Here is a 57,671-nt window from a genome sequence, read left to right as displayed (position 1 = left end):
ACCACTTCCGAGGGGCGCCTGCTGGCGCGGCTGTCGGACGTGGAACTCGTGGACATCACGGATCCGCCGTCGTCGGGAGGCGGAAACCCCCGCGCCGGTGTCGCCCGCCACGGGCGCGACACGTCCTCAGGCCGGTGGGCCCGGGATGGCAGCCGGTCCGGGACGGATGACAGGACCACGCCATGAAGGACTCACGCTGCGTCGTCACCGGCGCGACCTCCGGTATCGGAAGGCAGATCGCCCACGGCCTGGCGGCGGCAGGAGCCCGACTGGCCCTCGTGTGCCGCAACCGCGAGAGAGGCAGAGCCATCGTCGCCGAGCTGACCGCCCAACGGCCTGGGACGGAGGTCCGGTTGTTCGTCGCCGATCTCGCCGCCCTCGACGAGGTTCGCTCCGTCGCGCGGGAGATCGACCGCTACTGGGGGCACGTGGACGTGCTCGTGAACAACGCCGGAACGCACGACATCCGGCCATCGACGACTCCCGAGGGCTTCGACAGGATGATCGCCACCAACCACCTGGGGCCCTTCCTGCTCACCCAGCTCCTCCTCGGGCAGCTGCGCCGGGGGGCTCCCTCGCGGATCGTCACGGTGGCGTCCGAGGCGCACCGCAGCGTCCTGCGCCTGGACCCGGTCTCCTTCGCCGAGCCGAGACCCTACGGGCCGATCGGCTCGTGGACCGTATACGCACGCTCGAAACTGCTGAACGTGCTCACCACCCAGGAGGCGGCACGCAGGTGGGCACGCCACGGGATCGCAGCCCACGCCTACTGCCCCGGTCTCGTGTCCACCGGTCTGGTCAGGAACATCCCGCTGGCACCCCGTCTGCTCGCCCTCGCGGAGCACACCCCCCTGGTGCGCAGCTCAGAGGAAGGTGCGCGGCCGGCTCTTCGTCTGGCAGGCGATCCGTACTTCGCCCTCCGCGGCGGCGGGTTCCACTCCTGGATGCCCGGGGTGCGCCTGCTGCCACCCGCCCCCCTTCGCCTCCATCCCCGCCTGCAGAGAGACGTATGGGAACGCTCGGTGGAACTGGTGGGCCTGGGGCACCCCGGCGCCCGGGGCGAGGACGACGAACCCCCTCGAGGAAAGGTCATCCCCTGATGAACGAAGCGCGTCCCGACGGCGGCTGGACCTGGCCCGGCCCCATGAACGGTACGGACACCCTCTTCTGGCGGCTGAGCGGTAACGCACTGACCCGTCCTCATGTCGCGTGGGTCTGGTTGCTGGAGGGGGTCCCGGATCGGCGAATGTTCGCGCGCGCCTGCCAAGGAGCCGTCGCCCGGCTGCCTCGGTTGACGCACCGAGTCGTGGAGTCGCCGCTGCGGACGGGGTCTCCCTCGTGGGTCGCGGACCCGGACATTCGGGTGTCCAGGCACATGCACCACGTACGACTCCCCGCACCCGGTGGGACGCGCGAGCTCATGGAAACGGTGGAATGGCGCATCTCTGCGGCCTTCGACCCTCTTCACCCTCCCTGGGAGATCACCCTCGTCGAGGGCTACCAGGGTGATCGTGCCGCTGTCGTCCTCAAGTGGCACCACAGCCTGGGCGACGCGGTGACCATCGTGGCCGCGGTCCGCCGTCTCATGGACAACGGGTTCCCCGCTGCCTCGTCACAGCACCCGGTGTCACCGGCGGACAGGGAGCCACCCGGGGCGGGTCCGGCTGACGGTTCCGGCGTCCTGAGGGCCGTCCGGGCGCTGGGCACGTCCGCTCGGGTGCTGATGCGGGAGAGCGCCCGCGCCCTGGCCGGACCGGGCAGCTCCGCCGAGGGGGCCCGGTCCACTGGCCGCGTCGCCGCCCAAGTGCTCCGTTCGGCGGCCCCTTCCCCCCTGCTCTCGCGCCGCAGCCCGGCGGTCCACTGCGGCATGATCACGGTGCCTCTGCCCGAACTCAAGGCGGCCGGGAAGGCCGTGGGAGCCTCGGTCACGTCCGCCTACGTGTCGGCGGTCCTCGGCGCGGTCCATCGCTACCACGACCACCACGGCGTCCATCGCGACAGTGTTCCGGTACTCGTTCCCGTCAGTTTCCGCCAGACGCACGAAACCGGTGCCGGAAACCTGATCGCGGGAGCCCTGATCGCCGGTCCGGTCGGAGACATGCCCACGCGAGCCCGCATGCTCGCCGTGCACACCGCGATCACGGAAGCCCGGGACTCTGTGGCACGAGGGACCTACACGATGATGGCCGACCTGGGCGCCCTCGTCCCCCAACTGCTGTACCAGCACCTGGCACCGCCTCTGTTGCGGAGGATCGACGTGGTGGTCACGAGCGTCCCCGGGCTCGCGGGCACCGCGCAGATCGCCGGTACCCGTGTCGTGAACGCCGTCCCCTGGGCGCCGCGAGGTGGGGCCGCGGTCAACGTCTCCATGGCGTCGCACGGCGAGCTGTGCGGGGTGGGCACGAACATCGACCCGGCTGCGATCACCGCCCCCGGGCTCTTCCACCGCTTCCTGGAGGAGAGTTTCGCGGAAATCCTTCAGTGCAACGGCGACACCCCCGCGCGGCCCCGTGTGCACGGCCAGGAACCACCGGCGCGTGGCGCGTCAGGGCCTCATCGCGACGAATAGGAGGAGCGGTGCGTCTTCCTCTGGAAAGCGAACTCCGGGCGGAGCGACAGCGTCTGCTGCGCACCTTGGACGCCCTGTCCGACGATCTCTTCGACTCCGGTCCCACGCTCTGTGCCGGATGGTCGCCTCGCGACATCCTCGGGCACCTGCTCGGCGTGGACCGCCCCCAGGCCTTCTACCGGCCGTGGCGCCGCCTCGCAGCCGCCAACGACCGACAGGTGGGACGCGCACGAGGTCTGTCGCGTCGCACGATCATGGCCGAGGCCCGCGAGTGGGCCGCGAAGCCGGCCTGGAGCAGCCGCCTTCTCGTGCTCATCGCGCTGGGGGACCTGTCGGTTCATCACCAGGACATCGTGCGTGGTGTCGGTGCCGAGCAGGACATGCCTCCCTCCGTGCCCTCCTACATCCTGTGGGACGGCGCCATGCTGAGCTCCAGGTCGAATTTCAGGATATTCAGGTACCGCCTCATTCCTACCGACGGGCATCCCCCGCTCGGTCCCCCCGCCCACCTGCGGGCACCGGAGGTTCTGGGGACCAGGGAGGCGCTGGGCATGTGGCTGGCGGGACGCGACAGTGTCTCCGGAGAACTGCACTTCACCACGGCCGGGCCTGTACGGGAGAAGAGCCACGGCCACTCGACCGAGTGGAGCCAGGAGCAGTGACGGAACGACAGATGAGGACCGGACGCGTCCTGGTCGACGGGATATCCACCCGCTACTACGAGTACGGCGAGGGAGCACCGGTCCTGCTGGTGACCGGTGCAGCGTCCAGCGCCCGTGACTGGTTCCCCGTGATGAAGGACCTGGGCGACACCTGCCGTGTCCTCGCCCCCGTGCTGCCCGGCTTCGAAGGCACGAGTCCTCTGACCGACGTCAGGCCGGTGCGCATGGCGGCCTTCCTCGCCGAATTCCTCGACGCCCTGGACATCGACCGCGTCACGGCCGTCGGACACTCCTACGGCGGCTCCGTCGTCGCGGAACTGACGATCGCGCGCCCGTGGCTCGTCCGACGCCTCGTCCTGGTCGACTCCAACGGCCTGGGCCGCTTCGCCCATCCAGCAGCCATCGCGTTGGGGATGCTGCCGCCCCGTGCGGCCGACCTGGTGTCCGTGCTCGCTTCTCTTCCAGGGAGCGAACCGGTGCTGGCTCTGTCCACTCTGCTGCTGCTTCGTCAGCCATGGCGGGTACCGGCGCAGACGTGGCTCGCTCAGCTACGACTGGCGCGTTCACAGCAGTCCCTGCGCACCTCCCTGGAGATCTTCCGTGCGTGCGGCGACATCACCGGCCAACGTGCCGACATCCTCGTCGTGGACCGGCTCTCCAGGCTCCGGACACCGGTACTGATCGTGTGGGGGGACACGGACACCCTGCTGCCGGCCTGGCAAGGGCGCGCGGCTGCCCGCCGGTTGCCGGCCGGGAAGTTCGTGCTCCTGACGGCTGCCGGCCACGTCTCCCACCTGGACCGCCACACCGACTTCATGGACGCCGTCGGCCCCTTCGTGCGGGACGGCGACGAGCGGGTGCCGCAGGCCCCCACCGAAACGCAACGAGGCGAAGGAGTATCCCGTGCCCCCGGAAGATGAAGACGTCCGCTCCACGCGGACCCACACACCAGCGCCTGCCGGGCGCGGCAGTACCGCTCGCGAAGGAAACCGGTCCTTCTCCGGCCCGGATCTGCGGATTCGCGAGGAAAGCCACGAAGTCGTCATCATCGGGGCCGGATTGGGTGGCAGCATCACCGCCTTCCGACTCGCCCAGGCAGGCGTACGCAACGTCGTGGTGGAGCGTGGGCGGCGCTGGCCGGCCACGCCCGCGAGCGCCGCGTTCCCGGCCTTCCCCTCTACGGACCGACGACTCGTCTGGCTCGACGACGAATCGGTTCCCCCTGCCCCCTCGCGCTCCGGCCCGTGGGCGTCTCTCTCCGAAGCGACGCAAGCGGCCCTCCCGCGCTCGACCGGCCTGCTGGACGTCATCGCCGAGAAGGACGCTCTCCTCATGTGCGGTGCCGGTGTGGGCGGCGGCACTCTCGTCTACGGTGGCGTGCTGGCACAGCCACGGGCCGAGGCATTCGGGCGGATCTTCCCCTCAGGCCCTGATTTCGAGGTGCTCGACCGCATTCACTACCCCCGAGCGCGCCGTCGGCTGGGCGGAGCCCCGTTTCCCGTGGATCTCCTCGATCACCCGCCGTACCGAGCCCACAGGTTGTGGGACCGGGCCGTGGAGGCCTCCGGTCTGCCGGCGGAGAGAATCTCCAGCAGTTTCGACTTCGACGTCGTGCGGGGCGAACTTCGCGGTGACCGTCCGGCCGCGGCCGTCCTCGGCCAGCACCACTTCACCGGATGCAACAGCGGGGCGAAACTCAGCGTGGACCGCTCCTACCTGGCGCGGGCGGAGGCCACCGGGCGGACCTGCGTACGGCCGCTGCACAGGGTGACGGCCGTGTCCGTGGGCCGGTCCGGCCGTTTCCGGGTGCTCACCGACCGCCTTGACGAGGACGGGACAGTGCACGAACGTGTGGCCTTCTCGTGTGACCGGCTCGTGCTCGCCGCCGGGATGCACACGCCCCGGCTGTTGGTGACGGCTCGGGAGACCGGCGCTCTGGCTGATCTCGACGCGTCTGTCGGAGAGGGCTGGAGTGCGAACGGTGATCACTTGACCGTGTTGAGAGTGGCCGACCTGCCTGCGGACACGCCCCAAGGAGGGCCTTCCTCCGTCATGGTGCACAACACGTCCGGCACGGTCGGGGTCATGCACTCACCCCTTTCCCTGCCCTTGGGCGGCGGGGACATTCCGTGCCTCGGTATGACCATTCCGGACCGCTTCGGCAGGTGGGTCCGGAACTCGGACGGGCAAGTCCAGTTGGAGTGGAAGGCACAGTACGACAGCGGCGGAGAGCCACAGACCCAAGAGGTCGTCAGCCAGGTGGCTCGGTACCTGCCCGAGGCGACGGTCGTTCCCCAGCCGCACGACCGTCCGCTCGTCACCCATCCTGTGGGCGGCGCCTGGATCGGCAGGGCGACCGACCCGTACGGGAGGCTCCACGGTCACCCCGGCCTGTACTGCCTGGACGGTGCTCTCATGCCGGGAAGCACCGGCGCCGTCAATCCGGCGCTGACCATAGCCGCAGTAGCGGAATACTGCCTGGACCACATCCTCCCCGACTTTCTCGATGACTCGGGGTGAGGAATTCCGCAGCGACGACGCCAGGACCATGCTCACGCCGCGAACAAGAAGCGCTTCGTCACGTGGGCTGTTCTCGCTCGGGGTGGGCGTGTTGCCGGGACGAGGCCGGTACCTGCGCGGCTTGGTGCCGGACGGCCGAAGCAAGTCGATCAAGCTATCGGCTGACTGCGCAGGACCTGGCCGTGCCGGTCATCGCGCACGGCTACCGGAGACTCGAGTTCGGCCTGGGCCCTGGCCGAGCGTGACGATCACAGGAAGGTCCGACCCACGCGCGCGCTGCTGCAGTAGGGCCCTCACGGCGGTACGACCATCGAGCACGGATGCCGGCCGCTCTCCCTACGGGTGACTTCGCAGCGCCGGGGGCAGTTCCTCGTCGTTCACCACGGGCCACTTCCAGGGCTCCGGACCCAGGCGGCCCAACCGTCGCACTGTGATCACACTCCACGGCGACAGAGCTGTCGGGTCCTGATTCGCTTCCCGAAGTACTTCCTCCCACGGCACCCACCGTACGGACTCGACCTCTCGGGGACTGGGTGACGGGGGCCGAGAGAGCAGAACCCGTACGACGGGCCCCAATTCGTTCTCCACGATGCCGTTCTCCATGACGGATCGATAGCGAACAGCGCCGATGAGGAGATCCATGCGTTCCGCATCTGTGCCGAGTTCCGCCGTCGACCGTCTCCGTACGGCGGCCTCCAAGGCCTCACCCGGCAGGGGGTGACCACAGAAGCTGTTGGTCCACACACCGGGCCAGGTGCGTTTCGAGAGGGCCCGGCGCGACATGAGAAGGCGTCCGGCCTCGTCGAAGGCGTAGACGGAGAAGGCCAGGTGCAAGGCAGTGTCGCTGTCATGCGTCCGGTCCTTGGGGGCGCTGCCCACCGCGTTTCCACGCTCGTCGAGCAGAACGACGGATTCACTCTCGGACATGGTCGGATTCCTCTTCGTGAGCGCTGCGGTGGGGACCGACATCCTGCGCCCACTTGTGGACGCAAGGACCACGACGTCGCGGTCTCACAGCGCCGGCCCCGGCCCCCCCTCGCCCCCGACCGCGCCGTGCGGTGCGGTGCAGGAGTCCTCCCCCCCGCGTAGGCAGCCCACCTGCACACCGGGCTCCGGCACCGCTGCCCAGCGGTGTGAGACATGCGTGGCGGCGCTGGTACGGATGGCGTCAGACGATGACGAGGGCGGAGTTGAACGAGTAGCCGGTGATGCCGCCGCTGAGGCAGGCGGTGAGGTTCAGGGAGGCACCGACGAGCGTCTCGACGGCGTTGTGGCCGGCGAAGCGTCCACTGGTGATCACTCCGGTCTGCGTGACCGTGGTGACGCCGTTGGCGGAGGTGACTTGGGAGCTGTACTGGAACACACTCTGCTGTCCGTTGCCCCAGTGCAGTGTCACTGAGCCCGGACCGCCGTTGAGCAGGTTCAGACAGGACAGGCCGGGTGAGACGAAGTGTTCGTCGTGCCGCACCGTCTCCAGCAAGGGCAGCACACAGGTGTCGCTCGTGTGTATCTCCACGTCGATGTCCGCGGGCGTGTAGGTGACCCCTGGGTCGTGATGGGCGGTGGTGACGCCGGTGCAGGTGGCCAGAGGAGGGTCGTCCGCCTGAGCGGTGCCACTCGTCATGGCCAGGCCGAGGGCCGTGACGAGCAGCGTCGCCCCGACTGTTGCGAAGCGTCTTGAATACCGGTACATCGCAGCCTCCCTGCGATAGAGGTCTGGCTTCTCGTCACCTGGGTTCGAGCGCTCAGAGGATGGCGAGGGTGGACAGTCCGCTGACGTGTGTGAGGCCGGTCGGGGTCAGACACGGAAGCGGGTTGCCCAGGTCCGGGATGATCTCCGTGGTCACGTTCACCAGCGACCCGGCATAGCGGCCCGACGTCACCGTGCCCAGGGAGACGTAGACCTGGGTGGCCCCGGCGACGTCGATCTCGGTGCCCGTGACCTGAACAGTGGAGTGCTGCCCGTTGCTCCAGGTCAAGGTCGCCGTGGCCGTGCTGGGGAAGGCGAGGCAGGTGGCGCCTGTCACCGCTCCGCCTTCGCTGTAGGTCACCCCGCTCACTCCGTCGTTGAGAGGGCACGAGGCGTACGTTCCATCGGCCTGGTAGGCGACGTTCCGGGGTTGGGTGAGGTGGAGGCCCGGGCTGTAGTCGGTGACCTGCTGTCCGACGCAGGTCACCAGGGCAGCAGCCGCGGTCTCCGATGCGGCCGCAGGCGTCGCGCCGAGCGGGACGGCCATGCACAGCGCGGCGGGCGCTGCCGTTCTGGCCACCATGAGGAGCTTGCGGAGGATTCGTCCGGGTGGGTTGTGCATCGCTACTCCCTTTCGTGAACCGTCGGCCGCCGGCCGTACAAGGTGCGCTGTGCTCCGTGGCGGGCCGACTGGCCCTCGCTTCGTCACAACACCGTGACCAGGAAGGGACCGGAGGTGGTGGTCAGCCCGCCTGCTGTCGTGCAGGCGAGGAGGTCGAGGCTGGTGATGACGACCGTGTTGACGATCGTGCGGCCCGTGTAGTCGCCCTGGGTGATCGGACCGGTGGCAACGAGAACCGTGGTGCCGTTGGGACGCAGGGCCAGCGAGCTGGTGAAGGTGAACCGGGACGGCTGTGTGCCGGGATCGGCCCAGTCGATCTTTCCGGTTCCGGCACTGCTCCCACCCAGACAGTTGAGGTTGCCACTGCCCTGGAAGGTGTAGGTCCCCGCCGTGTGCTGGAGATCGGTGGAGACGCATGGCCCCAGCGTGCCGCTGGAGTGGACGTCGACGAGCGGCGCGGGCGTGGTCAGAGTGAGCCCGGGCGTGTAGGAGGTGTTCTGCACGCCCAGGGGACAGGTGACAACACCGCTGTCGTCCACAGCCGCCGTCGCGGGCGCAGCGGGGAGGGAGACAACGGCTACGAGGGCCGAAGCGGCCAGAAGAGAAGCGGAAGCTTTGCGCATGGCACGGACCGTCCTTCGAGTAGTCCACTCACATGTCAGGTGAGTGACGTCGGCAACACCTGCCCGGATTCTTCGCAGCTCCGGCATTTCCCGGTCGATGGTCCGCCCGGACGTTTGACTCTGTCGCCGGGCAACCGACCTCGAAGCCCTCTCTTCGAATGAACGCCCGAGTCGTACCGGCCGCCGCACCACAGCATCCCTCCTCGCGGGCGCCCATCACACCTCCCCGACCCCAGTTCATGCGTGCACGCGTTGAACGGCCGCCAAGCCCTCACGGAGGGCGTACCTGTCACCCGGAGGGAGGTGCAGGACGGGACGCCTGACACGGCGGGCCGGACGATGGCCCTATGAATGATCCGTTCTACGACCACGTTGCCGTCCTGGTCCTCCGCGCATCCCTGGCCGGAGGTCGCCGTACCGACTGTGACGGATCACGGCGGCCCCCGATCGAGGGGCCGGGAACCGGATCGGACGCCGGTGTCCGGGAAGCCTCTCCTCCGCGCCCAGCGAGCGAGGCAGCGGCTTCTCACGATCACCGCTGATCGCGTTCACTCGTACATCCGGGTACAGGGCGTGGAGCCCCGGTCAGGGTGACTTCCAGGGGTAGGCAGCGAGGTGTGGGCCGACGGTCTCATCGATTCGTCCCGGCCCCGACCGTCTCGCTCTCGCGCCACGTTGTTCCTGACGGAACCAGGACAGCGTGAAGTGGGCTCGGTCGATGTCTGCTTGGACGACTTCAGCGGACTTCCCCCTCCACCTCACCGCCATGCGTACGGAGGATCCGCGAGCCAGTGCGCCACCGTGGTGCCGTCGTGGTGCCGGGACAGTCCTTCAGCGGCTCCCGGAGGACCGACCCTTCTCGCCGGCTCCGTGACAGCGTGAAGGGACGACTCGGGCAGCGTCGGACGGTTCACCTGGGGTGAGTTCAGTGTGTACGGCGCGGAAGGCCAAGACGCCGCGAGGTCCGTGGGGCCCGGCGTCGGCGGAGAGGTGAGGCCGTTCATCGCGTTCACGCCTTCCGTGTGTCCGCGGTGGTGTGTGGTCGCCCGGATCGGCAAGCCGCACACCACAGGTCGGTGAGCAATCGTCCGGCGCCGCGGCCTTGACGACGCAGGCGCACCTTCCGAGGGGTCTCCGCGCCCCGAACAGCGGGGGGGGGGACATCACCGATGGGGGAGGCAGCCCTCACACCAGAGACGGAGAACGGCATGGCTCGATTTCCCTATCCTGACGAACGCAGCTCCCAGGCGGTGCTGACGCGCACCCCAGTGCCTCTGAACGTGTTCCGTATGCTGGCCCACGCACCGGCGGTGGCCGAGCCCGCCATCGACCTCGGGGTGGCCCTGCTCTCGGCGACCAGCCTTCCCGCGCGCCTGCGCGAGGCAGTGATCCTTTCCGTCGCGGGCCGCGTCGGCTGCGCGTACGAAAAGGCGCAGCACACCCCCGTCGCCGAGCGATGTGGCATGACCCCTGAGCAGGCCGCCGCCACCGTGGACGGGACCGTACACGTCGACGGGCTCACGGAGACCGAGGAGGTCGCGCTGGCGGCGACCGGCGAGCTGGTGCGGCAGCACACGCTTGATCACGCGACGGTGTCGGCACTGCGTCAGGCCCTCGGCGAGCGGCAGGCAGTCGAACTGATCATGCTGACCGGCTACTACGTCATGCTCGCGAACTTGCTGAACGCCCTGGAGGTGGACGTGGACGCCGAGTCCGCGAGTGACCAGATCGCCTCAGCCATCTCCGAGTTGGCCGGGAAGCGGCGGGAGACGCTGTCGCCCCACTCGCGAGGAGACGCGTCGTGATCGGGTCGGCGCAGGAGCCGGCAACTGGATTCGCCGGCGCGTCCGTCCACGTCTTCCCACCCCAGGGCACCTTCGCGCCCGCAGCCATCTCCGCGGCGACGGGCCGCAGTGAGCGCTTCGCTGACGCCTTCGCCCGTATCACAGAGCAGACGGACCAGGTGTCCGCCGCCGAGGGGGGAGTGAGGTTGTCACGCTTCCTCACCGAAGCCGACCCTCCGTCCGTCGAGGAGTTGCAGCAGACGGGATGTCTCGAACTCGCCTCCTTCGTCGCGTCTCTCGCAGCCCACCAGGCGCTGTGTGATGCTCACGGGGGGCCGGCGGTCGTCCTCGGCGTCAGTGCCGGGGACTTCGCCGCCATGACGGCCGCCGAGGTCTTCAGCCTTCGGGACGGAGCGCATCTGGCCCTCAAGGCCGCTGAAGTGCAGCGCGGTTGTCCGGGCCGGATGGTCGCCCTGAAATGCTCGTGCGAGGAGGCCGACGAGATCATTTCACGAAGCGGGGTTCGTGACGCGAGCACAGCCTTGGTGTTCGACGACCGTTCCGTGGTGGTCACCGTCCCCGGGGGCGAAGGGCGTGCTCTGCGTGAGGCCGCATCAGCGATGGGCGTCCAGGCCGTCGTCACGCCTGTGCCGTTCGGTTCGCACCATCCGAGCCTGTCGCGTCAGGCAGAAGCACTCAGCGCCGTCGTGGCCTCCTACGAGCGGCACCCCGCAACGATGCCCGTGCACTCGGCTGCCGGCGGCCGGGTGTACCGGGACGGTGACACGGTGCCTCGGGCCATGGCGGAGAACCTCGTATCGTGCGTGGACTTCCCGGCCTCACTACGGCAGAGCCTCTTTCCAGGAGCGCGCGTCGTCTACGACCTGGACACCGGCGGTGCCCTGGCGTCGAGTGCCCGCAGGATCCTGTCCCAGTCCACCGTCGCCGTGCACGCCCCTTTCGCGGAGCCCGCCTTCGCGTGGTGAGACGCGTTGTGCCTCCGGTGCGGACTCGGTGTCATCGCGCTCCGTGCGTCCCGCCACCAGGGCTCGGGTCACCACCGAGGCACCCGAGGCGCGCGCTTTCGCACGGGGTGTGCGCCGTCGAGGGGGTGCACGAGCCCCCTGAAATGACTATGTACCGCTTGTCCCGACAGGGGCAGCATGGCCGCACTGTTCCCGTGGCTCGTGCCCGGTCGACGACAGGTCACCTCGATCACCCACAGCGAGGGCAGCGCCCTCCCCAGCGCCACACGCGTCGCGTTTCCCAGCCAATGGAAGGCCGGTTCATGTCCCGTATTCGCAGACTGCTCTCGCTCTCCTCAGCCGTTCTCGCCGGCACTGTCCTTCTTCCCGCGGGGGCGGCGCAGGCCGCGCAGGACCAGGCCGCCGCCACCGTGGTCTGCACCGGAGCAGCCAAACAGACCTACGCACCCCCACTGGGCCCCCTGCCGCGTGCCACCGATGTCAGCGTGGACGAGGAACTGACCTGCATAGGTGGTCCCTTCCTCACCGGTACCTCGTCCGCTTCCTTCAACGAGCAGGCCAGTTGCCTGATCCCGCCGCTGACGGACACGGTGCTGCCGACCAGCGTCATCGTCTACCACTGGGCCAACGGCCAGACGAGCACCGTCGCCCTCACCGTGCCGACCGTCGTCCGGGTGGCCAACCAGACCATCGTGACCGGGGCGGGCACCGTGACCTCCGGGTACGCGCAAGGTTCCGCGGTCGTACGCGAGGTGACGACCGTCGACCTGGACGTCCTCGGCTGCCTCACGTCGAGCCTCGACGAGCGGACCGGCACGGAGGTCTTCACCATTCTCCTCTGACGGAGCGGGCTTCCTCCTCGACTCGGCAGCGCTCGTCGGCAGCCGCCGTCGTTCACGGTGGCGGCGTGCGCTGCCGAGCGAGGTCGTCTTCTCCCGTTCTCTCCTCCCGAACTCCCATGGCCGGTCTGCGGTGTCGGTCGCGCGACGACGAGACCGCGGTCACCTTCCACACCGCACTCGCCGTCCGATGGGCGACCACGTCCTGCGGGGTGCCGTTCTCCAGGGCTCGCCGGGCCGGCCCGCGGCCGATCGGTCGAGCAGCCCGTCCCCGGCCCCGCTACTCCTCGCCGCTGAGCCAGCCCTTGGCGACGGCGCGGGCGCCGGCCTGGAAGCGGCTGCGGGCGCCCAGCTCGTCCATCAGTTCGGCCGCGATACGGCGGGCGGTGCGGGCGGAGACGCCGAGGTGCTTGGCGACCGTCTCGTCGGTGAGGCCCTGGCTCAGCATGCGCAGCACCTCGGCCTCCTGGCGGGTCGGTCCGCAGGCGTCGCGGCCCCGGGCCCGGTCCGGGGAGCGTCCGAGAGGGGTGGCCTCCTCCCAGAAGCAGTCGAAGAGGGCGCACATGGCGGTGACCGGTCCGTCGGCCGCCAGCAGCAGGGCGCCTGCCTTGCTGTCCGCACCGTCCACGGGAACGATGGCCACGTCGCGGTCCATGATCATGAGGCGGAGCGGGAGCGCGGGCACGGTCCTGATCTCGCCCCCCAGCTCACCCAGCCACGTGGCGTACTCGACGGTCTCCGGGCTGTTGCGCACACTGTCCAGGTACACCGTCCGCATGCGGACACCGCGGCGCAGCAACTCCTCGTCCTGGGATCTGGCCGCCTCCATGCTGGCCGCGCTCTGCGCCCCACCGGGGACGAGCGTCATCACCTCGTCCCGGACCTCCCGGACGAGGATGTGGATGCGGTCGCGGATCTCGTCGATGTCGTCCAGTTGCTCCACGTCCGGCAGTCCCTGCCGGGGGCGGATCGCGGCGAAGTCCGCGGCGAGGTGGGCCGCGGCGCGCCGGAGCTGTTCTACCCGCTGCTGCTCCGCGGCCAGTTGCTCCTGCTGGTGCGCGATCACGGCCTGGACGCCCAACTGGGGGTCGACGGCGCGGTAGACGTCGGGTTCGCCCTGGCGCGGACGGACCAGCGCCAGCTCGCTCAACCTGTCGAGGCTCGTCCGGAGCCCGTCCTCATCGAGCCGCAGAGTCTGCCGTAACTCCTCTATTCCCGCCTGCGGTTGCTCCAACAGCGCCTTGTAGACAGCGGCGCACGTCTCGTCCAACCCCAGTACGTCCAGCACGTCGCCCCCCGCAGAGTCGGCTGTCGGTCCGCGTTCGCCACCCGTGACACACGAGTGCGATTAACCCCGGGGCACGGGCAGAAACCGGGGGCGACGACGATGGCCGGTTTGGGCTCTGACAGGGACCGTCCGCCGACACGCCTTGTCGGCTCACCGGCGTGTTCCGCAAGCTCGGAAGATGCGGCTTGTTCATGTGCAGTTCCGGTTGGCGGTCGAGCTCCCCGCGTCCGAGCGGATCAGCCGGATGCTCCTGCCCCACGTGATCCGCCACGAGCGCGTCGAGCACATCAGCGTCCATCCAGGCTCAGACCGGCGTCTGACCGTGGGCTTCTTCGTCAACGCCGCCACGCCGGAAGAGGCGGAGGCCGTCGCGCTCGCCGTCGTGACGCGTGCCAGAGCCGCCGAGGACGGATTCCGGTTCGCGGAGGTGACCGGCTGTTCCGTGGCGCCGCTCCCCGACCCGCGCGACGTGTCGCACGCGGACCGCGACGACTCTGGACGGTCTATGCGAGGACCGGATCCGGACACCGGTCCCCCCTAGCGGCGAACAGCGGTCCCCCGCAAGGCTGATGGCACCGGCAGGGAGGCCGCGTCCGCACCGGACGACACACGGCGGCTCCGGCGCCGGTCAGCGAAACACCTGGTACGACCTCGACCAAGGGAGAGTTCGCCATGCCCGTCCGCGCGCACGTCGCCACGCTCGCCGCGGCCCTGTTCCTCGCCGTCGTTCCCGCGTTCACCGCGGCGTCGGCCGCCGTCGCCCGCGACGACGGCGGAGCCCGGCACGTCGCGGCGGAGGCACCGGCCCCGGTCGAGGGGCGGGACACGACGGGCTGGGACTGAGGAAGCCCCGGGCACGTGCGAATCGCCGCCGGCAGTACGGCGGCCGCCCCGCCCTCGCGCGACTCCGTCCCGTCGGCCCCCGGCGGGCCGCGGGCCGAACCCCCACCGACCTTGCGACAGAGATGAGCACTGCCTTGACTCCACGACAGCCGAACGGTTCACGGGGACTTCGAGTCCTGGTCTCCGGCCTCGCCTCGGACGCGCACACCTGGAACCTCGTCTACCTGCAAGTCCAGTTGGAGGCGTGGGGACACGAGGTGGTGAACCTGGGCGCCTGCGTGCCCGACGAGTTGATGGTCGAGGAGTGCCTGCGGCTCGCCCCGGACCTCGTCGTGATCAGCAGTGTCAACGGACACGGCTTCCACGAGGGCGCACGGGTCATCGCCGCGCTGCGCGCCCATGACGGCCTGTCGAGAGTGCCGGTGGTCATCGGCGGCAAGCTGGGCGTCCACGGTCCGGACGAGCACGGCCGCGCCGAGGCGCTGGCCGAGGCGGGCTTCGACGGTGTCTTCGAGGACGGCGCCGGAATGGCGTCGTTCCGGTCCTTCCTGGCCCGGCTGGGCGCGGGCGTGCCGTCATGACGGTGGCGGCGCACGATGTGGCCGAGTCGTTCGGGGAGTTCGTGGCCCGTTCCGCGACCGCGGGCCGACTCGTCGTGCAGCCGCGCATGGGCTTCGGCGATCCCGGGGACATGCGGGCCGGCCTGCGCGCGGTGCGGCAAGCCGGCGTGTGCGCGGCCGGGACCATCACCCTGGACAGCTTCACGCGGGTCGGGGACCACGCCTCCGTACGCGCCGCCATGGCGGCGGGGGACGACCTGAACGGCTACCCGATCGTGGCCCACCCGCCCGAGGTGACCCGGAACATCCTGACGGGACTGCACGACGAGTCCTTCCCGGTGCAGGTGCGGCACGGTTCCGCACAGCCCCAGGACATCATCGCCGCGATCGGCGCGTGCGGGCTGCACGCCACCGAGGGCGGCCCGCTCTCCTACTGCCTGCCGTACAGCCGCGTGCCGGTCGCGGAGGCGGTCCGTTCGTGGCGCGAGTCCTGCCGGATGCTCTCCGCACTCCAGGAGTCCGGCCCGCGCCCGCACCTGGAGTCCTTCGGTGGCTGCATGATGGGCCAACTCTGCCCCCCGAGCCTGCTGGTGGCCATCAGCGTGCTGGAAGGCATGTTCTTCCGGCGGCACGGCCTGCAGAGCGTGTCGCTGAGCTACGCGCAGCAGACGCACCCGGAGCAGGACGCCGAGGCCATGGGCGCGCTGCGGCTGCTGGCCGCCGAATTCCTGCCGGACATCGACTGGCACGTCGTCCTCTACACGTACATGGGCGTCTTCCCCCGCACGCCCGGCGGGGCGACCGAGCTTCTCGCGGAGGCCGCCCGCCTGGCCGTACGCTCCGGAGCCGAGCGGCTGATCGTGAAGACCGTGGCCGAGGCCCACCGGATCCCCACCGTCGGGGAGAACGTGGCCGCCCTGCGCGTCGCGAGCGCGGCGGCGGCGGCCGGCGAACGGCCCGCGGCCAGGCCCGCACCGCCGGACAGCGGTGTGCTGGACGAGGCCAGGGCCCTGATCGACGGTGTCCTGAACCTGCACGACGACCTGGACGTCGCCCTGGTCCGCGCCGTGGAACGCGGCTGCCTCGACGTCCCCTACTGCTTGCACCCCGACAACGCCGGGCGGACCCGTGCCCGCGTCGACGCCGACGGCAGGCTGCGCTGGTCCCGGACCGGAAGGCTGCCGCTGGGCGGCCTGGTGGACGCCGGCGGCCAGGACGAGACCGACCCCCGTCAGCTGCTGCGCTCGCTGTCCTACGTGGAGCGGACCTTCGACGACGCCGCCCTGGAACGAGCCGTTCGCGCCGATGCCCCGGCGCTCGGCTGACCTGCACCGACCCCGAGGAGAGACAACCAGCATGGAGACCGCACTCGAAGCCCCCACGCCGCCCACCGACCCGCGCGCCCACCTGGCGTCGCCGGTCACCCGAGCCGCACTGCGCATCCAGCACGTGATGCTCGACGGGGTTCGGCAGCGGCTGTCCGAGCAGGGCTTCACCGAGTTGCTGCCACCGGTGATCGGACCGGTGACCGATCCCGGCGCCCGCGGCGCCAAGCAGGTCGACGTCGACTACTACGGCCACCGGTACAAGCTGATGACCAGCGCGATCCTGTACAAGCAGGCGTCGCTGACGGCCTTCGACAAGATCTTCTGCGTGGCCCCCAACGTGCGCCTCGAGCCCTTGGAGACCAGCTCGACCAGTCGGCACCTCGCCGAGTTCCACCAGATCGACGTGGAGATCGCCGGGGCGTCCCGGGAGGACGCGATGGCGGTAGCCGAAGGAGTCGTCGAGCACGCCGTACGCCGTGTGGTCGAGCGCGCTCCGCACGAGCTCGACGTGCTCGGTCGCAACCCCGACGCCTTCGCCGCCCTGCTGTCCGGCACCGGCTTCGAGCGCCGGACGCACGCCTCGGCCGTGCGGGACCTGCACGCCATGGGACATCCGCAGAACGCGGACGCGGAGATCGACTGGACCGGTGAGGCACTGCTGTCCGCCAAGGCGGACCTGCCGTTCTTCCTCACGGACTACCCCAAGGGCTCCCGCGGCTTCTACGACAAGGAGGACCCCGACCACCCCGGTCGCCTGCGCAACTTCGACCTGCTGGCCGCCGAGGGGTACGGCGAGCTGTGCAGCGGTGGTGAGCGCGAGCACGACTACGGCACGATCATCGCCAGGATGCGCGAGACGGGCGAGAATCCCGCCAAGTACGCCTGGTACCTCAGGATGGTGCGCGAGGGCATCCCCGCGAGCGCCGGTTTCGGTATCGGCGTCGAACGGTTGACCCGCTACGTGTCCGGCACCCACTCGGTGTGGCAGGCGAGCGCCTTCCCGAAGGTCCCCGGGACGGTGACCCCGTGACCGCCCTGCGCGCCGACGGCTTCCCGGAGAAGGCGGTGCGCGAGCGCGCCCGTGCGGGTGCGGCGTCCGCCTTCCCCGCGCTGGACGACTACGGCCGGGCCGTGTTCGGCGGTGGACAGGCGGCCGGTGGCGACGAGTTGGACGGCATCCGGCTGGTGCCCCCGGTCTTCATGCCCCAGCGGCTGGAGGAACTGATCGAGCTGGCCCGCGAGCCGCTCCACCACGACGTGGACCTGGGCACGACGGTCGGCGGGTTCGCGTCCCCGCTGCCGCTGTACCTGTCGGCGTTCGGGTCGACCCAGGTCGCCGGGAGCGGAATGGGCCAGGCGGCCGGCCGGCAGGCGGGGGAACTGGGCATCCCCATGGTGATCGGCGAGAACGTCACCCCCGTCAACGGCTCCGGACGGCTCACCGGTCGTGCGGAGACCAGCCTCCTCGGCCGGATGCGGGCCTACGCGGACGCGGTGCCCGACGGCGTCGGCGGTGTCGTGGTGCAGCAGAGCACGGAGGACGCCGACGCCGAGGTCTGGAACCTCGTCTACAGCGACCCCTCGGCCGGCCCTCTCCTCGACAGCGGCCGGCTCGCTCTGGAACTCAAGGTGGGCCAGGGCGCGAAGCCCGGCCTGGGCGGGCTGACGGTCGTCGACGACGCGGCCGCGGCCGGTCTCGCCGAGCAGTTCACACTGGAGCGGATCTTCGACGGGACGACCGGCCGGCAGCTGCGCTGCGCCAGTCCGGGCACGTTCACCGAGGAGGTGCTGCGCCAGCAGATCCGGCTGATGCGCAACAACTACCCCCGGGCGCGGGTGTGGGTGAAGCTCCCGCCCGGCCGCGATGTGGGCGACGCCGCCCGGGTGGCGTGGGCGGCGGGCGCCGACGCGGTCACCGTGGACGGCGCCGAGGCCGGGACCGGTTGGGCCCCCGGGGCCTTCCTCGACCACGTCGGGCTCCCGCTCGCCGAGTGCCTGCGCCGCGTCGGACCTCCGCCGGGCTGCCTGCTGGTGTCCGGCAGGATGTGGGAGGGGACCCGCGCGGTGAAGTGCCTCGCGCTGGGCGCGCACGCGGTGGGTCTGGGCCGCGCGGCCCTGCTCGCCGTGGACGAGGACCCGCGGGCCGGCCTGCGGCGCCTGGTCACGTGCATGGCGCTGGAGATGCGGCTGCTCGTCAGCGCGCTGGGCAAGTACCGCGTGCGGGCCCTGTCCGCCGAGGACCTGTGGGCGCCCTCCGGGCTGCCGCAGCCGGCCGCGGAGCCTCTGGGAGTTCAGTGATGGACGCGTCCGCCGAGGTGGCGAGCACGGAACGGCCGGGCCCGCTGTCGCCCCGCTATCTGTCGTTCGTCGGCGCCACCGGCCTCTCCAGCATCGGGGACGCGGCCTGGACCATCGCGCTGGCGTCGACGGTCGTCGGCACGGCCGGGCCCGCCACCGCCGGCGCGGTGCTCGCCCTGGCCGGCGTCCCCCGGGTCATGGCGCTCCTCGGTGCGGGCGCGGTCGCCGACCGGCACGGCCCGGCCCGGGTGATGGTGTGGTCGGACCTGGCCCGCGCGGTGCTGATGACCGTCGCGGCGGTCACCGTGGCGGTCACCGGCGCGTCGCTGCCGGTCCTGGCCGTCACCGCTGCGGTGCTGGGGCTGCTGGGCGCGTTCTTCCTGCCCGCGAGCGGCGCTCTGCGGCCCCTGCTGCTGCCCGCGGACGACCTCGTGCGGGGCAACGCGCTGTACCTGATCGGGCTGCGCACGGGCCAGGCGGCCGGCGGTCCCGTCGGCGCGTGGCTGCTCGGCCTCGGCGGGATGGTGGCCGTGGCCGCGGTCAACGCGGTGAGTTTCCTGGTGTCGGCGGCCGGCGTGGCGGTGTGCCGCCCGAAGAAGTCGGTGGAACCCGCTCCGCAGAGCTCCTCGCGGCTGGTCACCCGGGTCGCCGAGGGCTGGCGGTACGCGGTCCGGCACCGGGACCTGCGGCTGCTGCTGGTCGTGGTGGGGCTGGTGGAGCTGGCGGGGGCCGGACCGGTCAACGTCGGGCTCGTCCTGCTCTCCGAGCACATCGGGGGCGGCGCCGCCGGGGCGGGCGTGCTCCTGTCCGCCTTCACCGTCGGCGCCGCCGCCACCTTCCTCACCAGCCTCGTCCTGCCGGTGCGCCGCCGCGCCGCGGCGGTCCTGGTGGGCTGCCTGGCCGGCCAGGCCCTGACCCTGTCGCTGCTGGGCCAGGTCTCCTCCGTGGTCCCGGCGGCCGCCTGCTACGGGCTGATGGGAATGATCACCGCGCTGGCGAGCCTGGTGCTGACGTCGTTGATCCAGCGCCGTGCGGCCACGGAGATGCGGGGCCGGGTCATGTCGATCATGTCGCTCCTGTCCTTCACCGCTCCACCGCTCGGGAACCTGGCGATGGGAGTGGCCGTCGACGCGCTCGGCTTCGCGGTGACGCTGGCCCTGCACGGCGCCGTCGCCGCCGCGTCCATAGCGGTGTTCCTGTCGTCGCGCACCCTGCGGGAGAGCCGCCTTGACTGACCACACCACCCCCTGGCCCCCGATCGACCGGCTGCGTGCGCAGCTGCGCCGCCGCCGCGGAGGAGCGGTCGAGCTGCTGGACCGGAGCCTCGCCAGGATCGCCTCGGTCGACCCGTCGGTCAACGCGGTGTTCGCGGCCGACCCCACGGCCCGGGCCGGTGCCGAGGACAGCGACCGACGGTACGCGGCGGGTACCGAGCGCCCGCTCGAAGGCGTACCAGTCCTGATCAAGGACAACATCGACACGGCCGGGCTCGCGACCGCGGCCGGCTCACCGCTCCTCGCCGGGGCCCCGCCCCGGTCCGACGCCGCCGTGGTCGCGCTGCTGCGGGCCGCCGGCGCGGTGGTGGTGGGCAAGAGCAACCTGTCGGAGTGGGGCGACTTCCGGAGCACCCGCGGCATCGAGGGCTGGTCGGGTGCCGGAGGGCAGACGCGGAACCCGCACGCGCTCGACCACAGCCCGGCCGGCTCGTCGTCGGGGTCGGCCGCCGCGGTGGCCGCCTCGATGACGCCCGTCGCGATCGGGACGGAGACCGACGGCTCCGTCGTCTGCCCCGCCTCGGTCACCGGCGTCGTCGGCGTCAAACCGGCCCTCGGCGTCCTCCCGTCGAGCGGGATCGTCCCCGTCTCGCCGGCCCTGGACACGCCGGGCGTCCTCGCGGGGACCACCGCTGACGCCGCGGCGGTGCTCACTGCGCTGACCGGCGGGCGCGGCACCGCCGTCCCGCCCCTCGGCGGGCTTCGGCTGGCGGCCTGGCCGGGACGGCGCATGGCCCCGGCCGCGCTCGACGCCCTGGACCGGGCCGCCACCGCGCTCACGGCCGCGGGGGCCGTCGTGATCCCCGTCGAACTGCCGCTGGACGACCAGATGCTGAACGCGGCCCTGGACGCCCTCGTCGCCGAGTTCCGGCCGGCCCTGGAGACGTACCTCGCCGGGCGGCGGGGGGCGCCCGCCACCCTGGCCGAGCTGATCGAGGCCAACGAGGCGTGGCCCGCGCCGTTCGGCCAGGACCTGTTCGTCCGCGCCCTGGAGGTCGGTGACCGCCGGCGGGGCGAGGCGTGCGGACAACGCGCCCGGACCCGTCGGTGGGCGCGGGGAGTACTCCGGGACGCCCTGACCCGGACCTCGGCGTCCGCCGTCATCGCTCCGACCAGCGACCCGGCGTGGCCGCTGGACCACGCCGCCGGGGACCGGGGCGCCCGCAACACCTCCACCCTGCCCGCGCTGGCGGGCCTGCCGAACGTCACCGTCCCGACCGGGCTGTACGGCGGGCTGCCCGTCGGCCTCTCCGTGTTCGGGCCGGACAGCACGTGCGACGCGATGGCGGTGGCCGCCGCCGTCGAGGCGGTCTGCGGGCCGCGGCCGCTCCCCCGCCTCCGCGACGGCCCCGCCTGCCGCGCACCGGCCGCCCCTTCCACCCACCTGCCCCCCACCTCTTGAGGAGCCCCACGATGACCAACCCCTTCGACGCCACCGACACGGAGTTCCTCGTCCTGGTCAACGACGAGCGCCAGCACTCGCTGTGGCCCGTCGCGATCGACGTGCCCTCCGGCTGGACCGTCGCGCACGGCCCGGCCGACCGGGCGGCGTGCCTGGAGTACGTCGAGACCCACTGGACGGACCTGAGGCCCGCGAGCCTCGCCGCGCTGCGCGACTGACCGCTCACAGAAGACGACCGACGACCAGACGGCAAGGAGTGAGGTGCGGTGACCAGGTCTCAGCAGGCCGTGAGGACGGACATCCCGCGTGACGTCGATCCCGCCACGGGGACCGTGCACGAACTGTTCGCGCGCCAGGCCGGACGAGCCCCCGATCGGACAGCGCTGGTCTGCGGCACCGACCGGATCGCGTACGGGGACCTGGACCGGCGCGCCGACCGGCTCGCCCACCGTCTCATCGCCGAGGGCGCACGCCCCGGCGACGTGGTGGGCGTCCACCTGCCCCGCGGTGTCGATCTCGTCGTCGGCGTCCTCGCCGTGCTGAAGACCGGCGCCGCCTACACCATGCTCGACCCGCGGTTCCCGTCCCACCGGCTGGCGTCGGTGTGCGGGGACGCCGGGGTGGAGGTCGTCCTCACCGCCCCCGGCGGGCCGTTCGACGACGGGCCGTGGACGACGGTCGATCCCGCCGGAGCGCCGGCCGCCTCCTGCCCGTCGACGCCACCACGCGTGGGCGTGTCGGGGGAGGACAGCGCGTGCGTGATGTTCACCTCCGGCTCCACCGGCCGGCCCAAGGGCGTCGTCACACCGCACCGGGCACTGACGGCGACGCTGACCGGCCAGACGTACGCCGACTTCGGCGCCGACGAGGTCTGGTTGCAGTGCTCCCCCGTCTCCTGGGACGCGTTCGCCCTGGAACTCTTCGCGCCGCTCCTGCACGGAGCCCGCTGTGTCCTTCAGTCCGGGGACACCACCGACCCCGCGGAGATCACGCGGCTGGTCCTGCGCCACGACGTGACCACCGTGCACGTGTCGGCGAGCCTGCTCAACCATCTCGTGGACGAGCGCCCGCAGACCTTCGACCGCGTCACCCACGTGCTGACCGGCGGGGAGGCGGCCTCGCCCCGCCATGTCAGGGCGCTGCTGGAGCGCCGCCCCGGCCTGCGGCTGACCAACGGGTACTCCCCCGTCGAGAGCACGATCTTCACCCTCACCCACCGGATCCGCCCCACCGACGCCACGATCCCGGTCGGCCGTGCGGTCGGCGGCAAGTCCGTCCATCTGCTCGGTCCCGACCTCCGCCCCGTCCCGGACGGCGAGGCGGGCGAGATCTACATGTCCGGCCAAGGGCTGGCGCACGGCTACGTCGGACAGACGGGTCTGACCGCCGAACGGTTCGTGGCCGCGCACGACGGCAGCCGGATGTACCGCACCGGAGACCTGGGCCGGGCGCGCGACGGAGTGCTGGAGTTCCTCGGCCGGGCGGACGACCAGGTCAAGATCCGGGGCTTCCGCGTGGAGCCGGCCGAGGTCCAGACGGCCCTGACGACGCACCCGCTCGTGCGCCAGGCGGCGGTCACGGCATGGGAGGCCGCGCCGGGCGACCGGCGGCTGGTGGCCTACGTCGTGGCCGAGGGGCGCCTGGAGCCGGCCGAGGTCCGCTCGTACGCGGCCGGAGTGCTGCCCGAACACCTGGTGCCGTCCCAGGTGGTGAGGCTGGACGCCCTTCCGCTGACGGCCAACGGGAAGCTCGACCGCGCCGCGCTGCCCGATCCGGTGGTGGCGACGGGCGCGGGCGGCCTGGCGGAGACCGAGGCCGAGGAGACCCTGTGCGCGCTGTTCGCCCGGGTCCTCGGCGTCGCGTCCGTCGGCGTGGAGGACGACTTCCTGGCCCTGGGCGGCCATTCGCTGCACGTGGCGACCTTGATGAGCAAGGTGCGCGGAGCCCTCGGGGTGGACCTGCGGATCGCCGACGTCTTCGCCGCCCGGACCCCGCGCGCCCTGGCCCGCCTCGTCGAGGGCGCCGCCGCGGCCGGCCCCGCTCTGGTGGCGGGTGACCGTCCGGACCCGGCGCCGATGTCCTTCGCGCAGGCGCGGCTGTGGTTCCTCGACCAGGTGGAGGGCGGAACCGCCTACACCATCCCGCTGCTGGTCCGCCTTCGCGGTCGGCTCGACCAAGAGGCCCTGCGGGCCGCGACGAACGACGTGGTGGCGCGCCACGAGGTGTTGCGCACCGTGTTCCCGGTCGTCGGCGACGTCGCCGTACAGCAGGTCCTCGACGGTGCCGACGTGCCGTGGACGGTCGCCGACGTGGCGGCGGCGGACCTCGACGCGACGGTGCGCGAGCTGGCGTCGGCGCCGATCCGGCTGACGGAGGAGATCCCGCTGCGGGCGCATCTGCTGCGCGTCGCGGCCGACGACCACGCCCTGCTGATCGCGCTCCACCACATCGCCGCCGACGGCTGGTCCACGGCTCCGCTGCTGCGCGACCTGGCGACCGCCTACCACGCGCGGGCCGAGGGTCGCGCCCCCGGCCTGCCGGATCTGGCGGTGCAGTACGCGGACTACGCGCTCTGGTCCCACCGGGCGCTGGGGTCACCGGACGATCCGGGGAGTGTGCTGGCCGCCCAGGCCGCGCACTGGCGGTCCGCTCTGCGGGGGCTGCCCGCGGAGTCGACCGTGCCGGCCGACCGCCCGCGGCCCGCGGTGCGCGACACGCGCGGTGGCACCGTGCCGTTCGCGGTGGACGGCGAGACCCACGACCGGCTGCGGTCCCTGGCCCGGGACACCGGTAGCACCGTGTTCATGGTGCTGCACGCGGCTCTCGCGGCGCTGCTGACCCGGCTCGGCGGGGGCACCGACATCGCCCTCGGCACCCCGGTCGCGGGGCGCACCGACGAAGCCCTCGACGACCTCGTCGGCTTCTTCGTCAACACCCTCGTCCTGCGCACGGACACCAGCGGCGACCCCACCTTCCGCGAACTGCTGGCCCGGGTGCGCGACGCCGACCTCGTCGCCTACGACCACCAGGACCTCCCCTTCGACCGGCTCGTCCAGGAGGTCGACCCGCCGCGGTCGCTCTCCCGCCACCCGCTGTTCCAGATCATGCTCGTGCTGCAGAACACCCCGTCGGCCACGGCGGAGTTCGCCGGGCTGCGCGCCGAGCACCGCGTGGTCCCCCTCGACGCGGCGAAGTTCGATCTCACCTTCGACCTGACCGAGACCGCCGGCGAAGGGATCGCGGGCACCGTCACGTACGCGACCGACCTCTTCGACCGCACCACCGCCGAACGGGTCGCGGACCTGCTGGCACGAGCCTTGTCCGCGTTCGCCGCCCGCCCGGACGTCAGCCTCTCCCGGGCCGACCTGATCGCCCCCGAGCAGCGGACGTCGATCCTGGGCGCCTGGAGCGGCGGCGACGGCGACGGGGCGGGCTCCTGCCTGCACGAGGTCGTCGCGGCGCAGGCCCGTCGCACTCCGCACGCGACCGCGCTGCTCACGCCGGACGCGGACATGACCTACGCCGCGCTGGACGCGCAGGCCAACCGTCTGGCCCATCACCTCGTCGCCCGCGGTGTACGACCGGGTCAGGTCGTCGGCGTGCTGCTCGAACGGGATCTCTCCCTGGTGGTCGCGGTCCTGGCCGTGCTCAGGACGGGTGCCGCGTACACCATGCTGGACCCCCGCCTGCCCCGGGCGCGACTGACCGGTCTGTGCGCCGGCGGGCGCGTCCAGCATGTCGTCTCCGCCGGAAGCGAGTTCTTCCCCGACAGCGTGCGCGTGGACGACCCGGCCGTGTCGCACCGCCCCGACACCGCGCCCCCGGTGTCCGTCGTCCCCGAGGACGTCGCCTGCGTGATGTTCACGTCGGGTTCGACGGGCGAGCCCAAGGGCGTCGTCACCTCCCACAGGGCCCTGACCACGACCCTGACGGGGCAGACCTTCACCGACTTCGGCCCCGAACAGGTGTGGCTCCAGTGCTCACCGGTCGCCTGGGACGCCTTCGCCCTGGAACTCTTCGGCCCGCTGCTGCACGGGGCGACGTGCGTCCTGCACCCCGGTCACACCACCGACCCCACCGTCATCGCCCGACTCCTCACCCAACACCCCGTCACCACCGCACACTTCTCCGCCAGCCTCCTCAACCACCTCATCGACGAACACCCCCACGCCCTCACCCACCTCACCCACATCCTCACCGGCGGCGAACCCGCCTCCCCCACCCACACCCGCCAACTCCTCACCCGACAACCCCAACTCCACCTACTCAACGGCTACTCACCCGTCGAAAACACCATCTTCACCCTCACCCACCCCATCACCCCCACCGACACCCACCGCCCCACCATCCCCGTCGGACGCCCCCTCCACAACAAAACCGTCTACATCCTCGACCCCCACCTCAACCCCGTCCCCATCGGCGTCCCCGGCGAGATCCACATGGCAGGCCCCGGCCTCGCCCACGGCTACCTCCACCGACCCGCCCTCACCGCCGAACGCTTCATCGCCGACCCCCACCGACCCGGCACCCGCATGTACCGCACCGGCGACCTCGGCCGCTGGAACCCCGACGGCACCATCGAATACCTCGGCCGCACCGACGAACAGACCAAAATACGCGGCTTCCGCATCGAACCCGCCGAAACCCGCACCACCCTCCAACAACACCCCCACATCCGCCACAGCGCCGTCATCGTCCGCGAAGACCAACCCGGCGACAAGACCCTCGTCGCCTACGTCGTTCCCCATGACCGGATCGACCTGCCGGAACTGCGCCGTCACGCGGCGGACCACCTCCCCGAGCATCTGCGGCCCAGCGCCTACGTGGTGCTCGACTCGCTCCCGCTGACGGCCACGGGGAAGCTCGACCGCGCGGCACTGCCGGCCCCCGAACAGGGCGAGGCGGGCGGCGGCCGGGCGCGTACCGCGCGGGAGGAGATCCTGTGCGGCCTGTTCGCCGAGGTGCTCGGGCTCACGGCCGTGAGCCGGGAGGACGACTTCTTCGACCTGGGCGGGCACTCCCTGCTCGCGGCCAAGCTCGCGAACCGCATCAGGGCCGTGCTCCGCTGCGAGCTCGGCATCCGCGAGCTGTTCGCCCACCGGACGCCCGCGGCCCTGGACGCGGTTCTCGGCTCGGCCGCCGGGGCACGGCCCGCGCTGGTGGCCGCGCAGCGCCCGGAACGGCTGCCGCTGTCGCCCGCGCAGACCCGGCTGTGGCTCCTCGACCAGGCCGAGGGGGGCTCCCGCACGTACAACGTGCAGTACGCCGTCGAGGTCGCGGGCCCGGTGGACCGCGCGGCCCTGCGGGCCGCGGTCGTCGACACGGCGCTCCGGCACGAGGCCCTGCGCACGGTGTACCCGTCGGCGGACGGCATCCCCTACCAGCACGTCCTGTCCGAGCCGGAGCTGGCGGGCGTCTTCGAGGCCGCCGACGTCCCGCCCGGTGACGTCTCCCGCGCCGTCGCGGCGGAGTCCGGGCACGTCTTCGACCTGTCCGGCGAACCGCTGCTGCGGGTGCGGCTGCTGAGCACCGGCGAGCAGCGGCACGTGCTGCTGGTGACGGTCCATCACATCGCCGCCGACGGCTGGTCGCTGCGCCCCCTCTTCGACGACGTGGCCGCCGCCTACGCGGCCCGCCTCGCCGCGCAGGCCCCGCGGTGGCACCCGCTGCCGGTGCAGTACGCCGACTACACCCTGTGGCAGCGTGACCTGCTGGGCGGGACGGACCGCCGGGACTCGGTGGCATCCCGGCAGCTCGACTACTGGCGGACACAGCTGGCCGACGCGCCGGCATGCCTCGACCTGCCGGCCGACCGGCCGCGTCCGGCCCGTCCGAGCCATCGCGGCGAGTCGCTTCCGGTGCGGGTCGGCGGCGACGTCCGGTCGGCGGTCTCGGAGGTGGCCCGGGCCCACCGGGTCACTCCCTTCATGGTCGTGCAGGCCGCCTTCGCGGCGCTGCTGACCCGGCTCGGCGCGGGCACCGACATCCCCCTCGGCACCCCGGTGGCGGGCCGCACCGACGAAGCCCTCGACGACCTGGTCGGCTTCTTCGTCAACACCCTCGTCCTGCGCACGGACACCAGCGGCGACCCCACCTTCGCCGACCTCCTGGCCCGCGTACGCGACACCGACCTCGCCGCCTACGACCACCAGGACCTCCCCTTCGACCGCCTCGTCCAGGAGCTCAACCCGGCCCGGGGAACCGATCGCCACCCGCTGTTCCAGGTCATGGTCGTCGTGCAGAACACCTCGGAGGCGGCGGCGGAACTCCAGGGCACCCGCTGCACCGCGGTCCCCGTCCCGAACCCGGTGGCCAAGTTCGACCTGACCCTGTCCCTGCGCGACGGGGACGAAGGGGATGCCGGGGGCGGCGCCCTGACCGGCTACCTCGAGTACGCCACCGACCTCTTCGACCGCGGGAGCGCGGAGCGGATCGTGCGGCGGTTCGACCGCCTGCTGGCCGCCCTGGTGCGGCGGCCGGAACTGCCGATCGGCGCCCACGACGTCATGGACGCGAGCGAGCGGCAGGCGGTGTCCGTGGACTGGACGGGCACCCCTCGCGACCGGCTCTGCCCGCCCGTGCACGACGTCGTCGCCCACCGCGCCGCCGGCGCCCCGGACTCGACGGCACTGGTCTGCGGTCCGCACCGGGTGACGTACGGGCAGCTGGTGGACCGCGCCCGCCGGCTGGCCCATCACCTCGTGGCACGCGGGGTGCGGCCCGGAGACGTGGTGGGCGTGCTGCTCGACCGGAACGAGGAGTTGGCAGTCGCCGTGCTCGGCGTGCTGACCGCGGGCGCCGGGTACACCGTGCTGGACCCCCGGTTCCCCGCGGTGCGGCTCGGCGAGGACCTCGAGCGGACCGGCGCGCCGGTCGTGATCACCTCCCGTGATCTCGCCGGGCTGGTGCCGTCCACCCCGCCGGTCCTGGTGGACGCCGAAGCCGCCGCGATCGCGGCCCGGCCGCGGCACGCCCCTGAGGTGAGCGTGTCGCCCGAGGACGTCGCGTGCGTGATGTTCACGTCGGGCTCGACCGGGACACCGAAGGGCGTCGTCACCCCGCACCGGGCGCTGACCGGCACCCTTCTCGACCAGCCCTTCGCGGACACCGGCGCGCACGCGGTCTGGCTCCAGTGCTCCCCGGTCTCCTGGGACGCCTTCGCGCTGGAGCTGTTCGGTCCGCTGCTGCACGGCGCCACGTGCGTGCTGCAACCCGGACACCTCACCGACCCCGCCGCCGTCGCCCGGTCGCTGACCGAGCACGGCGTCACGACGGCGCACTTCTCGGCGAGCCTGCTCAACCACCTCGTCGACGAACACCCCGACGCGCTCGCCCCCCTCACGCACCTGCTGACCGGTGGCGAGGCGGCCTCCGTGCCGCACGTGCGGGCCCTCCTGCGGCGCCACCCCGGCATCCGCCTCGTCAACGGCTACTCACCGGTGGAGAACACGGTCTTCACCCTCACCCACGCCATCACGGCGAAGGACGCGCCCGTCCCGGTCGGCAAGCCGACAGCCGGCAAGCGGACGTGGATCCTCGGTCCCGATCTGCGCCCGGTCCCGGTGGGCGTGCCGGGCGAGATCCACATGGGCGGACCCGGTCTGGCCCACGGCTACGTCGGGCAGCCGGCGCTCACGGCACAGCGGTTCGTGGCGGCGCCCGGCGGCGAACGCATGTACCGCACCGGCGACCTGGGCCGCTGGCGTGCCGACGGCTCCGTCGAGTACCTCGGGCGGTCCGACGACCAGGTCAAGGTGCGCGGCTTCCGCGTCGAACCGTCGGCCGTCCAGGCCCTCGTCACCACTCATCCCCGGGTGCGGCGCTGTGCCGTCGTCGCCCGGGACGACCGGCTGGTGGCCTACCTCGTGCCCGACGGCGAACTCGACCTCGCGGACCTGCGCGCGTTCGTCGCCGAGCGGCAGCCCGAGCATCTGCGACCGAACGGCTACGTGCTCCTGGACGAGATCCCCCTCACCCCGAACGGGAAGCTCGACCGTGCCGCCCTGCCGGCTCCCGGGAGTTCGGACGGCGCGTCCGGCCGCGCTCCCCGCACGTCGCGCGAGCAGATCCTGTGCGGTGTGTTCGCCGAGGTACTCGGCGCCGACACGATCAGCCCGGACGACGACTTCTTCGCATGCGGCGGGCATTCCCTGCTGGCGGCGAAGCTCGCCAACCGGGTGCGGACGACCCTGGACGCCGAGGTGGGACTGCGGGACGTCTTCGCCTGCCCCACACCGGCCGCGCTGGCCACCGTGCTCGACACCGCAGGCAGGGCCAGGCCCGCACTGACCGCCGCGTCCCGCACGGAGCCCGTCCTGTCGGCCGCGCAGTTCCGGTTGTGGTTCCTCGACCGGCTGCACGGCGCGAGCGCCGCCTACAACGTCAGCCACACCTTGGAGCTGGAGGGGCCCCTGGACCTGGAGGCCCTGCGGGCGGCCCTGGCGGACGTGGTCGCCCGGCACGAGGCGCTGCGGACCACCTACCCCTCGGTCGACGGTGTGCCGGTCCCGCAGGTCCGACGGCCGGAGACCGTACGGCTGGACGTGCCGTGCCGCGCGGTGGCGGAGACGGAGGTCGCCGAAGCGGTGGCCGAGGACGCCCGCCACGCGTTCGACCTGGCCGGGGAACTCCCCCTGCGCACGACGGTGCTGCGGGTCGGGCCGCGATCCCACGTCCTGGTTCTCGTGGTGCACCACATCGCCGCCGACGGCTGGTCCATGCGGCCCCTCCTCCACGACCTGGCCGACGCCTACGCGGCGCGCCGCGAGGGCACCGCGCCGACATGGGCCCCCCTGCCGGTCCGGTACACGGACTACAGCGACTGGCAGCGGCGGCTGCTCGGCGACCCGGACGACGCGGATTCCCTGACGGCGCGACAACTGCGGTACTGGGAGGAGGCGTTGTCCGGGTCACCGCAGGAGACCCCCCTGCCCGCCGACCGAGCCCGTACCGGTCGGGCCGGCGGGCGCGGCGACACCGTCGGCATCGCCCTCGACGCACGGCTGCACGGCGAGCTGGCCGAGCTGGCGCGGGCGCACGGCGTCACCCTGTTCATGGTGCTGCACGCGGCGCTCGCGGCGCTGCTGACCCGGCTCGGCGCGGGCACCGACATCCCCCTCGGCACCCCGGTGGCGGGCCGCACCGACGAAGCCCTCGACGACCTGGTCGGCTTCTTCGTCAACACCCTCGTCCTGCGCACGGACACCAGCGGCGACCCCACCTTCGCCGACCTCCTGGCCCGCGTACGCGACACCGACCTCGCCGCCTACGACCACCAGGACCTCCCCTTCGACCGCTTGGTGGAGCACCTCAATCCCCCGCGCGTCGAGCACCGGCACCCGTTGTTCCAGATCATGCTGGCGGTGCAGAACAACGCCGCCGCGACCCCGCGGCTGCCCGGGCTGCGCACGACGGTCACCCCCGTGGGGACGGGCACCGCCAAGTTCGACCTGGTGGTGAGCCTGGACGAGAAGCACGACGAGCGGGGCCGGCCGGCGGGCGTCGACGGGCGGGTCGAGTTCGCCACGGACCTGTTCGACCGCGCGACGGTCGAGGCGCTCGCGCACCGTCTGACCGGGGTGCTGGGGCAGGTGTGCGCGGCGCCGGAGACGACCGTCCACGCACTCGACGTGCTGACGGCGGAGGAGCGCGAGCTGCTGCTCGGGAAGTGGGCCGGCGATCGTCCGGCCGGCGTCGACCGGTGCGTGCACGAGGTCGTCGCCGACCACGCGGCCACCCGACCCGACGCCACCGCGCTGGTCCTCGGGACGCATCGGCACAGCTACGGGGAACTGGATCGCGGGGCCAACCGGCTCGCCCGGTCGCTGGCGGCCCGCGGTGTGGGGCCGGGTCGGATCGCGGCGATCCTGCTCGGTCGGGGTGTGCGTCTCGTCGAGAGCGTCCTGGCCGTCCTGAAGACCGGTGCGAGCTACTCGCTGCTCGATCCGGGGTTCCCGGGCGGCCGGATCGCCGCCCTGCTCGACGCGACCGACGCGGCGGTGGTGATCACCGACGCCGAGGGTGCGGAACGCCTCGGCCCGGGCCGGACCGTGGTCGACGTCGACGTCGACACGGAGGGGTCCGGGCTGCCGGACTCGCCGCCGGATGTCGCGGTCACGCCGGACGATCCGGCGTGTGTGATGTTCACGTCGGGTTCGACGGGCGAGCCCAAGGGCGTCGTCACCCCCCACAAGGCCCTCACCAGGACCCTGACGGGGCAGACCTTCACCGACTTCGGCCCCGAACAGGTGTGGCTCCAGTGCTCACCGGTGCCGTGGGACGGGTTCGCGCTCGAGTTGTTCGGTCCGCTGCTGCACGGGGCGACGTGCGTCCTGCACCCCGGTCACACCACCGACCCCACCGTCATCGCCCGACTCCTCACCCAACACCCAGTCACCACCGCACACTTCTCCGCCAGCCTCCTCAACCACCTCATCGACGAACACCCCCACGCCCTCACCCACCTCACCCACATCCTCACCGGCGGCGAACCCGCCTCCCCCACCCACACCCGCCAACTCCTCACCCGACAACCCCAACTCCACCTACTCAACGGCTACTCACCCGTCGAGAACACCATCTTCACCCTCACCCACCCCATCACCCCCACCGACACCCACCGCCCCACTATCCCCGTCGGACGCCCCCTCCACAACAAAACCGTCTACATCCTCGACCCCCACCTCAACCCCGTCCCCATCGGCGTCCCCGGCGAGATCCACATGGCAGGCCCCGGCCTCGCCCACGGCTACCTCCACCGACCCGCCCTCACCGCCGAACGCTTCATCGCCGACCCCCACCGACCCGGCACCCGCATGTACCGCACCGGCGACCTCGGCCGCTGGAACCCCGACGGCACCATCGAATACCTCGGCCGCACCGACGAACAAACCAAAATACGCGGCTTCCGCATCGAACCCGCCGAAACCCGCACCACCCTCCAACAACACCCCCACATCCGCCACAGCGCCGTCATCGTCCGCGAAGACCGACCCGGCAACAAGACCCTCGTCGCCTACGTCGTGCCGGAGCCCGACCGCGGTCTGGACGAGGCGTCCCTGCGTGCGTACGCGGCACGCGACCTGCCCGAACACCTGCGGCCCAGCGCCTACGTCCTCCTCGACCGGCTCCCCCTCAACCCCAACGGCAAGCTCGACCGGGCGGCGCTCCCCGCGCCGGACCTCGGCAACCGCTCGACCGGACGTGCGCCCCGGACCCGGGAGGAGCGGGCGCTCTGCGCGCTGTACGGCGAGCTGCTGGGGCTCGATGAGGTGGGTCCCGAGGAGGACTTCTTCGACCTCGGCGGGCACTCCCTGCTGGTCGCGCGGCTGATCAGCCGGGTGCGGTCGACGCTGGGAGCGGATGTGTCCCTCAGGACCGTCTTCCGGGCCCGGACCCCGGCAGCCCTGGCCGGCCGCCTCGACCGGACCGCTCCCGCGCGCCCCGCCCTGCGCAGGCGGACCAGGACAGAGGAGACCCAGTGACTGCTTCCGTCCACACCGCCCCGCTCTCCTTCCACCAGCGCCGGCTGTGGTTCCTCGCCCGGGCCGAGCCCGGCCCCGCCTACAACATCCCGGTCGTCCTGCGGCTGCGCGGCCACCTGGACGTCGCCGCGCTGCGGGCCGCGCTGGCCGACGTGGTCCGTCGGCACGAGGTCCTGCGCACCGCATACCCCGAAGCCGACGGCGAGCCGCGCCAGCGCATCCTCCCGCCGGGTGAGGCGCCGTTGACGGTGTCCGCCTCCGCGGGCACGGCGGAGGCCCTGGACGCGGCGGCGCGCCACGTGTTCGACCTCACGGCGGGCCCTCCGGTCCGCGCCACCGTGTGGACGGAGCCGGGAAGCGACGAGCACGTCCTGCTCGTGCTCGTCCACCACATCGCCTGCGACGGCTGGTCCCTCGCGCCCCTGACCCGCGACCTCGCCGCGGCGTACCGCGCCCGCGTCGCCGGTGGGGCGCCGTCGTTCCCCGAACTGCCGGTGCAGTACGCGGACTTCGCGGAATGGCAGCGCGACGTCCTCGGCAGCGCCGACGACCCGGACAGCCTCCTCGCGCGGCAGCTCGGCTACTGGCACTCGGCGTTGGCCGACCTGCCGGAGGAGGCCGGATTCCCCGCGGACCGGCCCCCGCCGTTCCACCCCGGGGCCGAGGGTGGCAGTGTCCCGGTCCGGCTCGGTCCCGCCGCGCACCAGCGGCTGCTGGACCTGGCGGCACGGTCGGGGACGACCTTGTTCATGGCGGTCCACGCCGCGGTCGCGGCGCTGCTGACGAGGATGGGCGGCGGCACCGATCTTCCCCTGGGCACGGTGGTCGCCGGGCGGTCCGACGAAGCGCTGGACGACCTCGTCGGCTTCTTCGTCAACACCCTCGTCCTGCGCACGGACACCAGCGGCGACCCCACCTTCGCGGAGCTCCTGGAGCGGGTCCGCGCCGCCGACCTCGACGCGTTCGCCCACCAGGAGGTGCCGTTCGAGCAGGTCGTGGAGAGGGTGAGGCCGGCCCGGGTGCCCGGTCGGCACCCGCTGTTCCAGGTGATGCTGGTGCTGACCACCGAGGTGGGCGAGGCGCCGGCCTGGCCCGGCCTCAGCGTGGAACCACTGCACCAGGGCTCCGGGACGTCGAAGTTCGACACCACCGTCGGGGTGCGCGAGTCCCGGTCCCCCGACGGCGCGCCACTCGGCCTGGACATCTCGTGGGAGTACGCCACGAGCCGGTACGACCGCCGTACCGCCCAATCGCTGGCACGCCGGCTCGAACGGCTGCTCCGCCACGTCGGCGCGGACCCGTCCGTACGGCTCAGCGCCCTGCCGCTGCTCGACGACGCGGAGCGCGAGGCGCTCACCGCTCCGGCCGAGGCCCCCGGCATGCGCACCGGCTGCCTGCACGAACTGTTCGCCGAGCAGTGCGCCCGGACGCCGACGGCGACGGCACTGGTGTCCGCGTCCGGTCGCACCACGTACGCCGAGCTGGCCGATCACGCCCGGGGCGTCGCCGCACGGCTGGGCACCGGACCCGGCGACGTCGTGGGCGTGCATCTCGACCGCGGGCCGGACCTGGTGGCCGCGCTGCTCGGCGTCCTGCGGACCGGCGCGTGCTACACCCTGCTGGACACGTCCTTCCCCGCCGAGCGGCTGCGCGCGGTGCTCGACCGTGCGGGCGTCCGGACCGTGGTGGGCTCGGCGGCCTCGTCCCGCGCCCTCGGCCGCGACTGCGTCGACATCACCGGCGTGGCCCGCGCGCCCGGTGCGGCGCCCGAGGCCCGGGTGTCACCCGAGGATCCGGCCGTGGTCATGTTCACCTCCGGTTCGACGGGGGTGCCCAAGGGGGTGATGGCCTCCCACCGGGCCGTCGCCGCCACCCTCACCGGGCAGGACTACGCCCCGTTCGGGCCCGGCGAGGTGTGGCTGCAGGCCGCACCGGTCTCCTGGGACGCCTTCGCCACCCAACTGCTCGGGCCCCTGCTGCACGGCGGCACGTCCGTGCTGTACCCCGGCTCCGACATCGACCCGGCGGTCGTCGCGGAGCTGGTCGTGGAGCACGGGGTGACCGTCTTCGACGCGTCCGCGAGCCTGTTCAACCACGTGCTCGACGAGCATCGGAAGGTCTTCGAGACCGTCCGCCACGCCATGACCGGCGGCGAACCGGCGTCACCGCACCACCTCGGCGTGGTGCTGAAGCAGTTCCCGGGGGTGAGGGTGGTCAACGGGTACGGCCCCGCCGAGAGCACCGGGTTCAGCACCACGCACACCGTGACCGGCGCGGACGGCGCCCAGGTGCCCGTCGGCCGGCCCGTCCGCGGCAAGCACGCCTACGTCCTCGACGACCGGCTCGGTCTGGTGCCCCCGGGCGGCATCGGTGAGCTGTACCTCGGCGGGGCCGGTCTGGCCCTGGGCTACCTCGGCGCCGCCGCCGCGACCGCCGAGCGCTTCGTCGCCGACCCGTACGGGAGGCCGGGCGCCCGGATGTACCGCACCGGCGACGTGGCACGACTGCGGCAGGACGGTGCCCTGGAATACGTGGGCCGAACCGACGACCAGGTCAAGATCCGCGGCTTCCGCGTCGAACCGGCCGAGATCGAGGCGGCGCTGACCGGCCATCCGGCCGTGGCCCGGACGGCGGTCGCCGTGCGCGAGGACCGGCCGGGCGACCGGCGGATCGTCGCGTACGTCGTACCGGCCGCGGACTCGGCGCCCGACGCGGCGGCTCTGCGCGACCACGCGCGGACGCTGCTTCCGCGGCACCTGGTCCCGGCCGCCGTCGTCGTCCTGGACGCCCTGCCGTGCACGGCCAACGGCAAACTGGACCGGCGCGCGCTGCCCGCGCCGCGGTACGACACGGGGCGCGGCGAGGCGCCCGCCACCCCGACCGAGGAAGTCCTGTGCGAGCTGTTCGCCGACGTCCTGGGGCTGCCGGACCCCGTCGGTGCCGACAGCGAGTTCTTCGATCTCGGGGGGCATTCGCTGCTCGCCACCCGACTGCTGTCCGGCATCGAGGCGCGGCTGGGCGTCCGCCCCGGCATCCGTACCTTGTTCGAGTCGCCCTCCCCGGCCGCCCTGGCGTCCCGGCTGGACGCCCCGCACCCGGACGGTGACGGCCCCTTCCCGTCCCGCGGCGGCGACGGACTCGCGGTCCTGCTGCCGCTGAGGCCGGCGGGTTCGCGTCCACCGCTGTTCTGCGTCCATCCTGCCGCAGGCATCAGCTGGGTCTACTCGGGCCTGCTGCGGCACCTTCCTGACCGGCCCGTCCACGGCCTCCAGGCTCGCGGTCTCCTGGAACCGGACGCCGCACCCTCCTCGTTGGACGCCATGGTCGCCGACTACGTCGAGCAGGTGCGCGGCGTTCAGCCCACCGGGCCGTACCACCTGCTGGGGTGGTCGTTCGGCGCGGGAGTCGCCCATGCGATGGCGGTCGCGCTGCGGGCCGCGGGCGAGGAAGTCGCGCTGCTCGCCCTGCTGGACGGGTACCCCCCCGAGCCGACCGGTGAGACCTTCACCGCGTCCGACCCCCGTGTGGGCGAGGCGTTGCGGGAGTCGCTGGGCTACCCGGGCCTGGACGCCGAGACGTTCCGGAAGCGGGTGGGAGCCCCGGCGACCCTCGCCGACGTCTTCGCCGCCAACCTCTCGCTCAGTCGCACCGGTGCACCCGGGCACTTCGACGGGCGCGCCGTCTTCTTCCACGCCACCGCCGGGGCCACCGGCGGCGGACCCGCCCCCGACGCGTGGTCGCCCCATGTGTCCGGCCTCGAACTGCACACGGTCGACTGCCGGCACGGCGAGATGACCCGGCCCGGCCCGATGGCGCACATCGCGGCCGTGCTCACCACCCACCTCCGAGACCAGGGAGAACACCGATGACCACGACCCCCATCCCCCGGTTCTACCAGCTCGTCGACGCCGGTGACGTCGCCGGGCTCGTGGCGATGTTCGCACCGGACGCCACGTACCACCGGCCCGGATACCCTCCGCTGCTCGGCAGGCCGGGGATCGAGCACTTCTACACCCACGAGCGCGTGATCAGCGAGGGTCGCCACGCCCTCGACTCCGTGGTGGTGACCGGTCACGAGGTCGCCGTGCGGGGCTCGTTCTCGGGCAGGCTGCGCGACGGCAGCCCGGCCGCGCACCGGTTCGCGGAGTTCTTCACGCTCGACGCCGACCACCGGATCGAACACCGGGAGACCTTCTTCTCCGCCCCCCTCGTCTGACCCCGTCCGTCCGTTCGTCCGTTCGTCCGTCCGACCACAGGAGACCAGCATGACGTCACTGCTCAGCCCGTCCCTCGCGTCGCCCCTCGCCTCGCCCGGTCACGGCGACGCGTTCACGCGCCATCTCTACAGCATGCGGTACTCGCCCGAGCGAGGCTGGCACGACAGCTCGCTGCGGCCGATGGAGCAGCTGTCCTTGCACCCCGCCACCATAGGCCTGCACTACGGCCAGGTGATCTTCGAGGGCATGAAGGCGTTCCGGCAGGCCGACGGGTCGACCGCCGTGTTCCGGCCGTGGGAGAACGCGCGCCGGTTCCGTCGTTCGGCGGCACGGCTGGCGATGCCCGAGCTTCCCGAGGAGCTGTACGTCCAGGGCGTGGAGCAGCTCGTCGCGGCCGACCGGGGCGAGCTGTCCGACCACCCCGACCACAGCCTGTACCTGCGCCCCCTGATGGTCGGCACCGACGTGAACCTGATGCTCAGGCCGTCGGAGGAGTACCTGTTCCTGGCGCTCGCGTTCGTGGCCGGAGGCTTCTTCGGGGACGAGGTGCGCCCGGTGTCCGTCCTGATCTGCCGGACGCAGAGCCGCGCGATGCCCGACGGCACCGGCGACGTGAAGTGCGCGGCGAACTACGCCCCGTCGTTCGTGGCCCAGCGGCAGGCCCAGGAGGCCGGCTGCCAGCAGGTGGTGTGGCTCGACTCCACCGAGCGGCGCTGGGTGGAGGAGATGGGCGGGATGAACCTGTTCTTCGTCCGGGGCAGCGGTGCCGACGCCGAGGTGTCCACCACTCCGCTGACGGGCACGCTGCTGCCGGGCGTCACCCGTGATTCGCTGCTGCGGCTTGCCGCACGGTGCGGCTACCGGGTGGGCGAGCGCCCCGTCGCCGTGGACGAGTGGCGCGCGGGATGCGCGAGCGGCGAGATCACGGAGGTGTTCGCCTGCGGCACGGCGGCCGTACTGACGCCGGTGGGCACGGTACGCGACGGGCAGGACGGCGACTGGACCGTCGGCGACGGCGAGATGGGCCCGGTGACACGACGGCTCCGGGAGACCCTGGTCGACATCCAGCGCGGCCGTGCTGCCGACCCCGACGGCTGGCTGCACCGCGTGCCCTGAGCCGTCGCGGCCGGCTCGGCCCGTGCCGAGGGTGAGGGCGATCGCCAGGAGGTCCGCACGAAGGCCGGGTCTCAGGAAGACGGGACCCCCGGTGCGGGTGGCAGCAGGGGTGGGGTGCGAGGTCTTCCGTCGGCGAGGACCGGGCCGGCAGCGCCGTCTTTCATCCCACCGCCGGTGGATCACCGCTCGGGCAGAGCGGGGACAGTTCCCTGAGGCCGGAGGGCACTCCGGTGTCCTCCAGGGGGTGCCAGGTGTTGCCCGCCTGGGCGGTGAGGACGATCAGGGCCGCAACGAAGACGAGGAGGGCCGCGACGAACGAGCCCTGCCGGGTGTACGGGTCTTCGGGGGCGGAGGCGCTCAGCGCGAAGTAGACGTGCACGGCCGGCGCCGCCGCGCCGAGACCGTAGGCCCAGATGGCCGCCTGCACGGTGGTGGTGGCCGGGTGGCGGCGGGTGGCGGGGGCGTGGACGAAGAGCGGCTCTAGGTGCGCGCGGACGGCGGCCTGGAAGGCGGGGTCGCGGCTCACGTCCCCGGTGCGCATCTCGCTGGGAGTGATCCGGGACTCGTCGATGCGACGGAACGCGGCCGCGGTGACCGGGTGGGCCGGTTCGGTCGCGCCCGGGACCACTGCGATGGTGGAGTCGTCGATCAGGCCGTCCCGTCGCAGCATCCGGACAGCCAGCTCGGCCGCGCGGTGGGAGTTGCGTGCCAGGTCACCGGGCTGGTGGCCGGTGGAGCACAGCCGTTCGCCGGCGCTCAGCCACTGCGCGTGATAGATGTCGAGTCCCGGCCAGGCCCGCACCTGCCGGACCGCTCGTGCCTCGACCGAGCGCCGCCAGCAGCGGATCAGCAGCATCGCGGCGTTCACGGCCGCCAGCGACACCAGGCAGGTGGTCAGTATCCCCATGGGACGACGATCAGGGAGGGCGCCGGGCGCCCGCAAGACCCGCGGACCCGCCACGTGCTGCGCCTGAACGTCGCACGCCTCCATCCTGCGCCGGACACCAGCTCGGCGGTCGTCGCTCGGCCGATCAATTCCCGGGCGCCGTCCTGTGACGCACCAGTATGATCCCCTCGCCGCTCGCACATCTGTGCCCATCGGGGTGCCGTTGCGGGCGCCCAGAGGGAGGGATCACTTGACCAGGTTCTTCGGCGCGAGACCACGCACGGTTCTCGCCACTCTAGGGGCCGCCCTCGGCCTGACACTGGCCGGCGTCGCGATCCCGGCTCATGCGGTTGACGGGACGCTCACCCCACCGACGCACCTGTTCAACGGGTACAGGCACTGCGCGACCGACGCGGACCGGCCTTCATACCGGTCGGCCCGCGAAGGTCTGGTCGTCGAAGGCATCCCCGGGGTCACGGAGAACCCGGGAGGTACCCGCGTCAGCGTGCGGTACCAAGTCTGGCCGGTAGCCGATCCCTCGGACATCACCACGGTCACCCGCGACTACGCCACTCCCGGATTCGAGGCTCCCGCCACTCTGCCGGCCGGCGCGCTCGCCGACGGGCAAAGCTACGCGTGGCAGGCGCAGACGGTGGTCGGAGAGGCGGTCTCGAGCTGGTCGGCACCGTGCTACGTAACCATCGACAACAGCAGGCCGACGAAGGCCCCGACCATCACCTCGTCCAACTACGCTGCCGAGACGTGGAACGAAGGCGGCGAGCCGGTCGAGTTCACGCTGAGCGCGAACGGCGCCACCGACGTCGAGGGCTTTGTGTTCTCCTGGCAGTCGTCCCTGCCGGCGATCGTTACGAGCATCGGTGATTACGGCATTCCGCAGCCCGTCGACCCGTACACCGACACGAAGTACCGCGTGCGCGCCGACAGGCTCGGCGGTTCGGTCACCCTCTCCCTGGTGCCGCCGACCAGCTCCGGTCCGATGACACTGTGGGTGCGCAGCCTGGATCGCGCCTACAACGGGTCGGAGACCGCCCACTACGACTTCAACGTCAAGTCCACGGCGCCCGGTATCTCACCGGCTGTCCCGGAACCCGAGTTCGGTCAGCCGACCGAGTTCACACTTCGTCCCGATCCCCAGCTGCAGGCGAGGAGTCCCGTCGTGGGCTACTCCGTCAAGACCGTCGGCGGTCAGAGCGACAGAACCTTCGACATCACTGCGCGATCGGACGGCACGGCCACCGTGGAGCTCGCACTGGACGGCCTCTACGGCGAGAACCTCCGGGTGAGGAGCAGGAGTGCCAACGGCTGGATCAGCGACGAGGCGTGGTGGGGAATCAGTTACGACACCGCTCCCACCGTTTCCTCCGACACCTACCCAGAAGACGGCTCGGGCGGTGGCGTCGGCGTGCCGGGTACCTTCACGTTCACGCCCAAGGTGAAGGACGTCGTGAGCTACACCTACACCTTCAACAACGGTGACCCGGAGGTGACGGTCCCGGCCGATGCTGATCACAACGCGCGCATCGAGTGGACGCCGACCACGGATGGCTGGCACGACCTCACGGTCTACGCGACGACCCGCTCGGGCCTTCGACTGGCGTCCTGCGACTACTTCTTCACCGTGAACTGAACCACCCCGCCCGGCTGCCTCCTTCAGGCCGGCCCGGGCCGACCCTGTCAGTACGCTCGTTCGCGTACGCGGGGAACCAGACGCCCCGGTCCGGGTAGAACGTTCCGCAGCCGTCCCGCAGCCATCCGGCGCGCCTCCGCCGCCGACGGGGTCGTGCGCTTCCTCTCCGACACAGGTCTGCGTCAGGGGCGGCGTCGCGCTCGCTCACGTCGTCCTGCGTGTCGCCCCCGCGCTCCTCGACCCTGGCCCCGCGTCGGGCCTGGCACAGCCGCGGTCCTTGGAGAACGACCACATGCCGCGAGCGGACTGACGAGGCACGTGACGCACCTTGGGGCCTGGGCGCAGACGCCCGGTTCCCCGCGGCGGTACGGCGGAGGCGACGACATCGTGCCCGCCCGGCCGGACGTGAGGCACCACGCGGAACAGGCCTCCCTCTCCGGCGCGGCCCCGTCCGGGCCGGCTACGGCGCCGACGAAGGCTGGGAGCACGAGCCCCGCCGCCCCCTCCCCGGCGGGCTATGCGACGACCGCTCCTTCGGGGGCCGGTGAACCGTTCCAGCTCATCCTCGACCAGGGGAGGGCCAGTTCGCCCCCGCTGTGCACCGGGAGGGGTGCCAGGTCGTCGATCCGGGCGGCCTCCCGGTACCGGGCGAAGACGGTGTCGACGTAGCGGTGGCCGGTGTCGGCGGCGATGAACAGGGCCGTCCGGCCGGGCTCCTCGCGGCGTTCCCACCGGGCGGCGAGGTAGGCGGCTCCGGTGGACAGGCCCGCGAACACGGCGTGCCGGCGCAGCAGGTCGACGCTGCCGGCGAGGGCGGCGTCGAAGGCGAGCCAGTGCAGGACGTCGTAGAGGTCGTGGCGGACGTTGCCGAAGGGGATGGAGCTGCCGATCCCGGCGATGATGATCTCCGGGTCGGCGACGTGTTCGCTGCCGAAGGTGACGCTCCCGTACGGCTGGACGCCCGCCAGCCGTACGTCGACGGAGCGTTTCCTCAGGTAGTGGGCGAGGGCGCCGGTGGAGGCGCCGGAGCCCACTCCGCCGACCAGGGTCAGGGGGCCGCCGGCGGTCCGGGCGTGGATCTGTTCGGCGACGGCCTCGTAGCCGAGGTAGTGGATGTCGTCGTGGTACTGGCGCATCCAGTGGTAGTCCGGGTTCTCCCGCAGGATCTCGCGGACGCGGGCGACGCGGCGGTTCTGGTCGAGCTTGAGGCTGGTGCTGGGCGGCATCTGCTCCAGGTGCGCGCCGAGGATGTCGAGCTGGGTGCGCAGGGTGTGGTCGACGGTGGTGGAGCCGACGATGTGGCAGCGCATGCCGTGCCGGTGGCAGGCCAGGGCGAGGGCGTAGGCGTAGATGCCGCTGGAGCTGTCGACGAGGGTGTCGCCGCGCCGTACGACTCCGGTGTCGAGCAGGTGGCGTACGGCGGCCAGGGCGGAGACGACCTTCATGGTCTCGAAACGCAGGCAGAGGAAACCGTCGTCGAGGCGTATCAGGTCCGGGCGGCCGACGGCTTCCGAGATGTGTTCGTCCACGGGAACTCCTCGCTGAGGGGGGACGCGAAGGTGGTGAAGGTGCGGGTCGGTGCGATGCCCTCCCGGTCCAGGGCGCGGGTGCAGCGGCGCAGTCGGTGGCGCAGGCCGGGGGTGCGGGGGTCGAAGAGGATGCCGGCGACGTTGCCGCTGTGGGCGATCTGTACGCCGACGGCGCCGGTGCCGTCGGCGATGCCGGTGAGAGTGGGGAACTCCTCGTGGCGCAGGACGCGTTGGCGCAGGCGGGCACTGGCGGTGCTGACCCGGCCGAGCAGACCCGTGTCGGTGGAGGTCACCGCGCGGCGGAGCATGCGGCGCAGGTGTCCGTAGGCGGCGAGGTCGCCCTCCTGGGGGAGGGCGGGGAGGGAGAGGGTGTCGACCGGTGCTCCCTGGGCGAGCGCGCACCCGACCACCACGGCGGGCGGCAGCGTGGAACCCATGACCTCCAGGACGCGGCCCTCGCGCTGCGCGAAGAGCAGGGGGCGTGAGCCGTGCATCAGGGGGTCGCTGGCGCCTTCGGCGCGCACCGCGATCCGGGCGATCGTCTCCGAGGGCAGCGCCATGCCCCAGGCGTCGGCGACCGCCCGTACGGTGGCGATGACGTCGCTGGTGGAGGAGCCCATGCCAAGGCCCACGGGGAGGTCTCCGGTGAGGGTCAGCTCCCCGCCGCAGGGTTCCGCGGCGCGGCGTGCGGCGCACTCCCGTACCGCGAGGACGGCCGCCGCCCGCGCCTTGGTCCGGCCGGCCGGTGTCACCGTGACCTCGTCGGGCGCGCTGCCGGGCCGGGGCGCGAACCGGGCGGTGCTGCCCGGCCCGTCCATCGGCAGGGTCACCAGGGCGTGGACGGGGCGACGCCGCTGGTCGAGGAAGACGCCCTGCAAAATCTCGCCGTGGTGGCAGGCGGCACGTCCGGTGCCCTCCGTGTCACGGGAGCGGGCCACCGGCCGGCGGGTGGCGGCCGTCATGCGTCGGCCGCCACCCGGTAGCGGTACAGGGTGGTGGGTTCGGCGCTGAACTGGGAGAAGGGGAAGGGTTCGGCGGACAGCGCGGTCACGCCCTGTCCGAGGAAGGCCCGCGCCACGGCGCTGCCGGTCTGGGCGTAGACCACCAGTGGCACGCCGCGTTCGCGGCAGCGGCCCAGGACGGTGTCGAAGCTGCCGTTGCTGAGGGTCATGCCGGTGGCCACGACGGCGTCGGCGGCGTCGAGGACCTCATGCATGTCGTCGGTGACCGGGTCGCCCCACTGGGTGGTACGCAGGTTGAAGTCGCAGAGCAGGGGCGTACCGCCGCGCTCGCGGATCGCTGCGACCAGGGGGTTGACCACGCCGATCAGACCGACCCGGGCCCCGGCCTCGATGTCGAGGAGCCCGGCGACGGCCGCGTCCCGGGCCAGCGCCCGGGTCTCGGGGGTCCCGGCGGGCAGGGTGACCGGCTCCGCCTCGACCGCCTCCCGGTGCGGGCGGACCGAGCTGAGGTAGGCGTCGAGCGCGGCGATCCGCAGCGGCCTCGGCCCCTCGCGCAGCAGCATGTCGACGGCGGTGCCGGAGGCGTCGCGACACAGGGACGGGTCGACCTCGCCCGCCTCGAAGGCGCAGCCGCCGAAGGAGTCGCCCAGGCGGACGAGGACGTACTGGTTGAGGTAGGTGGTGTCGCCGCCGGCCAGCCGGGTGCCGTGGTGCACCCAGAAGACGCTGGTGGCGACGAGGCCGGCGGGCCGGGGACCGTGCTCGCCCGCCAGGACCGCGGCCAGGAGTTCGTCGGTGTTCTTCATCGCTGTCCTCCGGTGCGGGGCGTGGCGTGGGTGATGCGGAAGAGGAAGGTCAGCACGCCGTCCTGCCAGTCGTGGAGATGGTCGACGCGCGGGCTGAGCCCGTGGTCCAGCGCGTGCTGGACGAGGGCGCGCAGGTCCGCGGTGTTGGAGGCGATGACGTGGATCTCGCCGCCGGGGGCGAGCAGGTCCCGCTCCGTGATCTGGGCGAAGAACTTCGCCAGCAGGGGCGCGCCCACACAGACGTTGCGTACGACGTCGGGGTCGTCGCTGACGGTCTGGCTGACGGCGGGCGGATTGAAGGTGATGACGTCCAGTCGGACGTCGTCGGGGAGCGCGCCGAAGACGTCGCTCACCGCGGGGAGGAACACGGTGTCCGGGCGCTCGCCGACCAGGCGCCGGTAATGGCCGGTGGCGGCGGCCACGCTCTCCGGGTGGACGTCGAGCGCGTGGATCTCCCGAGCGCCGCGGACGCCGGCCGTAACGGCCTCGACGCCCAGGCCGACGCCCATGGCGGCGTACCGCAGGCCACGCGTCTCGATACGGCCGTCCAGCAGCCGCTCGTGGATCAGGCGGCTGGTCCAGCCGGGTATGAAGACGCCGGGCGGGACGTCGAACGTCCAGCCGTTCCACTCGTAGGTGCGCGTGCTGTGCAGGTCGGCCTTGGGCTGGTTCAGGGCGATGATCCGGTCGGCGGGCAGCGGCGGGGGCAACTGCTCCAGGAGAGCCTGTCCGATGGCGTGGCGGTCCATGGGGTCCTTTCCTTGTGTCGTACGACGGGGCGGTGCGCGCGGGTGTCGGAGTCCGGCCCGGCGGGCGGGCACGGGCACGCCGGAGTCCGGCCCGGCGGGCGTGGGTGTGCGCGGGCACGCCGGAGTCCGGCGGGCGGGGTGTGTGCGGGCACGTCGGAGCCGGGCCCGGCGGGCGGCGGTGCGCGCCGCGTCGCCGGACCGTGGGGCGCGGTGGCTCAGCCCTTAAGTTCGCGCAGGTAGGCGGCGAACTTCTCCAGGCCGTCGATGTTGCGCGGCCCGCTGATGCCCTCGTTGTAGTCGAGGATGAAGAAGTTGTTCTTCCGCACGGCCGGGAGTTCCCGGGTGTGCGGGGACTTCTTCAGGAAGTCGATCTTCTTCTGGGCGGGCAGGTCGCCGTAGTCGAGGATGGCGATGACCTCGGGTTCGGCCTCGGCCACAGATTCCCAGTTGACCTGGGTCCAGCGTTCGTCGAGGCCGTCGAAGACGTTCCGGCCGCCGGCCGTCCTGATGATGTCGTTGGGGGGCACCTGGTTGCCCGCGGTGAACGGCTGGTCGGTACCGGAGTCGTAGAGGAAGACGGGTACCGGGTCACCCTGCGGGGCCTTGGCCTCGACCTCCTCGACGCGCTTCCTCAGTCCGTCGACGACGTCCGTGGCCTTCTTCTCGACCCGGAAGATCTTCCCCAGTCGTTCGAGGTCGGTGTAGAGGGCCTCGAAGGGGGTCATCTTCTCCGGGTGGCCGGGGTAGTTGAAGCAGCTCTCGGTGTGCATGAAGCTCTGGATGCCGAGCTTGTCCAGGATCTCGGGCGTGATGCCCCGCTCCTGTTTGAAGCCGGAGTTCCAGCCGGCCACGACGAAGTCCGACTCGGCCTCGACCACGACCTCCTTGTTGAGGAGGTCGTCGCTGAGCATCTTCACCTTCGCGTACTCGGACGCCCACGGGGACTCGCTCACCGGCGGGTTCGCGGGCGGCATGACGTAGCCGTGCACGTGCTCGGTCAGGCCGAGGGCGAACAGCTTGTCCGCGCTGCCTCCTTCGTAGGCCACGGCGCGCTGGGGGACCGTGTACTCCACCGGTTCACCGCAGCGCTTGACGGTGACCTTGCCGGACTCCTTCGCGTCCGTCTCGACCTCGGCGCCGCATCCGCTGAGCACCAGGACGGCCGCCAGGGCGGAGCCGAGTACGGCGGGCCGGCGGGCCGGGGCGGGGGTTCGGGTTGTACGCATGCGTCAGCAGCCTTTCAGCGGGTGGAGTCGAGCGAGTACAGGAGCTGGGGAGCGCCGGTCAGCGGGTGCGGGACGACGCTGGCCCGGACCCCGAAGACGTCACCGACGAGCCGGGTGGTGAGCACCTCGGCGGGCGTGCCGGAGGCGACCAGGCGGCCCCGGGAGAGCACGCCGAGCCGGTCGCAGGCAGCCGCGGCGAGGTTGAGGTCGTGCAGGACGACGAGGACGGTCAGGCCGGACTCGCGCAGGAGCGAGAGCAGTTCGACCTGGTGGCGGACGTCGAGGTGGTTGGTCGGCTCGTCCAGGACGAGGATCTCCGGCTCCTGCACGAGCGCGCGGGCCAGCAGGACGCGCTGGCGCTCGCCGCCCGACAGGGTCAGCACGCCCCGGTGGGCGAGGTGTCCGATGTCGAGCCGGTCCATCGCCCGCTCGCACAGCTCGCGTTCCCGGGTGCTGAGCGCCTGGTTGCCGCGGAGGTGGGGGGCGCGTCCGAGCGCGACGACCTCCTCGACCGTGAAGTCGAAGTCGACGCCGCCGTCCTGGGTCATGGCCGCGATGGTCCGCGCGCTGTCCCGCATCGGGAGCCGGGTGAGGTCCTGTTCGCCGACCCGGACGGTGCCGGAGCTGGGGCGCAGCGCCCGGTACACGCACCGCAGCGCGGTGGACTTGCCGCTTCCGTTGGGGCCCACGAGGCCCACGACCTGGCCGTGCGGCACGTCGAGGGAGAGGCCCCGCACGAGAGTCCTGCCGTCCGTCACCACGGAGAGTTCATCGAGTCGCAGGTCCACGTCAGCGCGCTCCGAAGGTGTAGCCCCGGCGGCGCATCAGGGCGATGAAGACGGGGACCCCCACCAGCGCCGTGATGACCCCGAGCGGCAGCTCGCGCGGTGCGACCAGCGTCCGGGCCGCGAGGTCGACCCACACCATGAAGATCGCCCCGACCAGTGGGGCCACGGTGAGGACGCGGGCGTGGGTGGCACCGACGACCATCCGCACCACGTGCGGCATGACGAGTCCGACGAAGGCGATGGCGCCGCTGACGGCGACCATGACGCCCGTCACCAGTGAGACGAGGACCAGCAGCACCTTGCGGTACCGGTCGGGATCGAAGCCGAGGCTCGCGGCGGTCTCGTCGCCGAGGGAGAGGACGTCCAGGGCCCGCCCGTACCGGTACAGGAGCGTGAGGCCGGCCAGCACCACGAGGGAGACGACGGGCAGCGCGCCCCAGGCCGCGGCTCCGAAGCTGCCCATGGTCCAGTACAGGACCATGCTGGTCGCCTCGCTGTCCGGCGCGAAGTAGATGATCAGGCTCATGACAGCCTGGAAGCCCAGGGACATGGCCACACCCGTCAGCACCAGGCGCAGCGGCGACAGCGAGCCCTTGCTGGAGGAGGCGGCGTACACCAGCAGCGAGGCGACGAGCGCGCCGACGAAGGCGCCGGCCGAGACGGCGTACAGGCCGAGCGCCGCGAAACCTCCGGTGACGGTGACCCCTACGGCCCCCACGGAGGCACCCGAGGAGACCCCGAGGACGAAGGGGTCGGCCAGCGCGTTGCGGACCATGGCCTGGATCGCCACACCGACCGCGCTCAGCCCGGCCCCCACCAGCGCCGCCAGCAGCACGCGCGGCGTACGGATCTGCCAGATGATCTGATACGTCGTCACCTCGTCCGCGCCGACCCGGCCGCCACTGAGAGCCGCCCACAGATGACGGGCCGTCTCCCCCGGGGCGACGACCGCGGGACCCAGCCCGATGGCGACGACGACGGACACGAGCAGGACGGCGATCAGCACCGCGCAGCCGAGCAACAGCCCCTTGCGGGAGACGAGTCGACCGGGCTGTCGGCCTCGCACGGCCTCCGCGGGCCGGGGCGCCGAGGCCTCGGCCGGGTCGGCCGGGGTCTCGACCTCGCCTGCCGGAGACACGGAGGCCGCAGGCATGTGCGGGACCTTCACTTTCCCTCGCTAATGAAAATCGTTTTCATGAGGTGAACCTAGCACGCCCCCGGTTCCGACAGGCAGCCCGAACCGAGGGGCAGGACAGGAGGACGGGACCGCGGCACCCCTCACGGGGCGGCGACCGAGAGCACTCTAATGGAAATGATTATCACTGCGATAGTGTGATGTCCGCGCCGCGCTGCCCGCCCCTGCCGAAGCCGGTACCGCCGGGCAACCTGTCTGTGGAACACAGCCGTTGCAGCCGGTCCGCGTTCGATCCACCACCGCCGACAGGACAGGAGTGCCCCTCGTGCCCAGCCCCTCCGCCCCTCCCGCCCCCGCCGGGTCCCCGCCCCGTGAGCAGCGCTCGATCCTGCTCGACCTGGCCTTCCTGCGTCTGTGGACGGGCGCCACCGCGTCCGGCCTGGCCACCTGGGCCCTGCCCTTCGTGCTCGGCCTCGCCGTCTTCGACCGGACCCTGACCGCCACCGACCTCGGCCTGCTGCTCGCGGCCCGCACGGTCGGATTCCTCGCCGCGGTGCCCGTGGCCGGCGTCCTGGCCGACCGGCACTCCCGCCGGGGCGTCGTACTGTGGGCGGGACTCGCCTCCGGAGTCGCGGCCCCGGTGATCGCCGTCGGCCTGGACCGCTCGGTGCTGCTGATGGCTGCGGCCGCCGCGGTGGCCGGAGCCGGGCAGGGCGCCTGCCGACCCGCCTACCAGGCCCTGACCGCCGAGGTGGTCGACGCCGGCCGCAGGCAACAGGCCAACGCCGCCATGACGTTGGCCGTCCGGGTCACCACCCTCGTGGGCCCCTCCTCGGCCGCGCTGCTCGCCGTCTTCCTGGACACCTGGGCCCTGCTGGTGGGCATCGGGCTCCTCTGGCTCGTCGCGGCCTGCGTACCCGGACGCGGCGCCCGCCCCGGGGCCGGGGAGGACTCGGCGGAGTCCTCGGCCGGGTCGGGCAGGGCGTCCCTCCTGGGCGAGTTCGCGGAGGGAGTCCGCGAGGCCCGCAGGCACCCGTGGTTCCTCGCCGGCCTGGGCGCGCTGACGGCCGTGATAGCCACCGGCTACTCCGCGACCGGCGTCGCCCTGCCCATGGTCAGCCGGGACGAGTACGGCACCGAGGTCGTTCTCGCGGGTGCGATGACCGCGTACACCGCCGGAGCGCTCGGTGGTGCGCTGCTCGTCGCCCGCTGGCGTCCCCGCTCCCCCGGCTGGGCCGCCCTGGCCGGCCTCGCCGCCTACGGACTCGCCCCGCTCAGCCTCGTACTGCCCGTGCACCCGGCCGCCGTGATGGCCGCGTACGCCGTCGCGGGCATCGGCATCGAGCTGTTCAACGTGCCGTGGTTCACCGCCGCCCAGCGCGAGGTCGCCCCGGACAAACTGGCCCGGGTCTCCTCCTTGGACTTCCTGCTCTCCTACGGACTCGCCCCGGTCGGGCTCGCCCTCATCGCCCCCGCCATCGACGCCTTCGGCGTCAGGGCGGTGCTCACGGGCTGCGCGGTCGTCTGCTTCACGGCGCCCGCGGTCGCCGCCCTGGTGCCGAGCGCACGCACCTTCTCCACCGGCCGAGGGCGCGACGCCGCCGCCGAGCGCCGCTGAGAGGGGGCCATCCTGAACGGAGGGAGCCTGAAGGTCCGCCGGACCGTACGGGAGAGGGCTGTGATAGCTTCCGGACGCCAGTCGCACTCGTGAACGCGGCCTACGCGTACACGGGTCAGGGAATCCGGTGGGAATCCGGAACTGACGCGCAGCGGTGAGGGTGACGGGCGGGACAGCAGCCACTGGACGACGGTCACGGCCGGGTCTGGGAAGGCGTCCCGCCGGGACGACCCCGAGTCCGAAGACCTGCTGGTGACCGCTCGTTCGCACGGACCCCGCGCCTGGGTCCTGACGCTGAGGAAACCGACACCGTGCAGCTGTCACGTCCCGCCCGTCGTTCCGTCCTGCTCCTGACCGGGGCCCTGTTGCTCACCGCGTGCGGTTCCGGGCCGGACTCCGGCTCGTCCGGGAAGCCCACCGTCGCCGGGAAGCGCTCCGTCACGATCGACAACTGCGGGCGGAAGGTGACGGTCGGGGCCCCTCCGGAGCGGGCGGTGTCCCTCAACCAGGGCACCACCGAGATCCTGCTCTCCCTGGGCCTCGCCGACCGCATGGTGGGGACCGCCACCTGGACCGACCCGGTCCTGAAGGGCCTGGAGCGGGCGAACGGGAAGGTGCCCCGGCTCGCCGAGAACCAGCCGTCGTTCGAGCGGGTCCTGGACGCCGAACCGGACTTCGTGGCCTCCTCCTTCACCTCCACCCTGGGCAAGGGCGGGGTGGCACCCCGTGAGAAGTTCGAGGAACTGGGCGTTCCCACGTACCTCTCGCCCTCCGACTGCGAGGGCAAGGACAACACCGGCGACGGCGACGGCTCCCGGAGCGAGCCCCTCGCCATGGACACCGTCTACCGCGAAGTGCGGGAACTGGCGCGGGTCTTCGGGGTGGAGGAACGGGGCGAGAAGCTCGTCGCCGGACTGGAGAGCCGGGTGGCGAAGGCCGCCGCCGGGACCGGCGCCGAGAACGCCACCGTCCTGTACTGGTTCGCCAACCAGGAGTCCCCCTACATGGCGGGCTGCTGCGGCGCGCCCGGCATCATCACGAACGCGCTCGGCGCGAGGAACGTCTTCGACGACAGCACGCAGGAGTGGCCCCAGATCAACTGGGAGACGGTGGCCGACCGCGACCCCGACCTGCTCGTCATCGGCGATCTGACCCGCAGGTCGCAGACCGCCGAGTCCGCCGCGAAGAAGATCGCGTTCCTGGAGTCGAATCCGGCGACGCGGAACATGAAGGCGGTACGGGCGAAGCGGTACGTGCTGCTCAGCGGGCAGGCCATGAACCCCACGATCCGTACGGTCGAGGGCGTCGAGAAGGTGGCCGCGGCGCTGCGCGAGCACGGCCTCGCCCGATGACCACCGCGCTGCGGCGGTCCTCCCGGAAGGTCCGGCCGCCGCACGGCGCGGCCGGTGTGCTGCGCGGCCTGGCCGGTCTGGGCGGCGGTCTCGCGGTGCTCGCCGTGTCCGTCGCCGTGGCCATCACCGTCGGGCCGGCGGACATCGGCGTGGGCGACGCCTGGTCGGTGGTCGCCTCCCGCCTGGGCTGGGGGACGTCGGAGCTGACTCCGATCCGGGAGGGCATCGTCTGGAACCTGCGGTTGCCCCGTACGGTGCTCGCCGCGGTGTGCGGCGCCGGACTCGCCGTGTGCGGCGCGGTGATGCAGTCCCTGCTGCGCAACCCGCTGGCCGACCCCTTCGTCCTGGGCGTCTCCTCCGGAGCGTCGACCGGCGCCGTCGTCGTGATCGTCCTCGGCGCGGGCGGCGGCGCCCTGACCGTCTCCGGCGGCGCGTTCGTGGGTGCGCTCGGCTCGTTCGCGCTGGTGCTGCTGCTCAGCCACACGCTCGGCGGGACGACGGACCGCGTGGTGCTGTCCGGGGTGGCGGCGATGCAGTTGTTCGCCGCCCTGACGTCGTTCGTGGTGACGACGGCGGCCGACGCGGAGACCACCCGGGGCGTGCTGTTCTGGCTGCTGGGTTCGCTCAGCGGGGCCGACTGGACCGAGGTGGGGCTGTGCCTGGCCGTGCTCGTGTTCGCCCTGGTGGTGTGCCTCGGGTACGCCCGCACCCTGGACGCCTTCGCCTTCGGCCAGGACGCCGCGGCGACGCTGGGCGTCTCGGTCGCCCGGACCCGGCTGGTGCTGCTGTGCGTGACCGCCCTGCTGACCGCCGCGCTGGTCAGTTCGGCCGGCGCGATCGGTTTCGTCGGCCTGGTCCTGCCGCACGGTGCGCGGGCCCTGGCCGGTCCGGGGCACGCCCGGCTGCTGCCCGTCACCGCGCTCGCCGGGGCGGTCTTCCTGGTCTGGGCCGACACCCTGGCCCGTACCGTCCTCGATCCCCAGGAAGTGCCGGTGGGCGTGGTGACCTCGCTGGTCGGTGTCCCGGCGTTCGTCCTGGTCCTCTACCGCACGAGGAGGACGGGATGACGGCCGGTACCGGGCGGTGGACCGGCGGGCGGGCGAGTGACGGGCGGGCGACCGACGGGCGGGCGACCGACGGGCAGGCGACCGACGGGCAAGCGTCCGACGGGCAGGCGACCGACAGGCAGGCGACCGACAGGCAGGCGACCGACGGGCGGACGACCGCGGGGGCGCCGCACGCCGAGCCGTGCACCCTCGCCGCCGCGCGCGTGAGCCGCGCCCTGGGCGGGCGGCTGGTCCTCGACGGCGTCGGCCTCGCCCCGCGCCCCGGCTCCGTGACCGGGCTGCTCGGCCCGAACGGCTCCGGCAAGTCGACGCTGCTGCGGCTGCTGTCCGGCGTCCTCGCCCCCACCTGCGGGGTCGTCACCCTCGACGGGCGCCCCCTCGGCGACTGGGGCCGCCGCGCCGTGGCCCGGCGGGTGGCCGTCGTCGAGCAGCACGCCGACACCCTCGTCGAGCTGACCGTCCTCGACGTCGTCCGCCTCGGTCGCGTCCCGCACCGCCGCGCCTGGACCCCCGCGACCGCGGCGGACGAACGGGCCGTACGCACCGCCCTTGACCGCACCGGCCTCGGCGACCGCGCCGACCGGCCCTGGCACACCCTCTCCGGCGGGGAGCGCCAGCGTGTGCAGATCGCCCGTGCCCTGGCCCAGGAGCCGCGCGAGCTGCTGCTGGACGAGCCGACCAACCACCTCGACGTCCAGCACCAGCTCGACCTGCTGGCCCTGGTCGCCGAGCTGCCCGTCACCAGCGTGATCGCCCTCCACGACCTGAACCTGGCGGCCATGTACTGCGACCAGGTCGTGGTGCTGCGGCAGGGCCGGGTGGTGGCCGCCGGAACCCCCGGCGAGACCCTGACCGAGTCCCTGATCGCCGACGTCTACGGCGTGCGTGCCGAGGTCACCCGTCCCGGCCCCGGCGACCGGCCGCACATCCGCTTCCTGGGCACGGTGGCCGGGAAGTGACGGCGGGCGCGGTCCCGTAGCGCGGTGCCGGGTGCCGGTGCCGGGACCAGTGCCGGACGGTTTCAGAGGCGGGCCCGGGCCGCCGCCAGGGCCGTCTCGACCTCCCGCAGCACCCGGGCCGCGTCGTCGGGATCGTTCACCACGTCGGTGCGGTTCATGTCGACGACGAGGACCTCGCTGGCCGAGTAGTGCTCGGACACCCAGTCGTCGTAGCCGGACCACAGCGTCCGGTAGTACTCGACGAGGCCTTCGTCCTGCTCGAAGTCGCGGCCCCGCAGCCCGATCCGGCGCAGCACCGTCGCGAAGTCCGCCTTGAGGTAGACCATGAGGTCGGGCGCCTTGCGGTACGGCAGGCCGTCGATCTCGCGCAACATCTCGTGGAGCAGCCCCTCGTACACCCGCATCTCGAGGGAGCTGATCCGGCCGAGATCGTGGTTGACCTTGGCGAAGTACCAGTCCTCGTGGAGGGAGCGGTCGAGGACGTTGTCCCGCTGCTTGTACGCCTCCTTGATCGAGGCGAACCGCGTCCGGAGGAAGTGGAGCTGCAGCAGGAAGGGGTAGCGCTTCGCCCGGATCTCCTCAGGGCTCGCCGTGTAGAAGAGCGGGAGGATCGGGTTGTCCTCGACGCTCTCCAGGAAGACCTGGCTGCCCAGGCCCTTGGCCAGCATTTCGGCCACGCTCGTCTTGCCGATGCCGATCATGCCGCCGACGCAGATCACGGACGTACCTCGTTTCCTTCCCGGGATCTTCCCGCGCGGGCCCTACCGGGCGTGTCCCGAGGGGCCGGAGCGACCGCTCCGCCGGGGTCGCGCTGGGCGACGCGCCGCTGCTCGGCAGGCGCACCGAAAGGATAAATGACGCCCTCGCCGCGCACCGGCCCGGGACCGGCACCGCGGCCCGGTGCGCGCCGGTGACCGAGCGACCGGGCGTCCTCGACGAGCTGACGTCGACCCTCTATGAAACAAGGCGATGGTTTGTGTATCTTCGCCTCACAGGGGCGCTCCCGTCCGGAGCGCCGTCACCCACCACCCGTGCGCGCCGCGTCACCCGGCTCGCCGGCGGCCTCGTCCGGTGCCCCGTGGGCCGGGCGTCGCCGTGCCCGTGTGTTCCGTGCGCCAGGACGCCTGTCGTCCGAGCGACCGGGGCGGCAGCCTCGGGGCGCGCGCGGCCACCCCTTCGGCAGGGTCCGGGCCCGCCGCACCGCCCCCGAAGGGTCCTCCGGCGCGCTCGCCCGCGCCACGCTCCCCGTCAGGAGACCCGATGACCGACACCACCCCGGCCACCGCACCGAGCGCCACGACCTTCTCCACCTACTCCCCCGCGACCCGCGAGCCGATCGCCGCGCATCCGGTGCACGGGCCGGAGGAGGTGTCCCGCGCCGTCGACCGTGCCCGGGCCGTCCAGGCCGGGTGGGCGGCGCTGCCCGCAGCCCGGCGCCGGGACCATCTGCTGCGCTGGAAGAAGGCCCTCGCCACCGACCTGGACGCCATGGCCAGCACCATCGCCGAGGAGACCGGCAAACCGGCCGGTGACGCCGCGCTGGAGGTCGTCCTCACGCTGGAGCATCTGGGCTGGGCCGCCCGCAACGCCGAGCGCGTGCTGCGCCGGCGGAGGGTCGGTACCGGCCTGTTCACCGTCCACCAGCGGGCCTCGCTGGTGCACCGGCCGCTGGGTGTGGTGGGCGTGATCGGGCCCTGGAACTACCCGCTCTACACACCGATGGGCTCCATCGGCTACGCCCTGGCCGCGGGGAACGCCGTGGTCTTCAAGCCGTCCGAGCTGACCCCGGGCACCGGCGTGCTGCTGGCCGGGCTCTTCGACGCCGCCGTGCCCGGGCACGCGGGGCTGCTCACCACCGTCACCGGCGCGGCACCCACCGGGGACGCCCTGGCCCGGTCCGGGGTCGACAAGCTGGCGTTCACGGGGTCGCCGGGGACGGCCCGCACGGTGATGGCGGTGTGCGCCGAGACACTGACGCCGTTCCTCGCCGAGTGCGGCGGGAAGGACGCGGTGATCGTCACCGCGGACGCGGACCTGGACGCGGCCGCCGACGCGATCGCGTGGGGGTCGCTGAGCAACGCGGGGCAGACCTGCGCCGGGGTGGAACGCGTCTACGCGGTGGCCGAGATCCACGCGGCGCTGTGCGCACGGGTGGTCGAGCGGGCGGGGGCGCTGCGGCCGGGCGCCGGGCCGGACGCCTCCTACGGTCCGATGACCCTGCCGGGCCAGGTCTCGGTCGTCGAGCGGCATGTGACCGGCGCGGTCTCGGCGGGGGCGCGTGCGCTGCTGGGCGGGCCCGAGTCGGTGCGCGCCCCCTACGTCGCGCCGATCGTGCTGACCGGTGTGCCGGAGGACGCGCCGGCAATGGCGGAGGAGACCTTCGGGCCGGTGGTGGCGATCAACGCGGTGGCCGACGTGGACGAGGCCGTGGAGCGGGCCAACGCCTCGCGCTACGCGCTGGGGGCCGCGGTGTTCTGCCGCGGCGGGCGCGCCGGTGCGGCGATCGCGGCGCGACTGCGGGCGGGGGCGGTGTCGGTGAACTCGGTGCTCGGCTTCGCGGCGGTGCCGGCCCTGCCGTTCGGGGGGTCGCGGGAGTCCGGCTTCGGACGGATCCACGGGGCGGAGGGGCTGCGGGCGTTCACGTCCGTGCAGTCGACGACGGTGCAGCGGTTCACCCCGCCGGTCGCCCTGACCTCCTTCGACGTTCCGGCCGCCGCCCGGGAACGCGCGGTGCGGCTGGCCCGGGCCCTGCACCGGCGCCGCTGAGCGGCCGGACCGCGCTCCGCCGGCCGGGTGCCATGAGCGCGCGCCGCGCCGCCCGGGCGGACGTCCGCCCGGTGCGGCCGGTCAGGCGTCCAGCAGCGGGGCCAGGTAGCGGCGGGCGAAGGACCGGGCCTGGTCCTCGTCCTCCATCTCGATGCAACTGGCCGGGTTCAGCAGGAAGGACACCGCGACCCGCACCATCAGCTCGGCGACCGGACGCGCGTCCTCCTCGGGGCGGCCCTCGACCTGCTGCGCCCGGTGCAGGTGGACCGTGAGGTACTCGACGGTGGCGGAGAGCGAGGAGCTGCCCTGCACGGTCAGGTAGGGCAGGACGACCTCGGGTTCCAGGCGCAGCAGGCCGCCGAAGAGCGGATGGGCGCGGGTGTGGCGCAGGGCGACCACGAAGCCCTCGACGACCCGCTCCTTCATCGTCGGCTGCGCCGCGACCGCCGAGTCCAGCCGCTGGAAGAACCTGCGCAGCTCACGCAGCAGGGTGTCCTCGACCAGCTTGTCCTTGGTCTGGAAGCGCCGGTAGACGGTGACCCGGGAGACGCCGGCCCGCTTGGCCACGTCGTCCACGGAGGAACGGCGCAGCCCCAGCAGGGTGAACTGCTCCAGCGCCGCGTCGAGGATCCGCTGCGCCGTGCCGTCCTCCGGCTCCGGCTGGGCGAGGGCTCGGCCGAGCCACGGGTCGTTCGTGTCAGTTGTCATGGTGCGTCTCACGATACCGGCGTACACCTCCCGGTGAGACGCTGAAACATCTATCATTTCTTTGTAACTCACACCGTGTCCGCACGTGATCGAGCCGCCGACCGGCATCCGTACCCCGGAGGACCTGATGGGTAGTCGCCTCACCGAAGAACAGACCGCTTTCGCCGCGGCCGTACGCGATTTCGCCAAGCGCGAGTGCGGTACCCGGCAGCAGCGCGACGCACTGACGGAGGGCGGCCGGGAGGCCCACCACCCGGGGTTGTACGGCCGGCTCGCCGACCTGGGCTGGCTCGGGGTGTGCCTGCCCGAGGAGTACGGGGGCTCCGGCGGCGGCCTGGCGGACGCCTGCCTCTTCCTGGAGGAGACCTCGTACGGGATGGTGCCGTGCGGAGGGTTCGTCACCACGGTCATCACCGCGAAGGCCTACGAGCGGTTCGGCACCGAGCGGCAGCGCAAGGAGGTGCTGCCCGGCGCCGTACGCGGTGACGTCCTGTCGATCGCCATGTCGGAGCCGGGTGCCGGGTCGGACGTGGGCGCCCTTCGCTGCCGGGCCCGTCAGGAGAAGGACGGCACGTGGGTGATCGACGGGCAGAAGACCTGGATCTCCAACGCGCACTGCGCGCGGAGCATCCTGCTGGTGGCCCGCACCGGCGAGGACAAGCACGGCGGCCTGACCATGTTCCATCTGCCCGCCGCCACCCCGGGCGTGGAGGTGCGGGGCATCGACACCATGGGCGGCCGGGAGGTCAACGACGTCTTCCTCACCGGCGTACGGCTGCCCCCGGACGCCGTGGTCGGACAAGTGGACCAGGGCTGGCGGCAGTTGATGGCCGGCCTGAACTACGAGCGGCTCTTCCTGGCCGCGAACATGCTGGGCCTGGCACGCCGCGCCTTCGACGACACCGTCGGCTACGTCCGCGAACGGGAGCAGTTCGGCCGGCCCGTCGGCTCCTTCCAGGCCCTGCGGCACCGGATCGCCGATCTCGCCACCGAGATCGAGTGCACCCGGCTGCTGGTGCGGGAGGTGGCCCTGGACTGCGACGCGCGGCCCGACGAGCTGTTCCCCCGCGAGGCGTCCATGGCCAAGCTGAAGGCCACCGAACTCGCCAAGCGGGCCGCACTGGAGGGCATGCAGATGATGGGCGGCTACGGCTACACCACGGAGTTCGACATGGAGCGCCACCTGCGGGCCGCGGTCGTCTCGACGGTCTACGGCGGGACCAGCGAGATCCAGCGGGACGTCATCGGCAAGACCTACGGTCTCTGAGTCCCGGGGGGGGGGGGGGGGGGGGGAGGGGGGGTGGGGGGGGGGGGGTGGGTGGAGGGGGAGCGCTGTGGCCGCCATTGCGAGCCGACAGCAGGGTTCCT

44 protein-coding genes and 1 riboswitch (1 of these 45 only partly in view) are annotated in these 57,671 nt (G+C 72.5%); of the genes, 29 read left to right on the top strand and 15 right to left on the bottom strand.

What is annotated here, in order from left to right:
• The 6 genes in view from AC07FV_RS06465 to AC07FV_RS06440 are tightly spaced (at most 11 nt apart) and all read left to right on the top strand, a layout consistent with a single transcriptional unit that may run on beyond the window.
• Window positions 1-186, top strand: the final stretch of a protein-coding gene (locus AC07FV_RS06465) for an SDR family oxidoreductase (protein WP_479085102.1). Its footprint begins 4,698 nt before the window's first position; only the last 186 of its 4,884 coding nucleotides appear in the window; its start codon lies off the left edge, out of view; it ends in the stop codon at window positions 184-186.
• Complete coding sequence (locus AC07FV_RS06460) at window positions 183-1,100, top strand: SDR family NAD(P)-dependent oxidoreductase (RefSeq protein WP_479085100.1); 918 nt, start codon at window positions 183-185, stop codon at window positions 1,098-1,100. Before AC07FV_RS06465 ends, AC07FV_RS06460 begins: the two co-directional genes overlap by 4 nt.
• Entirely contained in the window at window positions 1,010-2,569 is a 1,560-nt protein-coding gene (locus AC07FV_RS06455) for a wax ester/triacylglycerol synthase domain-containing protein (RefSeq protein WP_479085099.1), read from the top strand. The genes AC07FV_RS06460 and AC07FV_RS06455 overlap by 91 nt, the downstream gene beginning before the upstream one ends.
• An 8-nt stretch (window positions 2,570-2,577) precedes the next feature.
• On the top strand, window positions 2,578-3,231 hold the full coding sequence (locus tag AC07FV_RS06450) for a maleylpyruvate isomerase family mycothiol-dependent enzyme (RefSeq protein WP_479085098.1): 654 nt from the start codon (window positions 2,578-2,580) through the stop codon (window positions 3,229-3,231).
• Between the two features lie 11 nt (window positions 3,232-3,242).
• Complete coding sequence (locus tag AC07FV_RS06445) at window positions 3,243-4,151, top strand: alpha/beta fold hydrolase (RefSeq protein ID WP_479085097.1); 909 nt, start codon at window positions 3,243-3,245, stop codon at window positions 4,149-4,151.
• Window positions 4,135-5,751, top strand: a complete 1,617-nt coding sequence (locus tag AC07FV_RS06440) for a GMC oxidoreductase (protein WP_479085096.1) — start codon at window positions 4,135-4,137, stop codon at window positions 5,749-5,751. Before AC07FV_RS06445 ends, AC07FV_RS06440 begins: the two co-directional genes overlap by 17 nt.
• A gap of 336 nt (window positions 5,752-6,087) precedes the next feature.
• Here AC07FV_RS06440 and idi read toward each other — a convergent pair whose 3' ends face one another.
• The 4 genes from idi to AC07FV_RS06420 form a co-directional block, all read right to left on the bottom strand.
• Window positions 6,088-6,678 carry an isopentenyl-diphosphate Delta-isomerase gene (gene idi, locus AC07FV_RS06435; RefSeq protein WP_479085095.1) on the bottom strand — a complete coding sequence of 197 codons (591 nt, stop codon included), beginning with the start codon at window positions 6,676-6,678 and terminating at the stop codon, window positions 6,088-6,090.
• 241 nt (window positions 6,679-6,919) lie between these two features.
• A complete protein-coding gene (locus AC07FV_RS06430) occupies window positions 6,920-7,444 on the bottom strand; it encodes a hypothetical protein (protein ID WP_479085094.1) in 525 nt (174 codons plus the stop codon).
• Between the two features lie 52 nt (window positions 7,445-7,496).
• Window positions 7,497-8,063: a hypothetical protein gene (locus AC07FV_RS06425; protein WP_479085093.1), complete on the bottom strand. Its 567-nt coding sequence runs from the start codon at window positions 8,061-8,063 to the stop codon at window positions 7,497-7,499.
• 83 nt (window positions 8,064-8,146) lie between these two features.
• Window positions 8,147-8,686, bottom strand: a complete 540-nt coding sequence (locus AC07FV_RS06420; protein WP_479085091.1) for a hypothetical protein — start codon at window positions 8,684-8,686, stop codon at window positions 8,147-8,149.
• Window positions 8,687-9,894: 1,208 nt separating this feature from the next.
• Here AC07FV_RS06420 and AC07FV_RS06415 point away from each other — a divergent pair.
• The 3 genes from AC07FV_RS06415 to AC07FV_RS06405 all read left to right on the top strand — a co-directional run bounded on the left by AC07FV_RS06415 (window position 9,895) and on the right by AC07FV_RS06405 (window position 12,298).
• Entirely contained in the window at window positions 9,895-10,491 is a 597-nt protein-coding gene (locus AC07FV_RS06415; RefSeq protein WP_479085089.1) for a carboxymuconolactone decarboxylase family protein, read from the top strand.
• The gene (locus AC07FV_RS06410; RefSeq protein WP_479085087.1) at window positions 10,488-11,456 is read left to right on the top strand and encodes an acyltransferase domain-containing protein; all 969 of its coding nucleotides are present in this window, start codon (window positions 10,488-10,490) and stop codon (window positions 11,454-11,456) included. Before AC07FV_RS06415 ends, AC07FV_RS06410 begins: the two co-directional genes overlap by 4 nt.
• A gap of 302 nt (window positions 11,457-11,758) precedes the next feature.
• On the top strand, window positions 11,759-12,298 hold the full coding sequence (locus tag AC07FV_RS06405) for a hypothetical protein (protein ID WP_479085085.1): 540 nt from the start codon (window positions 11,759-11,761) through the stop codon (window positions 12,296-12,298).
• 277 nt (window positions 12,299-12,575) lie between these two features.
• On the opposite strand, the gene AC07FV_RS06400 is transcribed toward AC07FV_RS06405, so the two are convergent.
• A complete protein-coding gene (locus tag AC07FV_RS06400) occupies window positions 12,576-13,583 on the bottom strand; it encodes a helix-turn-helix domain-containing protein (RefSeq protein ID WP_479085083.1) in 1,008 nt (335 codons plus the stop codon).
• Between the two features lie 178 nt (window positions 13,584-13,761).
• On the opposite strand from AC07FV_RS06400, the gene AC07FV_RS06395 reads away from it, so the two are divergent.
• From AC07FV_RS06395 to AC07FV_RS06335, 13 genes are all read left to right on the top strand, one after another.
• Entirely contained in the window at window positions 13,762-14,124 is a 363-nt protein-coding gene (locus AC07FV_RS06395; RefSeq protein ID WP_479085082.1) for a hypothetical protein, read from the top strand.
• Window positions 14,125-14,255: 131 nt separating this feature from the next.
• Window positions 14,256-14,426, top strand: a complete 171-nt coding sequence (locus AC07FV_RS06390) for a hypothetical protein (protein ID WP_479085081.1) — start codon at window positions 14,256-14,258, stop codon at window positions 14,424-14,426.
• Between the two features lie 134 nt (window positions 14,427-14,560).
• Complete coding sequence (locus AC07FV_RS06385; RefSeq protein ID WP_479085080.1) at window positions 14,561-15,007, top strand: cobalamin B12-binding domain-containing protein; 447 nt, start codon at window positions 14,561-14,563, stop codon at window positions 15,005-15,007.
• Window positions 15,004-16,311: a methylaspartate mutase gene (locus AC07FV_RS06380; RefSeq protein WP_479085078.1), complete on the top strand. Its 1,308-nt coding sequence runs from the start codon at window positions 15,004-15,006 to the stop codon at window positions 16,309-16,311. Before AC07FV_RS06385 ends, AC07FV_RS06380 begins: the two co-directional genes overlap by 4 nt.
• 31 nt (window positions 16,312-16,342) lie before the next feature.
• Entirely contained in the window at window positions 16,343-17,344 is a 1,002-nt protein-coding gene (locus AC07FV_RS06375) for an asparagine synthetase A (RefSeq protein ID WP_479085076.1), read from the top strand.
• The gene (locus AC07FV_RS06370) at window positions 17,341-18,612 is read left to right on the top strand and encodes a glutamate synthase-related protein (RefSeq protein ID WP_479085075.1); all 1,272 of its coding nucleotides are present in this window, start codon (window positions 17,341-17,343) and stop codon (window positions 18,610-18,612) included. The genes AC07FV_RS06375 and AC07FV_RS06370 overlap by 4 nt, the downstream gene beginning before the upstream one ends.
• Window positions 18,612-19,847, top strand: a complete 1,236-nt coding sequence (locus tag AC07FV_RS06365) for an MFS transporter (protein ID WP_479085073.1) — start codon at window positions 18,612-18,614, stop codon at window positions 19,845-19,847. Before AC07FV_RS06370 ends, AC07FV_RS06365 begins: the two co-directional genes overlap by 1 nt.
• Complete coding sequence (locus AC07FV_RS06360) at window positions 19,840-21,288, top strand: amidase family protein (RefSeq protein WP_479085071.1); 1,449 nt, start codon at window positions 19,840-19,842, stop codon at window positions 21,286-21,288. Before AC07FV_RS06365 ends, AC07FV_RS06360 begins: the two co-directional genes overlap by 8 nt.
• Before the next feature lie 11 nt (window positions 21,289-21,299).
• On the top strand, window positions 21,300-21,506 hold the full coding sequence (locus AC07FV_RS06355; RefSeq protein WP_479085069.1) for an MbtH family protein: 207 nt from the start codon (window positions 21,300-21,302) through the stop codon (window positions 21,504-21,506).
• A gap of 48 nt (window positions 21,507-21,554) precedes the next feature.
• Window positions 21,555-32,771: an amino acid adenylation domain-containing protein gene (locus AC07FV_RS06350; protein WP_479085068.1), complete on the top strand. Its 11,217-nt coding sequence runs from the start codon at window positions 21,555-21,557 to the stop codon at window positions 32,769-32,771.
• Complete coding sequence (locus AC07FV_RS06345; RefSeq protein WP_479085066.1) at window positions 32,768-36,640, top strand: non-ribosomal peptide synthetase; 3,873 nt, start codon at window positions 32,768-32,770, stop codon at window positions 36,638-36,640. The genes AC07FV_RS06350 and AC07FV_RS06345 overlap by 4 nt, the downstream gene beginning before the upstream one ends.
• On the top strand, window positions 36,637-36,987 hold the full coding sequence (locus AC07FV_RS06340; RefSeq protein ID WP_479085064.1) for a nuclear transport factor 2 family protein: 351 nt from the start codon (window positions 36,637-36,639) through the stop codon (window positions 36,985-36,987). The genes AC07FV_RS06345 and AC07FV_RS06340 overlap by 4 nt, the downstream gene beginning before the upstream one ends.
• Before the next feature lie 49 nt (window positions 36,988-37,036).
• The gene (locus AC07FV_RS06335; protein ID WP_479085062.1) at window positions 37,037-38,104 is read left to right on the top strand and encodes a branched-chain amino acid aminotransferase; all 1,068 of its coding nucleotides are present in this window, start codon (window positions 37,037-37,039) and stop codon (window positions 38,102-38,104) included.
• Window positions 38,105-38,264: 160 nt separating this feature from the next.
• Here the strand turns inward: AC07FV_RS06335 and AC07FV_RS06330 are convergent, their stop codons facing one another.
• A complete protein-coding gene (locus tag AC07FV_RS06330) occupies window positions 38,265-39,011 on the bottom strand; it encodes a DUF2207 domain-containing protein (protein ID WP_479085060.1) in 747 nt (248 codons plus the stop codon).
• Between the two features lie 229 nt (window positions 39,012-39,240).
• Between AC07FV_RS06330 and AC07FV_RS06325 the strand changes: the two genes are divergently transcribed.
• A complete protein-coding gene (locus AC07FV_RS06325; RefSeq protein ID WP_479085059.1) occupies window positions 39,241-40,638 on the top strand; it encodes a hypothetical protein in 1,398 nt (465 codons plus the stop codon).
• Window positions 40,639-41,153: 515 nt separating this feature from the next.
• Here AC07FV_RS06325 and AC07FV_RS06320 read toward each other — a convergent pair.
• From AC07FV_RS06320 to AC07FV_RS06290, 7 genes are all read right to left on the bottom strand, one after another.
• The gene (locus AC07FV_RS06320; RefSeq protein WP_479085058.1) at window positions 41,154-42,167 is read right to left on the bottom strand and encodes a pyridoxal-phosphate dependent enzyme; all 1,014 of its coding nucleotides are present in this window, start codon (window positions 42,165-42,167) and stop codon (window positions 41,154-41,156) included.
• Window positions 42,125-43,129: a GHMP family kinase ATP-binding protein gene (locus tag AC07FV_RS06315; protein ID WP_479085056.1), complete on the bottom strand. Its 1,005-nt coding sequence runs from the start codon at window positions 43,127-43,129 to the stop codon at window positions 42,125-42,127. The genes AC07FV_RS06320 and AC07FV_RS06315 overlap by 43 nt, the downstream gene beginning before the upstream one ends.
• Complete coding sequence (locus AC07FV_RS06310; protein ID WP_479085054.1) at window positions 43,126-43,935, bottom strand: Rossmann-like domain-containing protein; 810 nt, start codon at window positions 43,933-43,935, stop codon at window positions 43,126-43,128. Before AC07FV_RS06310 ends, AC07FV_RS06315 begins: the two co-directional genes overlap by 4 nt.
• Window positions 43,932-44,684, bottom strand: a complete 753-nt coding sequence (locus AC07FV_RS06305) for a class I SAM-dependent methyltransferase (protein WP_479085052.1) — start codon at window positions 44,682-44,684, stop codon at window positions 43,932-43,934. The genes AC07FV_RS06310 and AC07FV_RS06305 overlap by 4 nt, the downstream gene beginning before the upstream one ends.
• Window positions 44,685-44,899: 215 nt before the next feature.
• Window positions 44,900-45,910: an ABC transporter substrate-binding protein gene (locus tag AC07FV_RS06300; RefSeq protein ID WP_479085051.1), complete on the bottom strand. Its 1,011-nt coding sequence runs from the start codon at window positions 45,908-45,910 to the stop codon at window positions 44,900-44,902.
• Window positions 45,911-45,924: 14 nt separating this feature from the next.
• Window positions 45,925-46,698: an ABC transporter ATP-binding protein gene (locus AC07FV_RS06295; protein WP_479085050.1), complete on the bottom strand. Its 774-nt coding sequence runs from the start codon at window positions 46,696-46,698 to the stop codon at window positions 45,925-45,927.
• A 1-nt stretch (window position 46,699) separates the two neighbouring features.
• Entirely contained in the window at window positions 46,700-47,719 is a 1,020-nt protein-coding gene (locus AC07FV_RS06290) for a FecCD family ABC transporter permease (protein ID WP_479085769.1), read from the bottom strand.
• 520 nt (window positions 47,720-48,239) lie between these two features.
• Between AC07FV_RS06290 and AC07FV_RS06285 the strand changes: the two genes are divergently transcribed.
• From AC07FV_RS06285 to AC07FV_RS06270, 4 genes are all read left to right on the top strand, one after another.
• Entirely contained in the window at window positions 48,240-49,451 is a 1,212-nt protein-coding gene (locus tag AC07FV_RS06285; protein ID WP_479085767.1) for an MFS transporter, read from the top strand.
• 61 nt (window positions 49,452-49,512) lie between these two features.
• Window positions 49,513-49,719: riboswitch (cobalamin riboswitch) on the top strand.
• A 43-nt stretch (window positions 49,720-49,762) separates the two neighbouring features.
• Window positions 49,763-50,803, top strand: a complete 1,041-nt coding sequence (locus tag AC07FV_RS06280) for an ABC transporter substrate-binding protein (protein WP_479085048.1) — start codon at window positions 49,763-49,765, stop codon at window positions 50,801-50,803.
• Window positions 50,800-51,870: a FecCD family ABC transporter permease gene (locus tag AC07FV_RS06275; protein WP_479085046.1), complete on the top strand. Its 1,071-nt coding sequence runs from the start codon at window positions 50,800-50,802 to the stop codon at window positions 51,868-51,870. Before AC07FV_RS06280 ends, AC07FV_RS06275 begins: the two co-directional genes overlap by 4 nt.
• A complete protein-coding gene (locus AC07FV_RS06270; protein WP_479085045.1) occupies window positions 51,867-52,829 on the top strand; it encodes an ABC transporter ATP-binding protein in 963 nt (320 codons plus the stop codon). The genes AC07FV_RS06275 and AC07FV_RS06270 overlap by 4 nt, the downstream gene beginning before the upstream one ends.
• A 62-nt stretch (window positions 52,830-52,891) precedes the next feature.
• On the opposite strand, the gene AC07FV_RS06265 is transcribed toward AC07FV_RS06270, so the two are convergent.
• A complete protein-coding gene (locus AC07FV_RS06265) occupies window positions 52,892-53,548 on the bottom strand; it encodes a deoxynucleoside kinase (RefSeq protein ID WP_479085043.1) in 657 nt (218 codons plus the stop codon).
• Window positions 53,549-54,089: 541 nt separating this feature from the next.
• Here AC07FV_RS06265 and AC07FV_RS06260 point away from each other — a divergent pair.
• Window positions 54,090-55,595, top strand: coding sequence for an aldehyde dehydrogenase family protein (locus AC07FV_RS06260; protein WP_479085042.1), 1,506 nt, complete (start codon window positions 54,090-54,092; stop codon window positions 55,593-55,595).
• An 81-nt stretch (window positions 55,596-55,676) separates the two neighbouring features.
• Here AC07FV_RS06260 and AC07FV_RS06255 read toward each other — a convergent pair whose 3' ends face one another.
• A complete protein-coding gene (locus AC07FV_RS06255) occupies window positions 55,677-56,303 on the bottom strand; it encodes a TetR/AcrR family transcriptional regulator (RefSeq protein ID WP_479085040.1) in 627 nt (208 codons plus the stop codon).
• Window positions 56,304-56,430: 127 nt separating this feature from the next.
• On the opposite strand from AC07FV_RS06255, the gene AC07FV_RS06250 reads away from it, so the two are divergent.
• Window positions 56,431-57,570 carry an acyl-CoA dehydrogenase family protein gene (locus tag AC07FV_RS06250; protein WP_479085765.1) on the top strand — a complete coding sequence of 380 codons (1,140 nt, stop codon included), beginning with the start codon at window positions 56,431-56,433 and terminating at the stop codon, window positions 57,568-57,570.
• Window positions 57,571-57,671: the final 101 nt, after the last annotated feature.

Source organism: Streptomyces sp. NPDC045956 (genome assembly GCF_056430705.1).
Note: the sequence above shows the minus strand (reverse complement) of the source record. Positions and strands in the feature narration are given on the sequence as shown.

Coding starts and splice junctions, on each gene's coding strand:
- AC07FV_RS06305 (WP_479085052.1), bottom strand. CDS start 44,684: ATGGACCGCCACGCCATCGGACAGGCTCTCCTGGAGCAGTTGCCCCCG.
- AC07FV_RS06460 (WP_479085100.1), top strand. CDS start 183: ATGAAGGACTCACGCTGCGTCGTCACCGGCGCGACCTCCGGTATCGGA.
- AC07FV_RS06365 (WP_479085073.1), top strand. CDS start 18,612: ATGGACGCGTCCGCCGAGGTGGCGAGCACGGAACGGCCGGGCCCGCTG.
- AC07FV_RS06395 (WP_479085082.1), top strand. CDS start 13,762: ATGCGGCTTGTTCATGTGCAGTTCCGGTTGGCGGTCGAGCTCCCCGCG.
- AC07FV_RS06380 (WP_479085078.1), top strand. CDS start 15,004: ATGACGGTGGCGGCGCACGATGTGGCCGAGTCGTTCGGGGAGTTCGTG.
- AC07FV_RS06375 (WP_479085076.1), top strand. CDS start 16,343: ATGGAGACCGCACTCGAAGCCCCCACGCCGCCCACCGACCCGCGCGCC.
- AC07FV_RS06355 (WP_479085069.1), top strand. CDS start 21,300: ATGACCAACCCCTTCGACGCCACCGACACGGAGTTCCTCGTCCTGGTC.
- AC07FV_RS06390 (WP_479085081.1), top strand. CDS start 14,256: ATGCCCGTCCGCGCGCACGTCGCCACGCTCGCCGCGGCCCTGTTCCTC.
- AC07FV_RS06455 (WP_479085099.1), top strand. CDS start 1,010: ATGGGAACGCTCGGTGGAACTGGTGGGCCTGGGGCACCCCGGCGCCCG.
- AC07FV_RS06335 (WP_479085062.1), top strand. CDS start 37,037: ATGACGTCACTGCTCAGCCCGTCCCTCGCGTCGCCCCTCGCCTCGCCC.
- AC07FV_RS06415 (WP_479085089.1), top strand. CDS start 9,895: ATGGCTCGATTTCCCTATCCTGACGAACGCAGCTCCCAGGCGGTGCTG.
- AC07FV_RS06270 (WP_479085045.1), top strand. CDS start 51,867: ATGACGGCCGGTACCGGGCGGTGGACCGGCGGGCGGGCGAGTGACGGG.
- AC07FV_RS06255 (WP_479085040.1), bottom strand. CDS start 56,303: ATGACAACTGACACGAACGACCCGTGGCTCGGCCGAGCCCTCGCCCAG.
- AC07FV_RS06250 (WP_479085765.1), top strand. CDS start 56,431: ATGGGTAGTCGCCTCACCGAAGAACAGACCGCTTTCGCCGCGGCCGTA.
- AC07FV_RS06425 (WP_479085093.1), bottom strand. CDS start 8,063: ATGCACAACCCACCCGGACGAATCCTCCGCAAGCTCCTCATGGTGGCC.
- AC07FV_RS06430 (WP_479085094.1), bottom strand. CDS start 7,444: ATGTACCGGTATTCAAGACGCTTCGCAACAGTCGGGGCGACGCTGCTC.
- AC07FV_RS06445 (WP_479085097.1), top strand. CDS start 3,243: ATGAGGACCGGACGCGTCCTGGTCGACGGGATATCCACCCGCTACTAC.
- AC07FV_RS06310 (WP_479085054.1), bottom strand. CDS start 43,935: ATGAAGAACACCGACGAACTCCTGGCCGCGGTCCTGGCGGGCGAGCAC.
- AC07FV_RS06405 (WP_479085085.1), top strand. CDS start 11,759: ATGTCCCGTATTCGCAGACTGCTCTCGCTCTCCTCAGCCGTTCTCGCC.
- AC07FV_RS06300 (WP_479085051.1), bottom strand. CDS start 45,910: ATGCGTACAACCCGAACCCCCGCCCCGGCCCGCCGGCCCGCCGTACTC.
- AC07FV_RS06275 (WP_479085046.1), top strand. CDS start 50,800: ATGACCACCGCGCTGCGGCGGTCCTCCCGGAAGGTCCGGCCGCCGCAC.
- AC07FV_RS06330 (WP_479085060.1), bottom strand. CDS start 39,011: ATGGGGATACTGACCACCTGCCTGGTGTCGCTGGCGGCCGTGAACGCC.
- AC07FV_RS06420 (WP_479085091.1), bottom strand. CDS start 8,686: ATGCGCAAAGCTTCCGCTTCTCTTCTGGCCGCTTCGGCCCTCGTAGCC.
- AC07FV_RS06340 (WP_479085064.1), top strand. CDS start 36,637: ATGACCACGACCCCCATCCCCCGGTTCTACCAGCTCGTCGACGCCGGT.
- idi (WP_479085095.1), bottom strand. CDS start 6,678: ATGTCCGAGAGTGAATCCGTCGTTCTGCTCGACGAGCGTGGAAACGCG.
- AC07FV_RS06315 (WP_479085056.1), bottom strand. CDS start 43,129: ATGACGGCCGCCACCCGCCGGCCGGTGGCCCGCTCCCGTGACACGGAG.
- AC07FV_RS06260 (WP_479085042.1), top strand. CDS start 54,090: ATGACCGACACCACCCCGGCCACCGCACCGAGCGCCACGACCTTCTCC.